The following is a 57671-nucleotide window of genomic DNA, read 5'->3' on the forward strand; positions in this document are numbered from 1 at the left end:
GGCAACTTACCGGCAACGATCCCCGGGTACAGCAGTATGTCTGCAGTTCAGAAGTTACCACGGAGTTTAAAGAAAAGTTTTCTCAGATGATTGAGTACCTAATTCCCCATTACATTAAAGAAGGCAAGGCTACTTTATTAATCGCCATTGGCTGTACCGGGGGAATGCACCGTTCAGTTACGTTAGCCAACTGGCTGGGAGAGTTTTTGCGGAAAAAGGGTTATAAAGTGGCAGTAAGACACAGGGATATTAAGGATAATTAGGAGTGATGCCTCTTGCCGAAGGAATATTTAAAGTGGCTATACCCGGGAATGGGTATAAAACGTTGGCTTATTTTAGCTTTAATCGGCGGTGTTTTGATTATCTTTGGCATCGGTGTAATATATCCTGCCTTTTTTCTAAGCATATCAAAAGGGGCCAATTTTTTAGCCAATGCTCCTTTTAGCAGAATTTCTAAATGGCTGCTGGGCACATTGTTTTTAGTCCTTGGATTTGCGGCAGCAAGTTTCGGGTTGTGGAAGACTTTCAGTTCAGTGATCGGTGTGCTGTCCCCTTACGGCCGGAAGAGTGTTGTCGAGCTTATTTATGCCCGGCGCTACTTACAGCGCGGCCCGAAAATTGTGGTTATCGGCGGAGGAACAGGCTTGTCTACGCTGCTGAAAGGAATCAAAGAATATACCAGCAATATTACCGCTATTGTTACCGTAACGGATGATGGCGGCAGTTCCGGCCGACTGCGCAGTGATTTAGGTGTTCTGCCGCCCGGTGATATTCGCAATTGTTTAGTAGCGCTGGCGCACAAGGAAAGCTTGATGGAACGGCTGCTGCAGTACCGTTTTAGCGACGGAGAAATGGCCGGCCACAATTTGGGGAACTTATTTTTAGTAGCCTTGTCTGATATGTCCGGCGGCTTTTATAACGGGGTGCAGGAACTTTCCAAAGTGCTGGCCATCCGCGGGCGGGTGCTGCCGGCAACACTGCAGGATGTTGTGTTGGGAGCGGAGTTTACTGACGGCACGGAAGCAATGGGCGAGTGTACGATAGTTTCCGGCGGCAAAAGGATTAAGCGGGTGTTTTTGGAACCCAAAGAATGTCAACCGCTGCCGGAGGCATTAAAAGCAATTCAAGAAGCTGATGGCATTGTTTTGGGACCGGGCAGTCTTTATACCAGCGTACTTCCTAACCTATTGGTGGAAGGGATTGGGGAAGCCATTAAAAAATCCCGTGCCGTAAAGATTTACGTTTGTAATGTGATGACTCAACCGGGTGAAACCAACAATTATACTGCTTATCAACACTTAAAAGCGGTGGTGGATCATGCCGGAATGATTGTTGATTATGCCTTGGTGAACACCGGAAAGATTCCGGAACGATTAATTGAGCGCTATCGTCGGGAAGGGGCGGCACCGGTAACCGCTGATGTAAAAAACATTGAGCGAATTGGGGTAAAAGCGATTACGGGAGATTTTGTGCAGGAAACAAATGTGGTAAGGCATCATCCGCAAAAGTTGGCCCGGGCAGTATTAGAGTTAATTATCTCGGCAAAGACGCCCTCTGAGCGGATAGACTTTATGAAAGAGTACTTAAATAATTAAATATGAATTGCCGTACCCAATTTGACATATTATATAGACGGCTTGCAAGTGCGCGTTATTTGTACTGATATAAACTTCTCCGGTACATAACGCGCCTTTTTATTATAGAGTAAACAGCAGTTGATATGACGATAGTTTTTGTCTTACTTGCAGAGTTGTCAAGGTGAGTTGTGTTATAATGGGTGTGAGGTGATAGCCTTGTCTTTTTCAGTGGTGACAAAGAACGAGCTGGCACGGGTTATCGGGCGGCGGAAATGCTGTCGGCTGGCAGAGCTGGCTGCTTTGCTGAAAATGGACGGAAGCATCCAAATTTCCGGTAAAAAGCTGGCGGTGTCGATTGTTACTGAAAATGCTGCCGTGGCCCGCAAGGTGCTGACCCTGGTTAAAAAGTTGTTTGGTTTACGTACGGAAGTGATGGTTCGGCGCAAAGTGCGCTTGAAAAAAAATAATATATATTTAGTGCGCATACCGGCTCAACCGGGTTTAGAAAAAGTTCTGGTGGATACCGGAATATGGGATGAGGAAAACAAAATGCTGAACTACGAATTGCAAGCCGGTTTACTGGCTAAAAAATGCTGTCAAAAAGCTTATTTGCGGGGAACCTTTTTAGGCGGCGGTTCGGTCAGTAACCCGGAAGGCGATTATCATTTAGAAGTTATCTCTAAAGATTACAACCATGCAAATGAAATACTAAAGATAATGAATCAAATGGATTTAAAGGCAAAGCTTAGCACCCGTAAAAATTGGTATGTGGTTTATTTAAAAGAAAGTGATCAAATAGTGAAGTGTTTAAATCTCATGGGTGCTCACGGTGCCCTGTTAAACTTTGAAAATGTTCGCGTATATAAAGACGTGCGCAATCAAGTAAACCGCCTGGTAAATTGCGAAACGGCGAACCTTAGTAAAACGGTTAATGCTGCGATGCGCCAGATTGAAAACATCAGATATATCGAAGCTACTATCGGCCTGGACAGATTGCCGCCGACACTAAAGGAGACTGCTCGGTTAAGGTTAGAGCATGCGGATGTCAGTTTAAAGGAATTAGGAGAAATGATGAATCCTCCGGTAGGCAAGTCCGGAGTAAATCACCGCATGCGCAAGCTGGAGGATATATCCAAAAAACTGCGCAGCAAGTCCGGAAGATAAAAAATGCGTAGTAAAGAATTGGATCGTTTGCTGCGGCAGAATACTTACCGGGCAATCTATCAATCTTATTGGCGTTATCGCAAGCGTGAAGAATTGCCTTTCCGGTCGGGCTGGCGAGTTTTTTTTCTGGGTACGGGTGGAAACCCGGAAGCGTCTTTTGCACAAAAGCCGTCAACTGCCGGCTTTATTTTGGAAGCCGACGGAACGCGCATATATGTAGATCCCGGCCCGGCAGCGGTTGTGCAGGCGCAGCAAATGGATATAGATCTTGGAAGTTTAGACGGTATTTACATATCCCATGGACACCTAGACCATTACGGCGGTGCGGAAAGCGTGATTGAGGGGATGTGTTGGGCGATGTATGCCCGGCGCGGTTATTTGCTGGCTCCCGAAAGTATTTTATACTCGGAACATTTAATTAGTGACTATCATTTGGGCTTGGCCTCTTATGGCGGTTATAAAGGCGGCCCTAAGGTAGTGACGCTGCAAAAGGGGCAGCCGGTGCAAATTAAAAAGGCGATTCTTACCCCCGTTCCTGCTTATCACGGCAAAGAGAACTACGGTTTTATCCTGAAAGCCGGCGGTTTAACTGTCGGTTATACCAGTGATACAAACTATATTCGCAAGTACTCAACTCCCGATGGAATTAAAGAAGTTACCGCCGGTTCAATTATGGATTTAATAAACATCGTTGAATACCGTGAAGATATAAAACAAGCCTTTTCTTCAGTGGATGTGTTGATTGCCAACGTATCAACTCATAATTCCTGGGCCCATCGCCATCTTACCACCTTGGGATTGGCTCATTTGCTGCAGGACTCACAGGTTAAACTATGTTTTTTAACCCATTTTAACAATTGTTGTGTCACGCCGGTTGATTTGCGGCCGGCCATGGCCGAGTATATTCAGCAAAGCACCGGTGTAAAATCCATCAGTGCTTACGATATGACAGTGCATGATTTGGAAAAATTATTATTACTATGCGGAGGCAAAAAATGAGAAAACTTAAAGTGTATCCCGCTCCGAACCACAAAAATGCGATGCACTGTTGTTATAAAATAACCGGTTTTTTTAGAACGGCATATAACTTTATTGTGCTTACGATATGCCGCTATATACCGTCTCTTGCTTTAAAAAACTGGTTATACCGTCACCTGCTGGGCATGAAGATCGGGAAAAATGCTTCCGTCGGTTTGATGGCGATGTTTGATATTTTTTTACCACATTTAATCAGCATTGGGGAAAACAGTGTTATTGGTTATAACGTAACTGTTTTAGCCCATGAATTTCTGGTTGACGAATACCGCATCGGTGAAGTGGTAATTGGCAAAAACGTTTTAATCGGTGCCAATGTGACCATACTGCCGGGCGTGACTATTGGCGATAACAGTATAGTGGGCGCCGGTGCGGTGGTAACCGAGGATGTACCTCCCGGCGTGATGGTTGGCGGGGTACCGGCAAAATTTATCAAAAAGACAGGGAGACATTATGTTTAGATGGATTAGAAGTCTGTGGAACCAGCCGTGGCAGCCCGGGTTTATGGCTGTCTTAGTGATCATAAATTTATTAGGTTCGATATACGGCTACTATTGGTACCGCAACCAACTGCCGGAAACCCCGCTTTATTTTTGGCCGCTAGTGCCGGACAGCCCCTTATCCACTACACTTTTTGCTCTGGCATTGGCCTTTGCGCTTTTGGGTTGGCGTCTTTACGGGCTGCAGACAGTTGCGCAGACCGTCTGCATTAAATACGGAATATGGGCAGTGGCCTTGATCAGTCACTACTGGATATTAGGCGGGGAAGTGCGTTGGACGGAAGTAATGCTTTGGCTGTCACACGTAGGGATGGCAGCACAAGGGATGTGGTTTTTGCGCAAACAAACGGTGACTTTAAAGGCAGCGGTTTTAGCGATTGCCTGGATAACACTTAATGATGTGGCGGATTATCTGCTGAACCTACACCCGTATTTTTTTGCTACCAACCAATTTAATTTCGCCGCAATTATTGCTGTTGTGCTGACGCTGACTTTGACATTGACCTTGCTAAATAAAGCAAGAAGCAGACGGGTTTTTCTTTAGGGAGTGAACGGCTTTGCGCTTAGGATACGAACTGGACTTACAACAAACTCAAAAATTAATTATGACGCCGGAGCTGCGGCAGGCGATTGCCGTGTTGCAAATGTCTGCGGTTGAGCTAAACGAATTTGTGGAGCAACAGCTACAGGAAAACCCCGTTTTAGAAACAAATGATTTTGAAAATGATGAAACGGTCAGCAGTACGGAGACCGGCGAGCTAAGCCCCGGAGAACGGTTTGATGTTGATTGGCAGGAATATTTTCATGACAGCAGCGATTTAGGATTTCCCAAAGGACAATCCGAACATGATGCCACAGAATACAGTTTTGAATCCTTTACTTCAAAAGCACCGACTTTAGTTGAACACTTAACTTTTCAGCTCTCATTGGTAGACTGTCGCCGGGAAATAAAAAGAATAGTAAATTATTTGATTGGCAATTTGGACCAAAACGGTTATTTAAAAATCAGCACTGAAGAAGCGGCAAAAGAATTAAATGTTTCTTTAACGAAGGTGGAAGAAGCCTTAAAAGTGCTGCAAGGAATGGAACCCTTCGGAGTGGGAGCCCGCAGCTTGGAGGAATGTTTGCTGCTGCAGGTGGAACATCGGGGTTTGCAAAATCCTTTACTGAAGCCAATAATTAACAATCATTTATCTGACTTAGCCAAAGGCCGTTTGGAAAAAATAGCGTCAAAGCTGGGAGTGTCGGTTGCTCAGGCTCAGCAGGCCGCCGATGAACTGCGCAGTTTGGATCCCAAGCCGGGGCGTAATTTCAGCAGTGACGACGGTACCCGATATATTGTCCCCGATGTAGTAGTAGAAAAGGTGGAAGGGGAGTACATCATATTAGTAAATGATATATCTACTCCCCGGTTAAGGGTAAATAATACTTACCGTTCGGTAATTATGCACGGAAATCAGCTGGATAACGATACCCGCAAGTACGTAGAGAGCAAATTGAATGCTGCTGTTTGGCTTATAAGAAGCATTGAGCAGCGGCGATTGACATTATATAAGGTAGCCAGTGCGTTGGTGGAATTGCAGCGGGATTTTTTAGATCGTGGCGTTAAATATTTAAAACCCCTTAATTTAAAAGACGTTGCCGAGCAGGTGGGTTTACATGAATCCACCGTCAGCCGGGCAACTTCTAATAAGTATATACAGACACCCCAAGGTGTTTTTGAAATGAAATATTTTTTCTCTACCGGTTTAAAGGCTAAAGGCGGGCAACAAGTTTCAGCAGAGAGTATAAAAAAATTACTAAAAGAAATTATAAGTAACGAGGATCCCAAAAAACCGTTAAGCGATCAGAAAATTACTGATTTATTGAAGCAAAAAGGAGTACAAATTTCCCGCCGCACGGTAGCCAAGTATCGCGATGAAATGGCGATACCTACCGCCGGGCAGCGAAAGAGATATTAATTGTGGCAAAAAAATGTGTTAACAGAATTAGCTTCTTGGTCTTATTGGTATAACCTATTTAGAAAAATAAAGAAAAGTTTATCACAAAAAAGGATTTATGAGGTGGTATATAGTAGTATTAAATTAAATAGTATGTCATAAAGGGTATTAATTGAAAGGAGCTGTATATTACCGATGACGGTAAGAATTGGGATCAACGGGTTTGGTAGGATTGGGCGTTTAGTGCTGCGTGCTGCTGTAGAAGCCGGGGATTTTGAGGTTGTAGGCATCAACCATAAAACCCGCCGCATGAAGGCCCCAGAGAAAAAGGTAGGGTTGGATTTTACTGCAGTAAACGATTTGACTTATGCAAAAACGTTGGCTCATTTGCTGAAATATGACTCGGTACATGGTATTTTTGATGCGGAAGTAGATGCCACAGAAGATTCTTTGATCGTCGGCGGCAAAGAGGTTAAGGTTTTTGCCGAAGCCGATCCGGAAAAACTTCCTTGGGGTGAAATGGGTGTAGATATTGTTATTGAATCTACCGGACGTTTTACTCAGCGCAATGATGCGGCCAAGCACCTGACTGCCGGTGCTAAGAAAGTTGTGATTACTGCTCCTGGAAAAGAACCTGACGCTACCATTGTAATGGGTGTAAACGAGGGTATTTATGATCCGCAAAAACACCATATTGTCTCTAATGCTTCTTGTACCACCAACTGTTTAGCCCCGGTGGCTAAAGTTATTAATGATAAGTTTGGCATTGTTAAAGGGCTAATGACCACTGTGCATTCCTATACCAACGACCAGAATGTTTTGGATCTTCCTCATAAAGATTTACGCCGGGCACGGGCAGCCGCCCAGTCGATTATTCCGACTACAACCGGCGCTGCCAGAGCGGTAGCTTTAGTGCTTCCGGAGCTAAAGGGTAAGTTAAACGGTTTTGCGATGCGTGTGCCAACACCAAACGTTTCAGTGGTTGATCTTACCTGCCAATTAGAAAAATCCACCACTGCTGAAGAAATAAACGCCGCATTAAAAGAAGCGGCAGAAAATGAGTTGAAAGGAATTATGTTATACAGTGAGCTGCCGTTGGTTTCCAGCGACTACAACGGCAACCCTCATTCCGCTATTATCGATGCACTTTCTACGATGGTAATTGAAGGCAACTTGGCTAAAGTTGTTGCTTGGTACGACAATGAGTGGGGCTACTCCAACAGAGTGCTGGACTTAGTGCGTTATATTGCTGAAAAGGGTGTTTAAAATATATTATTAATTTTTAGACAGGCTGTGCCACTTTGTGGTACTATATAATATATTTGGCGTTTACAAAAAGGGCTTGATTGGCAAATCAAGCCCTTTAAAACAGACCATTGCGGTAGGTGATACAAGTGAATAAGAAGACGGTTAAAGACGTAGATTTTCAGGGAAAAAGAGTATTGGTGCGGGTTGATTTTAACGTACCCTTAAAAGATGGGGTTATTACTGACGATACCCGGATTAAAGCCGCACTGCCAACGATCAACTACTTGATTGAGCAAGGCGGAAAAGTGATTTTAATGTCCCACCTGGGGCGCCCTAAAGGCCAAGTAAAGGAAGAATTTAGGCTTAACCCGGTAGCTGACAGGTTATCGGAGTTGTTGGGGAAAGAAGTAATAAAAGTTAATGACTGCATCGGCGAGGAACCGCAAAAGGCAATTGCTAAAATGCAGCCCGGTGACGTGCTTTTGTTAGAAAACGTGCGCTTTTATGCTGAAGAAACCAAAAATGATCCGCAGTTTGCCAAACAATTAGCAGAGTTGGCCGATGTATATGTAAACGATGCTTTTGGTACCGCTCACCGTGCTCATGCTTCTACAGCAGGGGTTGCTCAATACCTGCCGGCAGTGGCCGGTTTTTTAATGGAAAAGGAGCTGGAAATGCTGGGTAAGGCCCTGGAAAATCCCCAGCGCCCCTTTGTAGCGGTCATCGGTGGCGCCAAGGTGTCTGATAAAATCGGGGTAATTGATAACCTGCTGGATAAAGTTAACACCTTGATTATTGGCGGCGGCATGGCCAATACTTTCTTAAAAGCTCAAGGCTATAATATGGGCAAATCTTTGCTGGAAGAAGACAAGGTTGATTTAGCCAAAGAGCTTTTGGAAAAGGCTAAAAATGCCGGTATTGATTTGCTGCTGCCCGTTGATGCCGTGGTTGCTTCTTCACCGGAGTCAACCGAAAGCCAAACCGTCAGTGTAGAGCAGGTTCCTGCTGATCAAATGATTCTAGATATTGGCCCGCAAACGGCGGAAAAGTTTGCCGCTGTTTTAAAACACGCCGCAACAGTGGTTTGGAACGGGCCGATGGGCGTGTTTGAGATAGATGCCTTTGCCAAAGGGACGGAGTTTGTGGCCCGGGCATTGGCTGAATCAAATGCCATCAGTATAGTGGGTGGCGGTGACTCGGCAGCCGCAGTTAAGAAAACCGGTGTAGCAGATAAAATAAGCCACATTTCTACCGGTGGCGGTGCCTCACTGGAATTTTTAGAGGGCAAGGAACTGCCCGGGGTGAAAGTATTACAAGATAAATAACCATACCGTTAAGGCATCAGCTTTTGCACTCATACCCAGTGCAAAAGTTGAAGCCTTTTTCGGAGTGTAAAGGGGGTATTTTTTTGCGCCAGAAAATTATTGCCGGCAACTGGAAGATGCATAAAACCGTTCAGCAAGGGCTGGACTTTACTAACCGGCTTGCCGGTTTGGTGAAAGATGAGGGTGTGGAAGTGGTTTTAGCACCGACCTTTACAGCTTTATATGCGGTAGCCGAGGCTGTTAAGGGTACTAATATTGGGTTAGCGGCCCAGAATGTTCATTGGGAGGACGAAGGGGCCTATACCGGTGAAATTTCGGCACCGATGTTAAAAGAAATCGGCTGCAAATATGTGATTATCGGCCATTCGGAACGGCGGCAATATTTTGGCGAAACTGATGAGACAGTAAACAAAAAAGTGCTGGCCGTATTAAAGCATAATTTAACGCCGATTATTTGTGTAGGAGAAACTTTAGACCAGCGCGAGCAGGGGGTTACCCGGCAAGTTGTTCGTACACAAACTTTAGCGGCCTTGAAAGGCTTGGACGCTGATACGATTGCAAAGCTGGTAATTGCTTATGAGCCGGTTTGGGCGATCGGTACGGGTAAAACGGCGTCTGCGGAAGATGCGCAAGATGTCATTGCCTATATCCGCAGTGTGATTAAAGAATTGGCAGGAGAAGCCGCTGACAAAATAAGAATACAGTACGGCGGCAGTGTGAAACCGGCCAACACTGCCGGTTTAATGTCACAGCCGGACATTGACGGCGCCCTTGTAGGTGGGGCAAGCTTAGATCCGGAAAGTTTTGCCGGCATTATCAAAGAGGCAGCAAAAGCTTAAATGAGGGGGAAAAATACTTGACAGCGCAGGTTAAGCCCATAGCATTGATAATCTTGGATGGCTGGGGCGTTTCTTCTCCGTCTGAAGGTAACGCCATCACTTTAGCAAATACGCCAAATATCGATAAATATTTACAGCAGTTCCCTCATACCGTTTTAAAGGCGTCAGGGGAAGATGTCGGGCTGCCGGCAGGACAAATGGGTAATTCAGAAGTCGGCCACTTAAACATTGGTGCCGGAAGAATAGTATATCAGGAATTAACCCGGATTAGCCGTGCCATTAGAGATGGCAGCTTTTTTAAAAATGAAGAGCTGCTTGCTGCTGTAAATTTTGCCAAGAAAAACAACGGTGCGCTGCACCTGATGGGTTTGCTGTCTGACGGCGGGGTGCACAGCCATATTGAACACTTATTTGGCTTGTTGGAACTGGCTAAAAGAGAGAAGCTAAACCAAGTATATATACATGCCTTTTTAGACGGCCGGGACGTTCCGCCGGCCAGTGCATTGGATTACATAAGGAAACTGGAAAACAAGTGCTTAGAGATAGGCTTGGGTAAAATTGCAACCGTAATGGGCAGATATTACGGGATGGACCGCGATACCCGCTGGGAGCGCACCGAAAAGGCTTATCAAGCAATGGTATTGGGCCAAGGTTTAAAAGCGGAATTTGCTGAAAAAGCGGTGGAAGAATCTTATGCCAGAGATGAAACCGATGAGTTTGTGCGGCCCACTGTCATTGTCAATGCCGACGGAAGTCCTGTGGCCACAGTGGTTGACGGGGATGCGGTGATCTTTTATAATTTCCGGCCGGATCGGGCCCGGCAAATTACTCGCGCATTTGTAGATGAGGATTTTACCGGATTTAAACGTCCGGCAGCCCACCCCAAGGTGCATTTTACCTGTATGACGCAGTATGACCGCACCATTAATGCACCGGTTGCCTTTAAACCGCAAAAGTTGGTCAATACACTGGGGGAAGTGTTAAGTAAACACGGCATTAGACAACTGCGGTTAGCGGAAACAGAAAAGTACGCGCATGTGACCTTCTTTTTTAACGGCGGTGTAGAACGCCCCAACCCCGGTGAAGAGCGGCTGCTAATACCCTCACCTAAAGTGCCGACCTATGATCAAAAGCCGGAAATGAGTGCTTATGAAGTAACGGATGCCTTGTTAGAGCAGCTGGAAAAAGATCAGTTTCAAGTGATTATTATGAATTATGCTAACACCGACATGGTTGGACATACCGGCAAGCTTGATGCGGCAATTAAAGCCATTGAAGCGGTAGATCAATGCGTGGGAAGAGCGGTAGAGGCGATTTTAGCAAAGGGCGGCGTGGTTTTGCTGACCGCTGATCACGGCAACGCTGAATGTATGCTTGATGAACAGGGTGAACCCTATACCGCCCACACCACCGGACCGGTACCTTTTGTACTAATCGGCCACGGAAAGCTGCGAAATGCAAAGCTTAGGAGCGGTAGGTTAGAAGATATTGCGCCAACAATCTTAAAGCTGCTTAATATTCCGGTGCCTGTGGAAATGACCGGCAGTTCGCTGATTACTGAATAATTGCTCAAAAATCGAAAGGTATTGAATTAAGTGTAGGGAATGTAGAATAATAGATAAGATGAGATGTTACATACATAATAAGGAGGCTTACTAATATGTCAACCTATATTGTGGATGTAAATGCCAGGCAAATACTTGATTCTCGCGGCAACCCTACCGTAGAAGTAGATGTGCTGTTGGAAGACGGTACTTTAGGACGTGCTGCCGTTCCTTCCGGAGCGTCTACCGGTGCTTACGAGGCTGTAGAACTGAGAGACGGTGATGAAAACTATTACTTAGGCAAAGGTGTAACTAAAGCGGTAGAAAATGTTAACGAAATCATTGCACCGGAAATTATCGGCATGGATGCCACAGACCAACTGGGAATCGATCAAGTGATGATTGAATTAGACGGGACGCCCAATAAGAGTAAACTTGGTGCAAATGCGATTTTGGGGGTATCATTGGCAGTAGCAAAGGCTGCGGCTGAATCGCTGGGGCTGCCGTTGTACCAATATCTTGGAGGCACTAATGGCAAGGTGCTGCCGGTACCGATGATGAATATTTTAAACGGCGGCAAGCATGCTGATAATAACGTCGACATTCAAGAATTTATGATCATGCCGGTAGGCGCAGATAGTTTTAGCGAAGCACTGCGCATGGGCACGGAAGTTTTTCATAATCTAAAAAAAGTATTAAAGAAAAAAGGCTTGAACACCGCTGTGGGTGATGAGGGCGGCTTTGCTCCCAATTTAGGTTCAAATCAGGAAGCATTAGAGGTCATTGTGGAGGCAATTAACGCCGCCGGCTACAAACCCGGGGAAGATATAGCATTGGCCTTGGACGTAGCGGCAACGGAATTGTACAAAGACGGCAAGTACGTGCTGGACGGAGAAGGGGTAACTAAAACTGTTGATGAGATGATAGCTTATTACGAGCAACTTGTTGATAAGTTTCCGATCATATCCATTGAAGACGGTCTGGCTGAGGACGACTGGGACGGCTGGCAAAAACTGACCGAGCGTTTAGGCAAGCGCGTACAGCTGGTTGGTGATGATTTGTTTGTTACCAATACAGAGCGGTTGGCCAAGGGGATTGCTACAAAAGTAGCAAACTCAATCTTGATTAAGGTAAATCAAATCGGTACACTTACTGAAACCCTTGATGCCATTGAAATGGCTAAGTGTGCGGGTTATACGGCGGTTGTATCACACCGGTCCGGGGAAACGGAAGATGCCACCATTGCTGACTTGGTAGTGGCAACCAATGCCGGCCAAATTAAAACCGGAGCCCCTTCCCGTACTGACCGGGTGGCTAAATATAACCAACTTTTGCGGATTGAGGAAGAGCTTGACCGATTTGCGCAATTTAAAGGCCGTAAAGCCTTCTATAACCTTGAAAAATAAGCACTGAGGGGCATTTTAGCCTCAATGTGCTTATTTGAAGCGTCTTTTCAATCCGAAAACTTTAAAGTGTAATTTTGAAGTATAATAATAAAACTAAATAATTAAATACAATGTGATTGTCACAAATTTCACGTTATGGTATAATGAGTCTTAAAATTATATTATGTGTAGGAGGTGAATATTTTTTGTTAAAGGGCATTGTGATCGGCCTTCAGGTACTGATAGCACTAGGACTCATAGCAAGTATCCTTTTGCAATCCGGCAGGAGTGCCGGTTTGTCTGGTGCAATTGCCGGAGGAGCCGAGACACTATTCGGTAAAAAGAAAGGACTAGATGATTTGCTTGGCAGGATCACCGTTGTCCTCGCTGTTGTATTTGCGGTATTGTCTTTAGTTTTAGTGGCTTGGTAAAACTTAAGACAAGTAGACAAAACGGTAGACAAGGAGGGTAATGTTCAAGTGGATATGACGTTAGCGTATATTGCTGCTGGCGCCGGTGTATTAGCATTACTATTTGCGCTATTTACCCTGTCCATGGTATTGAAAAAGGACATGGGTACACCGAAGATGCGGGACATCTCCCTTGCAGTACAAGAAGGGGCGATGGCTTATCTTAACCGTCAATACAAAACATTGATTCCTTTTGCTCTGATCATTTTTGTTCTTTTATGGGGAGCTGCATATGTAGTTGAAGTTCCTGAAGGCAGTCACCTTCCCGTTGGTGCTCCTTCCGCTATTTCATTTTTAGTTGGTGCTATTTGTTCGGCGATTGCCGGTTATCTGGGAATGACCAGTACTACCAAATCAAATGCTCGGACCGCCGAAGCTGCTCGCAGCCATGGCTTAGCTGCAGCTTTGGATGTATCCTTTAAAGCCGGTGCTGTTATGGGTTTATCCGTTGCCGGTTTAGGACTCTTAGGTGTATCAGTATTGTTTATTATTTATCAACAGCCTCTGATCATTAACAGCTTTGCATTTGGTGCTTCGGCAATTGCTTTCTTCGCTCGTGTTGGTGGCGGTATTTATACCAAAGCTGCTGACGTAGGCGGAGACCTGGTAGGTAAAGTAGAAGCAGGTATTCCTGAGGACGACCCACGTAACCCGGCTACCATTGCCGACAACGTTGGTGACAACGTTGGTGATACTGCCGGTATGGGTGCAGACTTGTTTGAATCTTATGCTGCTACAACCATTGCCGCAATGCTGATTGGTAACTCATTATTTGGCTTCCCCGGTGTTATCTTCCCGCTGCTGCTTGGTGCAGGCGGTATTGTCGCTGCCATCATCGGTACTTTCTTTGTGCGTACCTCTGAAAACGGTAACCCGCAGGCAGCATTAAACGTTGGTATTTGGGTAACCAACATTATTACCGCTATCTTTGCTTGGTTCTTGGCTAAGAGCATTTTCCCCGCTACCGGTGTAGCCGTTAACGGCGAATCCTTTGGAAATGTAAGTACCGGTATCTTCTTTGCGGTATTAGCAGGTTTAATTGTTAACGTTGCTATTGGTTGGTTAACCGAGTATTATACCTCTTATCATAAAAAGCCTGTTTTGAATATCGCCGAGTCTTCTAAAACCGGCCCGGCTACCAACGTAATCCAGGGCTTATCTGTAGGATTGGAATCGGTACTGTTCCCGATGCTGTTCTTTGCAGGTGCAATTTACTTCTCATTTGCCATGGTAGGTAGCTTTGCTCCGACAGATGCTTCCGGAGCAATGTGGGCAATCTACGGTATTGCTATGGCTGCTATGGGTATGCTTTCCACTGCCGGTATGATTGTGGCTATGGACTCCTTCGGACCGGTTGCTGACAACGCCGGTGGTATTGCTGAAATGTGCGAGCTTCCTCCGGAAGTACGCGAAAAAACTGACAAGCTGGACGCAGTTGGTAATACTACCGCAGCTATCGCCAAAGGTTTTGCTATTGGTTCTGCGGCCCTGACTGCTTTAGCTCTGTTCAGTGCTTATGTTGACTCTATTAAACATAAATTTGCAATAGAAGAATTTGTCATTAACCTGAGCGACCCGATGGTATTGGTCGGTGTATTCATTGGTGGCGCCGTTCCGTTCTTGGTTGCTGCCCGCACCATGCGCGCAGTCGGTGAATCCGCATTTGATATGGTGGAAGAGGTTCGTCGCCAGTTCCGTGAAATTCCTGGAATTATGGAATACAAGAACAAGCCGGACTATGCTCGCTGCGTAGATATCGCTACTCGCGCTGCAATTGGGAAAATGATCTTCCCAGGTCTGGTTGCAGTTCTTGGTCCGATTTTAGTAGGTTTCATTCTTGGGGCAAGAGCACTGGCCGGTTACTTGGCAGGTATGACAGTTGTCGGTATCTTGCTGGCTCTGTTCCTTGCTAACTGCGGTGGTGCTTGGGACAATGCTAAGAAGTGGATTGAACAAGGTAACTTAGGCGGTAAGGGTTCTGACCCGCATAAGGCTGCTGTTATCGGTGACACAGTAGGTGACCCCTGTAAAGACACTTCCGGCCCTGCTATGAACCCGCTTATTAAGGTTGCAGGTACCGTTTCCCTGATTCTTGGTCCACTACTTCCGATGCTATAATAAGCAAGAGGGGCTGTTGCACAACGAATGTAGTGCTTCAGCTCCTTTTTTTATCAGTTGGACGGGGGAGAGTTGGTCAGTAGAAAGTTAAAAAGTGTTCAGCTTAAAAGATCTGATGTTGGGAACGACACCTTTGTCGTTCCGCTTTATTTTTATGTTTTTTAGCCAGTTGATATAATGTTGCTATAATTGGCGAAAATTGTTAAAATTAATAACAGCGGTAGTACGCTGTATGGGATCTGATATCTGCCCTTTTAAACGAAGTAAAGGCTAAATCGCTTAGCTTTAGCAAAATTACTAAAAGAAAGGGGTTTTTTTAAGTGGAACGAAGTGAAGCCTGGGAACTGCTAAACAAACACATGAAAAATGAAAATTTGTTAAAACATAGTTTGGCCGTAGAAGCAGTAATGGTTGGATTGGCTAAACATTTTGGGGAAGATGAGGAAAAGTGGGCATTGGCCGGGCTGCTGCATGATATTGACTATGAATATACTAAGGACAACCCCGAAAAACACAGCTTGGTGGGTGCGGAGATGCTGCAGGAAGCCGGTTTGCCAGAAGACGTCATTTATGCAGTAAAAGTACACAATGAAGCCCATGGGCTGCCTAGAAATACCTTGCTGGACAAAGCACTTTATTGCACCGATCCGTTGACCGGCTTAATTACAGCGGCTGCTTTGGTCCGTCCTGACAAGAGTTTGCTGGGCGTGAAAGTAAAGTCGCTTAAAAAACGTTATAAGGAAAAAGCCTTTGCCAAAGGTGCAAACAGAGAGATCATTGCCGCCTGCAGTGAAATAGGTTTAAGTTTAGAGGAATTTATGGAAATTGGCCTGAAATCAATGCAAGGAATAGCTAAAGAACTTGGTTTGGAATAAGCATACCTACCTATGCTTGACTTTCAAAAACATAATGCTTTACAAGGGCAAAGGTATGTGTTAAAATAATCTTTGCACATTTTTTAAGGGCCATTAGCCACATTGATTTATGAGGTGTTAATATGTCCGGTAAGTTTAAACCCACTATTTCCAAAAACGGCGTAGTAACTGAAAATCGTAAGGCAAGGCACCTCTATCATATTTTAGAAACTTATGAAGCCGGTATTGTTTTGCAGGGAACAGAGGTAAAATCGCTGCGGTGCGGCCGGGCAAATTTGCAGGACAGTTTTGCCCGCGTTGAAAACGGTGAAATGTTATTATATAATATGCATATCAGCCCATATGAACAGGGCAATAGATTTAATCATGAACCGAAAAGAACCCGTAAGCTGTTAATGCATAAATCGGAAATACACAAACTGCTGGGCCGTACTCAAGAAAAAGGCTTAACCTTAGTGCCCCTAAAAGTATACTTTAATCAAAGAGGAGTCGCCAAGGTGCTTTTAGGTTTGGCCAAAGGTAAAAAAGAATACGATAAACGCCGCGACATTGCCGAAAGAGACGCTAAACGAGAAATGGACCGGGCACTGAAAGCCCGTTATTAAAGTTTTAGTAATCTTAATATTATGGGGGCGACCGGTTTCGACGGGGGAAATGGTGGCAAGAGGAGCGAGCCGGGATCCCACTAAACCCGTTAAACAGTGGAACAAAAATAAGTGCTAACGAAGAAAATTACGCTTTAGCTGCTTAATTGCAGTCTAACCTCCTACCCTCGTTGGGCCCGTGACCTGGGCTAGGAGGTCACACAAACGGGCTGGCTTAAACCCAATTCTCGGAGGGTTTAAGCGAGATTTATCGAGATAGTTATAACGTAGGCTGGTTGTGGCCGACGTTATAGCGAAAGCAATACACAACCTACGCTCGTAGAGCCTGTTGTGGCCGTTCTCTCGGACGGGGGTTCGAATCCCCCCGCCTCCACCAGCAAAGGTCACAATCGTATCTATATCGATTGTGTTTTCATAGACAATAACCTTTTTAACATAAGCCTGGATGATGCGTTTTTGCTCTTCCGGGCTTTTGTTTTTTATGTCAGCATCTTTTTGGAGATAACGGCGAATCATTTCTTCAGTAGGGGTGTGTATTTGAGCCTGCAGTTTGGCTTCCTCCAGCTCATCCATTTTTGCCTTCATGGAAGGGTGAAACATTCCAGCAGCAATGGCATTGACTATATTACCACAGGTATAGGACTGGGTTTATAGAAGAAAAGAAGGAAAGTGAAAAGAAATTTCGAAAATAATACTTTCCCGTAATCACCGGAGAAAAGACTCCCACCCCCTAGGAATATAAACACCGAAGATCCGGCAAATCGGAGGTGTTTAAAATTTAATGCCTCACCATGAGATTAGGGATGATGGCCGTATCGTGCTGAACTTTAACTTTTTAACAAATCGCTTGAGCTCTTGTTTGATAGGGCGCTACAGAGGTGCGTGGAAAAACACAAGAATCCATGTTGCAGAGCATTATGAAAAAGAAAACCACATCAGAAGGCTTTGTTTCTTCAGAATGCTGGAAAACAGAAGGCGAAGATACTGTTGGTTATGCATTGATAACTAAATGGGAAAGTAAAGAACCTTTAGGCTTGGTTTTCATTTAGCCATAAAGGCGGTGGTAATGAGGAAATCCAAGGTGGTAAAATGCCTAAGTTGGAAATTTACTTTGACGATCGAATCAAATAGGATTGACAATAGGATACTCGAGGTTATAAAGGGGTCAGCTGCCTATTTCGGCCATCTGACCCCCTTTAATCTAACGCCTTGTTCTACATCAATTTGGATTTTACACAAAGTTCGGGACATATCCGTTCCAACTTAGATCTTTATAATTGTGACTAATAAAACAGTAGAATGTTTTTTGTCAGGATTTCAATTTATCTTTTAATCCTACTTAATCTTTTAATACTACTTATCTTTTAATCCTACGCACGGTATATTGGATTTCAAAAATAAGATCCAACTGACCAGTGCAAGCGCAGAAAAAAACGTAATCAATACACCCAGACCTACTACTATATTTTCCCACGGCACAGAAGCTATTGTCATTCCGATGGTTCCTAATACTGTGAACAATGTATTTATTAATGAAGATGCTGATCCGGTGTCACTTTTTTGCTGCTCCAATAGTAAATTGGTACTGAACGGCCTGATTATAGCACCGGATAATGACATCAGAACAAACGACAGTAAAAATAATATCGGAGCCATGGTTCCAATTGTCATTACCAAAACCCCACTTAAAGTTGATATTCCCAAAAATAGTAGTGTAAATATCTTCTTATCCATAGCGCTTAAGAACCGAACATATATGAATGGCCCGAAAAGCGTAAGTAAAGCATTAGTCGCAAAGAAATAACTGTAACTTTGGGCACTAAGGCCAAAGTAATCCTCATAGATATAGGCTGAAATTGCTATATAGCCCAAAAACGGTATCGCATTTAAGGAAAATATTACTGCAGGTATAATAAATCCTTTATTTTTCGCAACAATTAACAAGCGCCCGATGGAACCTGTCAATGTGCCCTTATATCTATCTTCCTCTTTCAAGGTTTCCTGATATAATACGGATAACACTAGGCTTATAATGCTTATAACAGCCAGGGTCCAAAAGGTGCCTCTCCAATTAGTAAAGTGTAAAATCATGGCTCCAACTACCGGAGCCAGCATTGGGGCAAGTCCTGAAACGGTTTGGCAAACAGCCAATATCGACTCTCTTCTTTTGCCTGAAAACGAGTCCTTAATGATAGCTAATGAAACGGATGTGATACCGCCCGCCCCTATCCCCTGAAAAGCCCTGGCTAAAATCAGGAAATATATATTACTGGAAAGTGCACAGGCGATACTACATATCGTATATACAATGCTTCCTGTTAAAAGAACGGGCTTACGGCCATACTTGTCACTCAGTGGACCCCAAAACAGCATTCCAACAGCATAAAAAATGAAGAATGCGCTTAATGTCAAATTGGTTATTGCCGAGCTGCTTCCAAAATATGAATTCATTTGGGGCAATGCAGGCAAGTACAAATCAGTAGAAAGCGGTATAAACATATTCATTAAGGCGATAAAAGCGATAAGTCCTTTATTCCCCAAATACACCTGGCTGACGTCTGCTGTCAGGTTACTTTCAGCATCTACTTTATACATTGCGATTTTGGTTTCAGCTTCTAGTATAGCTTCGATTCCTTCATTTTTTTGTTGCATAGTAATCACTCCCATTGTAGTTATGTAGCTCGCTACATAAAACCCAAAAATATCGGAGTCTTTTGACTCCATCGATTACTCTTAAATATTTGCATGGACTGATTTTAATATATGGTTTTAATTCGCCGGCTCCGAACCTCTGTCAGTCCTTGCAGTAGTTTTTGTTCAGCTGTCTTTCTAAAGTCATCCATTGCCTTGCAAATAAAAACCTCATTATTTGTCTCATGGACTGAAATGAGGTGGGTTGTATTTATGTTCAAAGTATAAGGCAAAAGACTGAAGTTAGAAAAATGCTTTGTACACCCACCTGACGAAAATGCACACTCCCGCCTGCCACGGGGTATGCATTATCACCCTATTGATTGACGGGCCGGGTATCTGCCGCGGGCTTCTTTTCCACATATTATAGATAACCGGTACAACCATCATGGTTAAGAAGGTGGCTACCGTTAAGCCATGCATCAACGCCACTGCCATGGGAGCAAATAAATTGTCGCTTATGATTGCCTAGAGTTAAAATAACCGCGAGAGTGCTAATGATAATGGCATTAAAACGCCGGTTAATGCCGGTTATACAAGCCTCATCTACCGGTAGGCCGTGCCTTCGTTCCTCATTTATAAAATCCTCCAGTAATATGCCATTCTTGATCACCAAACCCACCAGGGCAATAATTCCCAGGAAGGCGGTATAAAGAGCAAAATTTTCCAAACTGGCGACATCCTTAATGTTACTTTTAACGCGTATGTTATACTCATTGCCGTCTTTTCTGTATACGGATGCGTTATAGCCGTGCAAGGCAATATTAATTTTCTGTCTTTATCCTCGTTTAGGTCAATATTCAGCTGAAGGCTGTCATTATCCCAATTGTCCCGGACATTGGCGGTTTCTGGAATTTTGGCTGTTTTTTGTTCAAGCTGTTTGGCTACTTTGACTATCTAATTAATATCATCGCCGGCTATCCTGACAATACCCTTGGCGTCGGTCGGTTCGGCGTTTTTCAGCAACTTAATTATGCATTTGCCGCTGCTGATATTTTCATTTAACAGCGATTGAAGGTAGGTGGATTCGATACAGGACGTGACTTCCGGCTCCTTTTTCAATAATGCGGCCACATCATCCCCCAGTGGCAACTGAAAAAATGACCACCCAGGGTAGGGCTTGTAAAAGTTGCCCCGCTGGGCCGGGCACCGCCAACAATGGTGCAAAAGCTACGATAATGGCGGTAGTTGCTGATAGATTGGGAATCGTACAGTGGTGGCGCCGTTGTATGCGGCAATTAAGGGCTCATCTCCTGAATACATCCGGGTCCGGATATTGTCAGCCACCGCTATGGCATCATTCAGCTAGAATGCCTAAGGCCACTATTAGGGCTACCAATGATACATTGTGAATCTGGATTTCCTGCCAATACATCATTATACCAGCACCATTCCGATAATTAAATGCAGCATAAATTCGTTAGTGGAATCAATTACCGCATCAGTTTGATGTACTACTTCATCAACCTTTAAATCGGGTGGCAGGGTGGTTTTCACTTTGTCGATAGCTTTGCGGACATCCTCCGCGTTCTTATTGTCCTCAAAGTAAACCGCCAATAAAACAGCGTTATGGCCATTGTGGATTGCCAATTTTTGTGGGGGCCCATTACTTTAGTTTTTAAAGTATAATATAATCCTAGCTTAATTTATTAAGGAGTATGCTTATGAAAAAGGCAACAAATAGGGAATTAACTGTTCTTAAAACAATACTTTGGATATATATAATCTTGTGTTTTGTAATTGCCGGACTGCACTATGGTTATGCCAGGACCGCACCGGAGTCTGTAGCAAAAATTATTATTTGGTCCTGGCTTCTATGAAAACTGGGTTAAAACTGTTTTTATGATTATAGCCAGCATTTTGACTGTCAGAATAATAAAAAGAACTAAACGTACCCGCATGAGAAAAAGGAATTTGAGGGGTTTAATAATTGCGGCACTTGTTGTCCATATATTTACCCCGTTGGCTCTAAATAACAATGAGCTGTATTTTTTTGCGATGCCGTTACCCTGGACTACTGCCCCGTTACAGTTGTTATTTGAGAATTCATCTTTTTATGCCAGCAAATATCCCCTCTGGGGTATAAGCGGAATAACGGCCGTTTTGGTCTTTTATGTAATTATCAGTGTAGTTGTGTTCTTAGGCACACTATTATTTGGTAGGCGTTGGCAATGTTCAACTATATGCCTTTTTAACGGTTTTGCTTCTGAAGTGTTTGCACCTGCCTTTCCTTTGAAGGGAAAAAAGAAAAAAGCCCGGCCGGAAACCATCAGGATATTGACGGTTCTCAAATGGGTTATTTTTATTCTGGCTTTATTTTTTGCTGCAATCAATGTAATTTAACGTGCCCGATGACAATAGATATTAAAAGCAAGGCGTTAAAGGGTGAACCGGTAACCTCGTTAAGATGTGTAGGTTGCGGCCATTGCGTGGATGCCTGCAAAACCGAAACCCTGTCTTATACTACAACATTTTTAAGTATGTGTTCTAAAAAGAAGACCCATGTACCCGTGGAAAGCCTTAAATTAAGCAATTAGAATATTTTGTGCATACCTCCACCGTTTAGAAGGTGGAGGTTTATTTTTAAAATTACGTAAGAAAGAAAATTTGAGAGATTATGCCGGAATTTAAGATTAAATGTACATTTTTTCACAAAAACGGGATTTGAATATATAAAATACATTTTCTAATATTATGGCAAATGGTATACCGGTATACCACGGAGGGAAGAAAATGAACGAAAAAGTATTCCTAGGTCCCATTGAATCAGAACCGCAGCCCCAGATACGGGATAAAGTGTATGAGCGCCTACGCAGCGCCATATTAAGCGGTGCCCTGGAACCCGGCGAAAGGCTGGTGGAGCGGAAACTGGCTGAGCTTTTGGGGGTGAGTCGCACGCCTGTTCGGGAAGCCATAAGAATGTTGGAGTTGGAGGGCCTGGTTACCCATCTGCCCAGGGTCGGGGCGGTGGTGGCCCAGGTTTCAGATACCGAAGTCCTTGAAATATACAGGATCAGAGCAGTGCTTGAGGGGCTGGCTGCCCGCATGGCGGCGGAGAAAATCACCCCGGAGCAATTAAATAAACTGGCGGAACTGGTCCAAATTTTTGAGGAAAATGCCAAACAAGGTAATTTAGAACGTTTGGAAGAGGCCCACCGGGAATTTAATGATTTGATATACCGGGCGGCCGGCAGTAGTCGCTTATATAGCATGATAACCACCCTGGTTGAGCACATAGATCGGTATACCAGAGTGGGCTATTGCCACCCTGGTCGTATTGCAGAGGCTACCCTGGAACACCGGCAACTGGTGGAGGCAATAAGAATGAGGGACGGAGCCCTGGCGGAGCAGGTGGCCAGGGAACATATTGATAATTCCCGCCGGGCCTATTTCATTGAGGCGGCCAAAAAATTGCCAAAAAAAGATTTTTAGAATAAAAGCAGGGTGTTAGGGGGATAGAAAATGTCACTTACCGAGATACTAATTATATTAGCCACCGGGGTGGTGGCAGGCTTTGTCAACGTTGTGGGGGGCGGAGGTTCCCTGATTTCCATGCCCATCTTAATTTTCTTGGGTTTACCGTCGGCCGTGGCCAACGGTACTAACCGGGTGGCCCTGATGGTACAAAGTCTGGTGGCCATTGGGTACTTTCGCCAAAAGGGTTACTTTTATCCCAAATTAAGTGCCGTTTTTGGTATACCAGCGGTGCTGGGGTCAATAGTGGGGGCTAAATTTGCCATTTCACTTTCCGATGCCCTATTTAACAAAATTCTGGCCATAGTAATGATTGTGGTGGCGATTCTGGTTATTTGGAGACCGGAAAAAAGATTTTTGAATATGGAAGAAATGAGTGAGAATTTAAGCAGGCCCCGCTTAATTTTTGCTTCCCTGGCCTTTTTCGGGGTAGGCTTTTACGGCGGTTTTATCCAGGCTGGCGTGGGATTTATTATAATTGCCGCCCTGGCCTTAATAACAGGTATGTCACTGGTAAAAATAAACAGTATTAAAGTAAGTGTTACCGTTATTTATATCTTTGCCTCGTTATTGGTCTTTATTTTAAGCGGAAAGGTTGACTGGGTACTGGGCTTAGCCCTGTCGGCGGGCAATGCCGTAGGGGCCTATTTAGGCGGCGTATTTACAGTAACCAAAGGAGATAAATGGATCCGCATTTTCTTAGTGGTTTCTGTTATTATCCTATCGGCAAAATTACTGGGAGTACACAAACTGGTGGCAGGTTTTTAATGAATTCCTTTTAGTAAATGGGAACCCGGCTGTCGCTTGAGTCAAAGGACTTGGCGGCAGCCGGGTTTTTAAAGTAGCGGGAATAGATCTTACGCAGTAAATGGATGTTGTTAATATTTGCGTTATTAAGGCACCATGCCGTCGGACATTCTTGGCCTTTCTTGCTTGCTATATCTGCTGGACTTGAGTTCCGCAGATGTTTTTTCTTCTGCACCGGCGGACCGGGTTGTTGTTCGGGTGATATTTGTTTTTTCAGCGGCCAATTGTTTCACCTCCCCTCATTACCCCCTGGCTCAAGTTTAGAAACCACCTACAAGTACACCCATAATCAAGACCAAGATGGTTACCCCGCAGTAGGCATACTTTGCCCAGGATTCCCACCATTGGCCAATGGGTTTGGCGGCACCTTTGTTTACCTGGGCCCGGGCCTTATCAGCCCCATAAACCCAGAAGAAGACAAAGGCAGCCAGGGCCGCACCAAGGGGAACCAGATAAATGGAAACTGTGTCGGCAAATATGCCAAATAAATCTAAGTTCAGGTCCAGGGGAAGACCGATAATGAAACCGGCTATGGCCACGAAAATGGAAGCCTTCTTACGGTCAATTTTAAAGCGGTCCTGGATGGCTTCCACAGGCACCTCCATCAGGTTAACCGCCGAAGAAATGGCCGCAAAGGTTACCGCTGCAAAGAATAGAATGCCAAAGATATAGCCACCGGGCATGGCCGCAAAGACGTGGGGAATAACGATGAATAACAGGGGTGGACCTGCCTGGGGATCCAGGTTATAGGCAAAGGCCGACGGGATAACCACAAAGGCCGCCAACAGGGAAGCTATGGTGGTCCATATGGCAGTGTGAATGGCGGAGGAGGGGATATCCTCAGTCTCCTTGAGATAACTGCCGTATACCAGCATGGCTGCCCCGCCCAGGGCCACGGTAAAGAAGGCTTGGCCTAAGGCCATCACCCAGGTTATGGGATCCGCCAATTTGGACCAATCGGGTACTGTCAAAAAGGCAATCCCCTCTTTGGACCCGGGTAGCGTCAGTACCCTTATGAGCAGGATTATTAAAATAATGAAAAGCCCGGGCATCATAATTTTATTGGCCTTTTCAATACCACCGGAAATTCCTCGCATAATGATGACCATGGTCAGGACCAGGGCCAGAAAGTGCCAGACAATACTGGGAGCCTGCCCCGCAAAGGAACCGAAATAAGAACCGGGGTCAATGGAGCCGAAGGCCCCGCTTATAGCCAATACAAGGTACCTTAAAATCCAGCCACAGACAATTAAGTAAAAGACAAATACCCCGGATACCCCCAGTACCGGGAGAATTCCCAGGTAGGCGCCGTAACCCTTGCCCTTTTCCTTGAACACCTGCTCAAAGGCGCTGATAGCCCCAGACTGCCGGCTGCGGCCGAAGGCAAATTCACCCATCAGTCCGGTAACTCCCAGGCCGAAGGTGAAAAATAAATAGGGTAATAAAAAGGCTGCGCCGCCATAGGCGCCAATTCGATAGGGAAACATCCAAATGGAACCTAGTCCCATTGCCGCACCTACACTGGCTAAAATAAATCCGGTTTTACTGGACCAGGATTCACGTTCTGCCATAAATGAAACCTCCTGTTAATAAAATACGTATCCTGGATGCTCCAAAGGCCACCGGTAGGCTAGAGCATTCCTACCGGTGGGGAACACACTACTGGACAGGTCTTAAACGAGCCAGGAAATGCCGTAGTACCGGGGGCTCGTAGGTGAATTCCAGGCCTTTTAGGGTATGTGCCCTTTCCTTTACCCTGGCCAGACTCTCGGCAATATAATCCATATGGCTATAGGTATAAGTACGGCGTGGAATGGTTAGGCGCAGTAGTTCCATGGGCGACTGCAGGTTTTCCTTGGTATCGGGGTCTCGGCCCAGCAGGAAGGAGCCAATTTCCACCGCCCGGACACCGGATTCCAGATACAATTCATTGGCCAGGGATTGGGCTGGGAATTGATAATAAGGAATATGGGGTACCAGTTTCTTGGCATCCACAAACACAGCATGTCCACCGGTGGGGTACTGGAAGGGAATGCCGGCTTCTTTGAGTTTTTCACCCAAATAGGCCACCTGGCCAATGCGATATTCCAGATAGCTTTCATCCATGCCTTCGTATAAGCCCCGGGCAATGGCCTCCATGTCCCGGCCGGCCAGACCGCCATAGGTGGCAAAACCCTCCATCGGCACGCATCTGGCCCGGCAGAGATTGTATAATTCCTCATCTTCCTTGAAGGCCAAGATGCCGCCGATATTCACAATGGCGTCTTTCTTGGCGCTCATGGTAAAGCCATCGGCATAGCTAAACATTTCTTTGACAATTTCTTTAATGGACTTATTGGCATAGCCCTCTTCACGCTGCTTGACAAAGTAGGCGTTTTCGAAAGCCCGGGCAGCGTCAATAAATAACCGGATACCGTATTTGCGGGCTATTTCACTGGTCTTACGAATGTTTTCCACGGACACGGGTTGCCCGCCGCAACTGTTACAGGTAATGGTGATGATTATTGCGGCCACGTTCTCGGGTCCCTTTTCATTAATAATTGATTCCAAAAGATTGAGATCCATATTGCCTTTAAAGGGGTGATACTTTTCTGTGTCATAGGCATCTTCGATGACACAGTTCACCGCCCGGCCACCGGCCATTTCTATATGGCCCTTGGTGGTGTCGAAATGCATGTTGCTGATGAAAATATCTCCCGGTTTCTTAATGATAACAGGGAACAGTACCTGCTCGGCACCCCGTCCCTGGTGGGTGGGGATGGTGTACTTATAACCGAAGATATCCTCCACCGCTTCTCTTAGGTGATGGTAGTTCCGGCTGCCGGAGTAGGCCTCATCGCCCATCATCAAGCCGGCCCACTGGTAGTCACTCATGGCCCCGGTGCCACTGTCCGTTAATAAGTCTATGTAAACTTCATCACTGTTAAGCAAGAACAGGTTGTAACCGGCACGTTCCAGGGCCGCCTGCCTTTCTTCTCGGGAAATCATACGGATTGGTTCCACCATCTTAATCCGGAAGGGTTCAGGAATAACTTTTGGGCACATATGATCATCCTCCTTTATTAAATTTGAACCTATTATTTTGCAAAAAATAAAAAATTACTCATTAAAGGAGATAATTTCTAGGTAATTGAGCAGACCATTTTTAAAAAGAGAAAATACAAAATTGAGCCTAATGTTAGAATAAAGAGCATTGCCAAGGTGGCGGGTGGTATTCAGGCAGAACGGCGGTTTGAGGGATTTGAGTAAATAGAAGGTATGCTGAATTAATTGGGGGGTACTTATGGGAAAGGATGGAATAATTTAAAGTTAATTGGAGAAAGTTACAGAAGCACATCTAAGTGCTTGATATCCAATGGGGGTTAGGAACATGAGTTACGGGTATAAAGAGTATTAAAGAAATAGTGGAAATGATTAATTGACGTTATAAGCTAGGCTTTTATTATTGCTTTAAAGGATGAGCTTTTTGGATCATTTTACTAATCATGAAATTGGAAAATGTACTAATAGCCTTCCCCGATAACTGCTTTGCAGTGTCGGGGTTTTTTAATTAACTGCTTCCTCTAAAGGCTTTCTGGCTTTTCTTCTTGACCCAATGATTATAGCAAATTTTTAAGGAAAGTTTTACCAAATATTTCGAGTCACATATGTTTGATTTTTTATACTAAGAAGGCAATCTGATTAAATTTGAAAATTGACAAAATGGTACATTTTTAGTTATTATTAGGCATATTTTTCTATTATTTTAAAGGCTACCTTCATCTAGTTAGCTAGAAGTTCAGATACCATGATAGTTCCCATATTAAATAAATAATTGTTTAAATAATTTATGTGCGCTTTGAAAAATACCATACCTTAAAGCTTAGGGACAGCATCAAGGGACGCTCGTCCTTTTTTTTTAAATTCTCGAATCTTAATAGCGGATATTCTTAATAATCATAGATCCTGCTCACTAAACAGTTGACAATCAGTCATACACTAAGCAATCCCAAGAGCGGAGCAACCTTCGAAACTCAAGCCCCAGCAATCTTAACAATCCAGGATACCACCTTGCCGAATGAAAATGAATATATTCTGTTCCCGGTGACAGTTATTGACTGCTGGCAAATCATGGCAGATTGTTACAGTTAATTAAGCAGGGGATAGGGGTATCCTTTTAAAGTTTAAGTAGAACGTTGAATGTGATAAGCCTATTTTACACAGGTACATATTATTTTTAGGAGGAATTGTTACGGTAACAGTAGCCACTAATGAAGAGCTTTTTTCCGCTTACCTCAACGGTGACGGGAATGCCCTGCGGATTCTCATGGAACGCCACGGGGATGCTTTAACGCTCTATATCAACGGTTACATACACGATATTCATGAGGCCGAGGATTTGATGATTGAAGCCTTTTCACGCATGATCAATGCCAAGCCTAGGCTAACCAAAAACGGATTCAAGCCCTATCTGTATAAAACCGCCAGGAACCTTTCTCTGCGGCTTATGCAAAAGCGTCGCCGCCATTGCTTTTTTAGTCTTGAAGGTTTAGAAGACGAACCGGAAAGCGATATCCTGGTGGAAAGGGTGGTGCAATCCAAGGAACAAAACCGCATCCTGCGAAAATGCATGGCACAGCTTAACCCGGACTACTCTGAGGTGCTGTATTTGATGTTTTTTGAGAACATGAGTTATGCACAGGCGGCGCAGGTGATGGGAAAAAGCATAAAACAAATCGAACGTTTGCTGGAGCGTGGCAAAAAAAGCCTGCGCCCATTGTTGGAACGGGAGGGGATTACAGATCCGAACTACTGATGAACGTCTCGCCGCTGTCGAAAGGCGTGTGAAAGAATTGGAACAGCAAAAGAAACAGCGGCAGTACCGTTATATAGGCTTATCGGCTATTGCCGCCTGTTTGGTTATCATAGTAGGTATGGGAATAACTCAACCCCGCATCATGGCAGGGCTTTCCGGAGGGGATTATACCAATACCGGCGTGATGGCCAGCATTTTTTATGAGGGAAAAGCCCTCGGCTATGTATTGGTTGGCCTGCTGGCCTTTGCCTTCGGTGTGTGCGTGACCGCCCTTTGTTATCACTTGCAGCCCGGGAGACAGCAGGATAAGGAGGGCCATAACAATGATAGAAATCATTGACAATGGCATACAGCTTGCGGTCCTAATTGGCTGCTGCATTTACGCCGCCGTACTGTCAATAGGGCGTAACCAGCAGGTGTGGTTTTTGCTCACCTGCTTTTATGGAGCCTTTGCCCTTGGGCTGACCTATTGGCTGCTGTTCCTTGTGTTTTACTCGGAGACTCCTAAACTTTCTCCTGTATCAGATTTAAGCTGGCTGGCAGGCGTGTTATTTTTACTGGTGCTGCAAAATACCCTACGACTGCCGGGAGAGAGTACTTACCGACCTCTTTTGGCATGGGCTGCCCCTGCCTTTAGCACAATCATGTGCTTCTTTTTTTCAGGTGGGGCGACTTTTTTTGAATATTCTGTGGGCTGTGCTGATGGGGGCATGCGGCTATTACGCTCTGCAAGGGCTGCTGTTGGCTCGACGTCAAAGCAGTGAGATGCGCAACTGCCAATATTTTCACATGGCGGTATTGGCATTTGTACTGGTGGAGTATTGCCTTTGGGTTTCTTCCTGCTACTGGAAGGTTAGCAGCCTTTCCAACCCATATTACTGGTTTGACTTTCTTTTGACCGCCACCTTTTTTACCTTCCTGCCCACTCTCAAAAAGACGGTGGAAAAATGATTTATATTGAAAATGTATTTATTTGCATTGCCGCTCCCTTGCTAATTGCCATGCTGTGTGCCGATAAACGCAGTCGACCTGATTTTGTCTTTTTCATTGCGGGTATGGGCATGTGCCTTTTGTCCGCCTATCTCAATACCTTTTTTGCAAGCTTTTGCGGTGCCGACATGACACAGGCGACGGTGGAGCTTGCACCGGTGATTGAGGAAACCATGAAGCTTCTGCCCCTGCTATTTTTCCTGTTGGTTTATAAGCCGAAACGTTGGGAGGCCCGAAGCCCTATCCTTTTGAAAATGCCTGTTACCTCATAGAAAACGGCACATCCCAGCTTTTGTTTTTGCTCATGCGGGGTTTTGGCACGGGTGCGATGCATATTGTCTGCGGGGCGATCGTTGGCTATGGGCTCCTGTATGTATGGGAACGGCCGTGGCTAAAGGTGGCGGACACCTTTGGCCTTTTGTGCATTGCTATTACCTTTCACGCCATCTACAATCTGCTTTTGAGCGTGGGGGGTGCTGTGCAGACAATAGGACTCCTCATTCCTGCTTTCGCTGTTGTCGCCGGTATTGGAACCGCCAAGCTGCTAAGATCAAAACTGTCAAAATAAAGGGAAAAATCATAAGAGCTGCCTTTTAGGCAGCTCTTTTCTTGCCCAAGAAATTTTTTAATATCTTACTCTTCATAAATCATTTTTCGCGTCATTCCACCGTCTACAATAAGGTTAATGCCTGTGACGAAATCATTTTCTTTCGCGGTTAAATAAAGACAAGCTCTGGCAATATCCTCCGGTTTTCCTACCCGCCTGGATAGATGCTGTTCGTGATCAATGGGCCTAAGTTGGGCATAATCGCCTGTTTCAATCCAGCCCGGGGATATACAATTAACCGTAATTTTATCTTTGCTTAAGGAAGCTGCCAGGGCATGGGTAAGGGCGACAATTCCACCTTTACTGGCGGCATAGGCTTCGGAATTGGGTTCAGACATCAGCGCCCTCGTGGAGGCAATGTTGACAATAGAGCCGCCATCTCTGTTCTGACGCATATATTTTGCCGCTTCCCGTGAGCATAAGAAAACACTTCTTAAGTTTGTGTTTAGCAAATCATCCCATTCTTCTACGGGTAAATCATATGGTGACTTAAATAACCCTTTTCCGGCGTTATTGATTAAAATATCAATTCGCCCGTATGTTTGATAGGCGGCTTCCATTAAACGAACAATATCTGCCTCTTGCCGGACATCGGTTTGGACAAAAATCGCCTCTTTCCCCTGTTCCTTAATCAAAGAAACAGTTTCCGTTCCGGCTTTTTCATCGATGTCGGCTATAACGACATTAGCTTTTTGCATGGCATAATGGAAAGCAATTCCTTTTCCAATACCATTGGCGGCTCCGGTTATAATTACTGTTCTACCGGAAAAATCCAAGGCAATCACTTCCTTTTGAATTTATTATTAATAATTAAGTTAACACAAAAAAGGGATTGATAGTATTAGGTTTTTCATTATGCCTAAAGGGCAGTGCACCCCAGCTTGGCCCTGTGTGTGAAGACTGCGCAAGGGATAGGTGAGAGCTGCCTAAAGGCGGTTTTTTTGCCAAAAAATTAGCAGAAATTTTTTTAGTGGGGAATTTTCGCATTTTATGTATTTAAAAAAGTAGAAGGGTTTTTATGCATCATTTATTGATTACTAAGGAGGAATGCTTTTGGACGACACATAAACGCGAAAAGCGATGATTGAAAACGGCACATCCCAGCTTTTGTTTTTGCTCATGCGGGGTTTTGGCACGGGTGCCATACATATTGTCTGCGGGGCGGTCGTTGGCTATGGGCTTTTGTATGTATGGGAACGACCGTGGGGGTGCTGTGCAGACAATCGGGCTTATCATCCCTGCTTTCACTGTGGCCTCCGCTATTGGAACCGGCAAGCTGCTAAGATCAAAACGGCTAAAATAAGGAGAAAAAGGCTCATAAGAGCTGCCGAAAGGCGGCTTTTTTTGCTTAAAAAAATGCTGACGGAACAACCAACCGGCGATGTCACCATCACACTGCCCCATACCGGGTAACCGGCATGGCGGCAACCGTCATTGGAACCTGCCCGGACAGTAGCGGCAACTTGTTCACTGCCAAGTACATTTTAAACACTCCTTCTAGGGAAATACCGCGACTCATGCATGACAAAATATGGAACCCGTTAGATTTAAGCTGCATATAGTGACATTGAACGATAAACAAACTTGGGGGAGGTTAGCTTATGAGGCTAAAAGGTATTTTTGTTCTTGCGTTGATTTTATGCATGTGTCTTTTGCCGGTTAAAGCCTTTGCCGCTTCTCCTGAAGCAACACTTACAGTAGACGGAGAGCCGGTTGGCACCTATGCATCGGTACAAGAGGCAGTGGATGCAATTGAAAATACCGACGGGGATAATTTTGTTGTTGAAATAGCAGAAGGAACGGTAACCGATCCACTGAATATCTTACAGTGGCCAAACAAAAATGTAGTTATACAACCACAGTCCGGGGCATCTGTCGTATTTACAAATACAATTACAATTGACGGAAATGGCAACTTAAACAGTCCGGAAACTCTGTTGATACAAGGTCTTTCTTTTGATTTCACTGCAGGATCCCCTGCAAACTGTATTGATTTAAATTTGACTCCGGGCAGGGTCGGGTTCGCCTATCCGCATAATGTCACCATTAATGGCTGCAGTTTTAACGGTGTTTTTGACGGCACTGTAGCAGTTCAAAGTGCGCCCGGCGGTATGAGAAACATTGCTATAATCAATTGTACCGCTACCGATATGCACAGTCTGGCCCAGTTAAAGGCTGTAACGGGTTATGCATTTATTCAAAACTGTACCTTAAGTAATTCCGACGGCGGAGTAAACTTCTATGGCGTGGGAGATTTGATAGTTGACAGCTGTAATTTTGATGTAGTGGGCTATGCAGTTCGCAGCGGACAAAATGTGGGTGCCATTTCTAATACAGGCTCTGTAAATGTCAATAACAGCATATTAAATTCAAACTCCGCAGATGACGGTACAATTGTTTTAAGAGGCGACAGTACCAGTAATATCAATATTTTGCATTCTAACATAACAAATGCGGATTCAGACGGGGCGGTTATACAAAACCTTAATTCGGCAAGCGAAGAATTATATAATATTGATGTTGTAGAGTCAAATTTAACAGGACAAATCACCGGCATAGATTTGTCAACCATAACTACCATCGATGACCCCAACGTGCCAAATGGACCTGTTTGTGTAAGCGATGACACAGACAACAACAACTTAATTCTCTTATTAGAGCTTTTAATAGTGCTACTCATTCTGCTGCTTGTTATCTGTGTCTTTACCAGATGCCGCCGTTTACGTAGGAAAACATCGTAACAGTTGTTGATGTAAAAAGCACCCTCCGTATAGGGGGTGCTTTTTTTATGTTGTTTTTTATATTATCGGCAATATTATCTTTGACCGGCAAAAGCAGGGGAATCCCCTCCTTAAAAAATTAAGAACCTTTTTAAGCCGGTTGTATGTAAATCTTAAAAAAATCTTAAGAATTATAATAGCAGAATTTTAGAAAGTCCGTGCTATGATAAGCACAAGAGATATCTCTTAAGGTTTAGGAGTGAAGTGCCCATGTATAATATTTTAGTTGTGGATGATGAAAGAGAAATAGTAGCTGCTATTGAAATTTATTTAAAAAATCAAAACTACAATGTATTTAAGGCTTATGACGGAGAAGAAGCGCTAAAGATTTTTCAGCAAGAAGAGATTCATCTGGTGCTGATGGATATTATGATGCCTAAATTAGATGGGATTAAGGCAACGATGAAAATAAGGGAAAAAAGCAATGTGCCGATTATTTTTCTTTCCGCTAAGTCAGAGGATGTCGATAAAATTCATGGCTTGAACATCGGTGCGGATGACTACATCACTAAGCCTTTTAACCCATTGGAACTCCTGGCCAGGGTAAATTCAAATATTCGCCGATACACCAGTTACAACAAGGATAGCACGCCTCAGGAAAATGTGATCAAAATTGGCGGCATTGAATTAAATGATGTTAAAAAGGAAGTACTGGTAGACGGCGAGCCGATTAAGATCACTCCTTTAGAGTATAAAATTCTGCATTTATTGATGAGAAACCCCAATCGGGTATTTTCTATTGAAGAGATTTATGAAAAAGTATGGCAGGCACCGGCTTATAATCCGGATACCGTGACCGTGCATATCAGAAGGATTAGGGAAAAAATAGAGATTAATCCGAAAGAACCAAAATATTTAAAGGTGGTATGGGGCATTGGCTACAAATTCGAAGGAGACTAAAGGCAAAAAAACTGCTTGTTTAAAAAATTTTAACCTGGCAGCTACTACATGGGGCGTACTGCTGATTATGTTGATTTTAACGCTGGCTTCGGTATGCATCTATGCACCGGTTAAGGATGCCGTATTTAAAGATGATGTTAAGTTGTATTTAAAAAGTAAGGATTTTGCCAATACTTTGGCAGATTTAACCAATTATTTAATTCGAAAAGAAATTGCCAATCAAGATATTCATAATCATTATTTCGAAAATCTGGAAAATATTAAGTATTATTTGCGGGATATAAACAGCGGTGTTGTGGCCGGCAATATGAAAGGCAAGTCAATACCCTATGAACTGAACAATTGTCAATTTTACCTACATGTGATAACCGATGAAGAGGGTAAGCCGATAGCGGAAAGTAATTTAAAGTCATCTAGTAAAAGCATATTTCTAGAGGCTTTAACTAGGATTAACCAAGAGGATGCAACCGATTATCCGGCCAATTTAGATATTACCTATATTGTGCCGAAAAAACTGGCTGACAATAACGACCTGTTAATGGAGAACATTAAAAAATTTAATATTGAAAAGTACATGATCTTGATTTTAATTATTGGGGGTATAACCGTTTTTATTCTGTCAATTTTGGCTTTTGCCATCCCATATTCGGCGCAAAAACAAGCGGCCATAGTCAAGGCTTTTAACAATGCCTATTTGGAATTTAAATTTGCAATTTGGCTGGCCTTTTTTGTTATCAGTTTCATTATATTAGGATTAATTACCTCCTATCATAATTACGACTTTAATTATTTGAATATCATATACGATGCTAACTGGGTTTTTTATGTAATCGGCATTCCGGTGACCTTGGTTTTATGTACTTTAATTTATCTCAGCATTGTTTATGTTAAACACATTTACTATACCGGTATTACAGAAGGTATCCTTAAAAAAAGTTTGTTTGGCAAGTTGCTGATTTATATTAACAACAGCGCTGCCAAAACAATTGAAGAAATTGTAGATGCCGAATTAACCAAAAATTATTATCAAAAGCTGGTTACACTGTTAGCCTTCAACCTCTTGGTGTTGATTGTCATTGCTATAACCGGCGGCTTCGGTATATTTTTAGCGCTGCTATATACAGCAGTATTGCTGAATTATGCGGTAAAAACACTGAATAAATTGCGGGCGTTAAATGCAGCCGGCAGCCAATTGGCTAAAGGGGATTTTAATATTACCGTACCGGAAGATATGGGTATATTAAGCCCTTTTGCAAAAAATCTAAACAATATAAAAGAAGGCTTTAAATTAGCGGTAGAGGAAGAGATAAAAAGTCAAAACATGAAAACCCAGCTGATTTCTAATGTTTCCCATGATTTAAAAACCCCGCTCACATCAATTATTACCTATGTAGATCTGCTGAAAAACGAAGACTTAGACAGAGAAACTCAACAAGAATATATAAACATTCTGGAAAACAAATCTAAAAGATTAAAGGTGCTAATTGATGACTTATTTGAAGCCAGCAAGGCCAGCAGCGGCAATATTGATTTGCATTTAGAGCAGTTAGATGCCATTGCTCTGCTTAGACAAACTTTAGGCGAAATGGAAGAAAAAATTAATGAAAGCAACCTGCAGTTTAGGGTTAATTTGCCGGAAAGCAAAGTAATGTGCCAACTGGACGGGGCAAGAACCTACCGGATATTTGAAAATATCATCGGCAATATCTTAAAGTATGCCATGCCCAATACCCGGGTTTATATTGACGTTGTGGAAGGTGAAAAGGAGGTCAATTTTATATTTAAAAATATTTCCGCCTATGAAATGAACTTCGATCCTTCGGAAATTGTCGAGCGTTCGATCAGAGGTGATCAATCACGCCATACCGAAGGTTCCGGTTTAGGGCTGGCAATAGCCAAAAGTCTTGCTGAACTGCAAAAGGGAAGGCTAAACATCGATATTGACGGAGATTTATTTAAATTAACGGTGACTTTTCTCAAAATGTAACTTGCCTTTTATTTTTAATCATAGACAAAATTCAATACAAACTTACAAAAAAGCGAACCCTTTCCAATTTATTCCATATACTATGATTAAAAAGGAAGGGGGAGCTTTTTAATGGAGAAAAGAAAGGAATTTATTAACGAATCCTTACGTCAAAACCGATTTTGGCTGCGCATTATGCAAGAGCATGCCTTGTTTATAAGGCTGGGATTGCCGTGTGATGCAACTGAACTGATAAAAAGAGCAAAAAGACTGGAAGGCTTGTTTGCCCAATTAAGAGCAGTTGCCGACGAAACACCCCGTGACGTCAAAGCGGTATCAATGTTAAACAATGTTGTGATTAAGGCCTTAGATGAAATTATTGCTTATAAAAGTGACGTGCTGGGGCTGCTGGTAAGATGTAAACTGGGCGGCTTTAATTATCAGTTGTTAATTGATCATATTCGCCGGGAGGCAATAAGATTTCGCACCATTCTTTTACGCTTAGAACAGGGGATTAAATTGCCGCCGGCGGAAGAAGCGCTGCAAGAGGAAGTATTTTGGCTGCGCATCATGGGAGAACATGCGCAATTTATTGCCCATTTACTTGACCCATCGGAAAGAAATCTGGTAGCTCAATCATTGAAGTTTGCCGAACGTTTTGAAACATTGCGTCTGCAGGCCGGTGACTTAGAATCAATGGTTGTTCCTCGCAGCTTTGAAAATTATTTGTTGCCGGAAAAATTCTTGGCCCGCAAAATGCTGCCTGCTGACTTCGGAGACGGCTTGCCAAATGCATTTGTCATTCCCAGGTTAGAAAGATTTAACCAAGAGGTCATTATGGCCACAAAAGACATTAAAGAGTTTAAAGCTACTGCGAAAAAATTAATTGATGATTGTACGGTACTTAGTGTGATCAACCCACTGTTGGCTGATCACGTGCTTCGCGAGGCGCAAATGGCTTTACAGGATTTAAATATTGTGCAAAATAAGCTGCCGCTGACTGATAGATGATTAATTTTGCTTACCCCGGGCAAAGCCGGGGTTTTTTATTTATTAACAAGGCAATAAATTGGCAAAACTTTTCCAATTGTTTATATTTGGTAGATGTATTTCAAGTTATTTCTAATAATACTTTATTACGACGGTATAATCATAATAAATGCTTAGATAGTTAACGAAGTAACATATTATCAAGTTAAAGCAATTTTGCCAATGTCCAAAGGCTATGGTTATAATGACACAAAATTTAAGGGGGTGTTTTTTCTGAAAGTTTATCGCAGTAAATTATTGTTTATTGTGGTCATGGCACTGTTGTTTTTAATGGTTGCTTGTACATCTAACAGTAATACAGGGCAAAATGCAGAGGAAACAAAAGATGCTAACAAACACACCATAACCATCGGTTTAAATAATTGGGCAGAAAATATAGCTGTTTCAAATATGTGGAAAGTTATTTTAGAAGAAGAAGGTTATGAGGTAAAATTAACGAACGGTGAAAAAGCCATTATTTATACCGGTGTAAACAAAGGTGAATTAGACCTAGGTTTGGAAGTGTGGTTGCCCTATACCGATGAGCCATATTACAATCAATATAAAGAGGGGTACGCAAAAATCGGCCCTTGGTATGAGGGAACCGGCTTAGGCTTAGTAGTACCTTCTTATGTTAATGTTAACAGTATTGCAGAATTGAACGATAAAAAGGATATGTTTAACAGCCAAATAATTGGGATTGAACCGGGTACCAGCATCATGCGTATGACTGAAGAAGCCATCGAAGTATATGGATTAGATTATAATCTAATTGGCAGCTCTGAAACAGCTATGCTGGCAAGTTTAAAGTCACATTATGACGAACAGAAGCCGATTTTAGTAACCCTATGGAATCCACATTGGGTTTTTGCTGAATATGATCTTAAGTACCTCGAAGATCCTGAAAAAATTTATGGTGATGAAGAAGCAATTTACGCCATTGCTAATAAAAACTTTGCCGACAACAACCCTGAAATTGTTAAATGGTTGTCTCAATGGAAAATGGATGACCATAGTCTAGGCGATTTGATGTCTACAATTAATGAGGTAGGTGATCCTGCCGAAGGGGCTAAAATTTGGGTTAATGAAAACCGCAACTTGGTTGAACAGTGGTTAGAATAATAAAGGGGCTGAAGTACTAGGGGCTTAAGTTCCTAGTGCGACAGCCTTTTTATTATTGCTTAGAATTGATTAAGTTTAAACAATCGGTTAATCATGCTTTTCTACATAAAGTTGACAAATGCCCAGATTGGCATTAATTTAATTTTAGCAAAATAAAATAGAAATTAACCAAGCGGGCAAAGCCGGCAAGCAGGTAACTCAAAAAGAGCTTCATTTGTGTTTTGGACGGTTTAGTAATAAGGAGAGATTTTCTGTGGAACAAAGGGAGCTAAAAAATATACTTAACGATGTTAAAAACAATCTTTTATCAGTTGAAGAAGCTTTAGAAAAATTAAAGAACCTGCCCTATGAAGACTTAGGCTTTGCTAAGATTGATCATCACCGAAAACTACGGCGCGGATTTGCCGAAGTTGTATATTGTGCCGGGAAAACTGCTGAGCAGGTGAAAGAAATTTTCCGATCCTTAGCTGCCCACTCAAACGGCAACATATTGGGTACCCGTGCTACTGCAGAGATGTATCAGTCGGTTAAAGAGGCGGTTCCGAATGCGGAATATCATAATTTGCCCCGTTTGATAACGGTAACTCGCGGAGAGCAAAAAAGAGTGGGCTGCGTTTTGGTAGTTTGTGCCGGTACATCTGATTTGCCGGTGGCAGAAGAAGCAGCGATTACAGCGGCGTTAATGGGCGCAAATGTAGAGCGCTTGTATGATGCCGGTGTAGCGGGGATTCATCGGTTGCTTTTGAACAGGGATAAGCTTAATAAAGCAAGGGTCATTGTGGTGGTAGCCGGCATGGAAGGGGCTTTAGCCAGCGTGGTAGCCGGAATGGTTGACAAGCCGGTGATTGCGGTGCCGACAAGTGTAGGATATGGGGCCAGTTTCAATGGCTTGGCGGCGCTGCTGGCTATGTTAAACAGTTGCGCCTCCGGCGTTACGGTGGTAAACATTGATAACGGTTTTGGGGCCGGTTATGCGGCGGCAATGATTAACTGTCTAGGGGAGGATTAGTCAATGGGTTTTGACGAAAAGTTGTGGCAAAAATGTGTCGAGTTTCATGGGCACCAGTGCCCGGGATTGGCGATCGGTTTTAAGGCGGCAATGGCAGCAAAAGAACAAATGGGATGGAGTTTTTCGGCAGATGAAGAAATTGTTTGTGTTACCGAAAACGATGCCTGCGGTGTAGATGCCATTCAAGTATTAACCGGGTGTACTTTCGGTAAAGGCAATTTATTGTATAGGGCTCGCGGCAAGCAGGCCTTTAGCTTTTTTAACCGGGCGACAGGGGAAGGCTTGCGGTTGGTGTTAAAGAAGCCTCATAGAAAAATGACGCGGGAAGAACGTCAACAGTACATCTTAAATGCCGAGGCAAAAGATTTATTTGAATTTAAAAAGCCCCATTATAAACTGCCGGAAAGGGCAAAGCTGTTTACCACGGTAATTTGCGAACAGTGCGGGGAAGGCGTTGCTGAAAACAAGGCAAGACTCAGCGACGGCAAAAAGGTCTGCCTGGATTGCTTTCCCGAGTACTCCCGCGGTTGGGAGAGCAAGTAGGGATAAAAACGGCAGTGAAAGAACCGGCAGTTGACAAACAATTTTTTAAAGAATATATTTTAAGTAAGCAGTTAGTTATAAATTAAATAAATTCTTTGGAAAATTTCGATCATTTTGGCTAATAAGCAGGTATTTATTGCTCGGCCTAGAAATAAGATTATAAAAAGAGGAGGGGTGTCTGATGGAAGCCGGCCTGATGTGGGTATTATTTATTTTATGCTTACCGTTTATTATTTTAGGAGTACTGAAGTTTGATAATTCGTTCAACGAATAAGGTTAATTTTCGCGGTATTATTAAATTTATAGGGTGTTATTAAAAACGGACTTTGCATCGCGATGAAAGTCCGTTTTTATTTATATTAATTCCAAGCCGTTTAATAGCACAATAAGAATCGCTACCGGGGTGATATAACGAATAATGAATAAATATACCCCCACAAATTTTCGGTTATTTAATTTACCGTTGTTGGATAACTCGGCAATAACCTTTTTCGCTCCTAATACATAACCGACAAATAAAGTAATAAAAATACCTGCCAGCGGCATTAATATGTTGGAAGAGGCAAAATCCATTAAATCAAACATATTCAGATTAAACAATTTAAAGTCCGCTAATACACTGAATGACAGTGTTGCCGTACTTCCCAACAGGGCAATGGCCAATACACTTACTAAAGCGGCGTTTTTTCTGCTCCAATTTTTTTCTTCATGCAGGTAGGCTACCGGTACTTCCAACAATGATATCATTGCCCCTATCGATGCGATAGCTGTCAGGGTAAAGAACAAAGCTAAGAATATGCTGCCCAGCGGCATGGAGTTAAACACTATTGGCATGGTAAAAAACAGCAAAGGTGGTCCGGACTCCGGCTCAAATCCAAATGCAAACACGGCGGGAAAGATAGCTATCCCGGCCAGCATCGAAACAATAATATCTGAAATTAGCACTTTAAATGCGGTGCCGGGGAGGTTTTCATTACTGCCGATGTAACTTCCGTATGTGGTCATTGTACCAACACCCACTGACAGTTTAAAGAATGCCAGTCCTAACGCCACTAACACTGTGGAAGCGGTGATCTTGCTGAAATCCGGCTTAAAGAGGAATTGCAGGCCTTCCTCAGCACCCGGCAGGGTAAGTGAACGAATACAGGAAATTACCAGCAGTATAAACAGCAGTGGCAGTAAGGTTTTAGTTACCCGTTCAATGCCGGCGCGCACCCCGGCGATAATTACCAAGCCGGTAATGATTAGCACCAGCCACTGCCAAAGTAACGGCAGCCAGATTTGTCCGGTAAAATTTGCAAACGCTTGTTGGGCGCTTTCCGCATTGACGATATGCAAACTGCCGATGGCTGCTTTAAAGGCGTAGGCAAACACCCAACCGGCAACAGTGGTATAAAAGCCCAAAATTAAGATAGCGGCAAACATGCCGGCTATTCCGGTAAAATACCAAGGCTTGCCGGGGGCAAGTTTTTTATAAGCGCCAACGGCGGCAGTTTTTGAATGTCTGCCGATAATGAATTCAGAGATCATTACCGGAAGGCCGACCAAAAGGGTACAAATTAAGTAAATGAGGATAAAAGCCGCACCGCCGTTAGCTCCGGTTACGTAAGGGAACTTCCATATATTTCCTAAACCGACTGCTGATCCTAAGGTAGCTGCAATGACGCCTAAACCGGTAGCAAAACTCTCTCTCTTGATTGGCTGTTCATCGTTTTTGCTCAAATAAATCCACCTACTTTAATTTAACGTGTTGTAAATAACGTACTTGCATATTATATCAAATAAAAAAGGTCATATTAAAGAGAAATTATACCGAGCGGTGAATATAGGATAAGATAATTGTTGCGTTTAAAATTAAAAAACAATATTGTTAATGGATAGCGATAATGATATAATTATTCCAAGAAATTAAAATTGGTAGAAGGGGAGTAGCTTTAACAACAAAGTCGTCAGGTCGAGGTTTTTCCTCCGGCTTTGTTGGCAACTACGAGTTGTTAGCAAGACCTTTGCCATGGGAGGTGAAGGTCTTTTCATTTTGCCCTAACTGAAGTTAATTTAGATTAAAATTTGGCGTATATCTGCTTAATGTTGATGAAATGATAGCAAGGGGGTAAAAATGGACATTTTATCTGCAGAGTTTATTACAGCTGTTATATCAATTGTCATCATTGATTTGGTTTTAGCCGGTGATAATGCCATTGTCATCGGCATGGCAGCTCGTAATTTAAAGCCGGATACCAGAAAACAAGTGATTATTCTCGGCACCTTGGGAGCGGTGGTGGTTAGAATATTAGCCACCTTGGCAGTGGTGCAGCTTCTGAAAATACCTTTCTTAAAATTTATTGGCGGTATAATTTTAGTCTGGATAGCTTACAAATTATTGATTGCAGAAGATGATCCGGAGGTAAAAAGCGCAAATTCCAAATGGGAGGCTGTCGCTACCATTATTGTAGCCGATATTACCATGGGATTAGACAACGTGTTGGCAGTCGCCGGAGCGGCCCACGGCTCTTTTTTGCTGGTGGTAGTTGGGTTGTTAATTAGCGTGCCGATAATTATTTGGGGCAGCACAATAGTATCTGCATTAATGAACAAGTATCCGGTTATTATTTACATTGGTGCGGCAGTATTGGCTTTCACGGCTGCCCGGATGATTGTGGAAGATCCGAAGATTGCTCCTTTTATTGCACCGTATCCCATTGTGCATTGGGGATTTATAGTAGCGTTGGTGGCAGCGATTTTAATTTTAGGTGCAAGAAGCAGAAAAAAACAATATCAGCAGGAAGCGTAAAAAAATTGTATATTACATAAAAAGACTCCCTTGCGGTAACGCTGTTATTGTTTCAGCAACCTACCGTCAAGGGAGTAAATTATTTTTTATTCATTGTACCCGTTAATGATTATTTCAAGTTCTCCGGTTGATTGATTAAACATTAATCCGTGTATCGGCACGTCTTTGGGAATCAGAGGGTTAGAGCGAACTTTTTTAACTACGTTTTTAACGTTTTCAACCGGATCGCGATAACTGTCTATCCATAATCTTAAATCATCTTCGATAACTTTTATGGCGTCCTCTGAGATACCTCTGGCAAGCATGTTATTAATTAGCTCATCGGATGTAGTGGTGGCCATGCCGCAATCATAATGGCCGATAATAGCAATTTCTTTCACTTCCAGCTCGAAAATGCAAATCAAAAAACTGCGGATAACGGAATCAAAGGATCCGGTAATGCTGTTGCCGGCATTTTTTATTACTTTGGCATCGCCGCATTTAATGCCCATCGCCCATTCTAAAGATTCTACCAGACGGGTGTCCATACAGGTAAAAACAGCAAGGTGTTTGGCGGGAATTTTAGACGGTGCCGGGGTGTAAGAATTAGATTTAATGAATTCTTTATTATGTTGGATAATTTGTTCTAAAAGGCGCACCCTTGTACCTCCTTTCACATCTTTAAGCAATATTTATTCTATGACGCCGTTAAAATTCCTGCCAAAAGTTTTGTCACTGCACAAAGAAAGTAAAAAAGTATGGTGAACAGATTTTGTGCTGTCACCATACTTATCTTTTGTATCAGGGTTGTTAAGGTTTATTTCGTATAGCAGGCTAAAATTTCTCCGTAGTAAATAACATGGTAGTCATTTTGGGCGTAGCTGGTTTCTTTAATGTTTTTATCCAGCAGGGCAGGCTCCATTGTTTGCCGATAAACAATTTTGCATTCATAATGCAGATCGCATTCCCCAACAATAGGAGTTTGCACAACTTTTCCCGGTTCAGCCGTTAAATTTAGTTCTTTGAATTTGTCATAATCCCGTCCCGATTTTGTTCCGCAAAAAGCCAATTCTTTCTTTAAATCTTTATGCACGGGAATACTTACGGTGAACTCTTCGGCAGTTTCTAACAATTGGTGAGTGTATCTTGAATATCTGACTAAGACAACAAACATCGGTTTACCCCAAATAACGCCTACCGTACCCCAACCGATGGTCATGGTGTTAAGTTTATCACCGCTTTTTACCGTGAGAAAGGCACCTTTAGGCAATTGTTCAGTAAGTTCTTTTAAATATTCATTGTATTTAACGTCTTTAGCCATTTAAACAACCCCTTTATAAGTATTTCTATTTATCGTTATTACGGGGCGGCGGTGGCCCCAAATAATGATAATAGTTACATTTAATGCGCCCGTTGTATAGCTTTCTTTTTTTATCGGCTTTTTTGCCATAGTGTTTTTCAAAACCCGGATGTGAAGTAAGCACATAAATAGACCAAGTATCCAGCGGCTTAAATACCTGCCCCATTGTTTTGTATAGTTTTTCCACTGCACTGCGTTCACTGAGGCGCTCACCGTAAGGAGGGTTGGTAATAATACAGCCGTATTTTTTCTTAGTGCTGAAATCGGCAATGTCTTGGGGATGAAAATCAATAAATTCATCTACACCTGCTTCCCGGGCATGATAACGGGCCATGCTTAAAACTTCTTTATCGATGTCGTATCCCAAAATATTTAAAGGTTGATCGTACCGGGCAGCCTGATGGGCGTTGCGGCGTACTTCCTGCCAGTATTTTTTAGGAATTGCCGGCCAGTCTTCGGAAACAAAATTGCGCGTTAATCCCGGAGCAATGTTTTGCCCAATTAAGGCCGCTTCAATGGGAATTGTTCCTGAGCCGCAGAAAGGGTCAATCAGCAGGCGGTCAGGCTGCCAGTAGCTTAGCAAAATCATGGCTGCAGCCAGCGTTTCTCTTAACGGTGCTTTGGCGGTAAGTTTGCGGTAGCCCCTTTTATGCAGGCCGGCACCGCTGGTGTCGATAGTTAAGGTGGCGATATCTTTTAACAATGCCACTTCAATTTTATATGTCGGGCCGGTTTCTTTAAACCACTCTCGTTGATAAACTTCCTTCATTTTTTCCACTACCGCCTTTTTTACAATTGCTTGACAATCGGGAACACTATGTAAGGTAGATTTAATTGATTTTCCGGTTACCGGAAAGTGAGCATCTTCCGGAAGCCAATCCGGCCAGGGCAGGGCTTTGGTTTGTTGAAAAAGTTCTTCAAAAGTAGTGGCTTTAAATTCGCCCATTTTTAACAGTACGCGATCGGCTGTCCGCAGCCAAAGGTTAGTATGACAGATAGCATACTCGTTAGCTACAAAGGTAACCCGCCCGTTTTCCACTTTTAAGTTGTTATATCCCAACTGTTTTAGTTCATAGGCTACAACGGCTTCCAGCCCGAAAGCGGCGGTAGCGATTAGTTCGATTTTTGCCATAACTGCTCCTTCTAAAAATTGTACCTTGGCGAATATATTAGCCAAGGTGCTTTATATTATGGTATAGTATTTAAAATCAAGTTAATAATTATAAGTTGGCAAGGGGATATACATATTGCCACCTAATGATAAGGGAAATTTTTCTATGGTTACAGTCTAAACTAAAGGATAATAAAATGCAAGAAAGCAAATGCACCATACTTTACATGTTTTTTTGCTCAATGGTAAGATGATTGTATTGAAAATCACATACATATTAAGGAGGGTTACCTTTGGCCAAAAAGAAAAAGGCATTAGCTGCCCAAAGGCGCCAAACTCACACCTATGTGAAAAGAAGTTTGATCTTAATGGTTTTTATTAAAAGTATGGGCAATTTACTGGCTCAAATAGGTCTGTTGTTTGCCGGTAACAATACTGTCTTTTTGATGATTGCTACGCCGACATTAATTTTTGCCGTCGGTTATTTGCTAATTAAAAAATTTGTCACGGAAGAACTGGCAGTTAGAATTGAAAAACTAATACCGATATTTTATTTGTTTTTGGTATTAGCATGTGTAGGTAATGTTGCTTCATTTTTAAAGAATGTTGGCTTTTTCTAGTATAAAAAGCTTAAAAACACCTCATACTATTACTAATTAGTTAGTGATAGGTGGGGTGTTTCTTGGTTATAAAAAGAAATATTAGAGTTTTAGCTTTAATATTATTAATAGTAATCAGTTTGTGTGCATGTAGTTATAAATATTATATAGAACATCAGTATACTGAACAGTTTATTAGGCTTCATGTTATTGCCAACAGTAATACATTAGAAGATCAAGCACTAAAATTACATGTTAGAGATGTTATTGTTAATGAAATGAAAGCTAAGTTTGAGGGCTTAGACAGTAAAGAAGAGGCGCTGGCAGTAACCCGCGAAAGCTTGGCGGAAATTCAAAACCTTGCCGCTGAACAAATTAAAAAAGAAGGCAAAGATTACCCCGTACAGGTAATGCTAGGTAATTACCGCTTTCCGGAAAAAACCTACGGTGATGTTACTTTGCCTGCCGGAGATTACCAAGCGGTGCGGGTAGTTATCGGAGAAGGCAAAGGACGTAACTGGTGGTGTGTGCTCTTTCCTCCACTGTGCTTTACTGATGGCGTAAAAGAAATTAAACCGGGAGAGAAAGCGCGAGGTTATAAAATATTTGAACGGGACAATATAGAATTCCGCTTGCGTTTTTTGGAGCTGCTTGGCATTAAAAACTAATTAACCGGGATTATTTTATCGTCCCGGTTTTATTTTTTTGCTAAAGGGAAAGGATAGTAATAATTACCAAAACATTAAAGGAGCGATTAAGTTGAAATTTAAAGAAATTGATGAACAGGCGGCAATGGAGTACTTTGATATGTTAAAAGATGCGCCTTCTATTAAGGAAATTTTAGAGACCTACCCGGGAGTAGACAATTTAATGCACGTGATGACTGCACAATTGGCAACTCATTTTATTCTTCCCTGGGTAGAAGGTAAAATGGAAGTGGAAAATTTAGTGGAAGCAATCAGAAGATTTTTAATTACCGCATTGGCTTTTGGCATAATATTGCAGCGCAACGACGAAGCAACCGATTATATTATGGATCTTTATAATAAGAGCAGCTATCCGAAGGGAACGGAAGATATCGGCTAATCCACAACCGGCGTTAAAGATCGCCAGGGCCATTTACACTTCGTAAAGAAAATTAAAGCTTCCGGCTGCGTCCGATTGAACTGCTCCCTGTCAATCAGACGGCCGAAAAAAGAAAAACTTTTAACCGGACTCCTAAAAATAGGGCCCGGTTTTTTATATGCCGTATTTTCAAACAATTGGCGGTATGTCATGGGAGGCATCCCGTTTCCTTCACCTCGCAGGTAATTTTCGCCTGCTTCTAATTTCTTCGTAACCGATGTTTTTTGTCCCTATAGAAAACTCCCCTTTAAGTAGTCCTGATTTTTGTTATTTCAGGTGCCTACTCAAAGGGGAGCATATCACTTTTAGTTTTCTACACAGGACGTAAATGCCTTGGCCGCCAAAGAAGCGTTGCGATTGGGATAACAGGCGGCATGCCTATCGCTTCCCTAGCTAAGCCACCATCCTGTTAAGCCAGGCGCTCTTCCAGCCACTGACGTACCGTATCGTCTATGGCATAAAGTCCGTCCTCAATCGGCAAATTACCTTGGTTTATAATGGCTTTGACAAGCAGTTCCGTTGGCGGTTGCTCTTCTAAGGTTATGGTCGTGCTGTAGTTGGGCCGAATGCGGTAAAGGGCCAGAGTAGGCCGGCCCTGCCAGACATCAATGACAAAACTATAACCGGGACGGCGCTTGTCCGGGTGAAATTCGTTTTCTAAAGAAAAATCCCACAATATTTTGTTTTTAAGGGTTTTGAGTTTTTCTTGGCTAATAATATTCATAATCTATACCTCCCAAATATTATCATTGCCGTTTATTTTGTTTTTTAAAAGGTTTTATAATATTTGTGTCGAATATCACTAATTAAGTTTATTTTTTAGGAGAATTAACATTATGAAATTAAAGGGTTTTTTTTCAGCGGACGATAAATTTAAATTTTCCTGCCACGAGGGGCTGGCCTGCTTTAACACTTGTTGCCGGGATATTAACATTTTCTTAACCCCTTACGATGTGCTTCGCTTAAAGAAAAATTTGGGTATTAGGTCAAGTGAATTTTTGGCTAAATATGCACATGTCATTTACCCAGGATTGAGGGCGTTTCCGTTGGTAATGATTAATATGGACGCTGACAAAGAGAAAAGATGTCCTTTTGTATCTCAACAGGGTTGTTCTGTCTATCCGGATCGGCCGTGGGCTTGCAGGATGGCTCCCGTAGATATAAAGGGTGAAAATTTGTATGGTTTTTGCTTTGACAGTTCCCGCTGTTTGGGATTATTGGAGCAAACGGAGTGGACGGTAGAACAATGGGTGGTTAATCAAGGGGTAGATGTTTATCAAAAGATGGATGAGGGATTTAAAGAAATCCCCTTAAAATTAAAGTTTACCGGATTTGCCGGCCTAGATAGGCACATTAAAGAGATGTTTTTAATGGCTTGCTACGATCTGGATAAATTTAGAAAGTTTATTTTTGAAAGCAGTTTTTTAAAAGTATTTAATGTTTCGGAGGAAACCACGAACAAACTTAAAACCGATGATTTAGAATTAATGCATTTCGGCTTTAATTGGTTACTTAATCAGTTTGATATTAAAAAGACAATTAACTTAAAGGAAGAAGTACCAAATTTATTTTAAAGCACAAAGTTTGGGCAAGGCTCATTAGATAAAATCTTTTATGGAGAGTGATGTTTAGTGAACGAATTATTGGAACAAAAAGCCAAAGAATTAGCTCAACTAATTACCGAAACAGACGAGTATCAAGAAGTGAGGATAAGGCAACAAAAAATGTTTGCCGATAAAGAATGTTTAAATTTGTTAAATGAGTTCACCCAACTGCAGAACGCTAATCTAAAAAAACAGGAACAAGGTAAATTGACACAAGAGGATATAAAAGCAATGGAGCAAGCAGAGTTAAAGTTATATGAAAACCAATTAATCAAAGAATTTCATGAAGCACAAACGGATTTACAGAGGCTGCTGAATTCAGTAATGCAGGTAATAGTAGAGAATACGAAGTAAAATGTTAGTTTTTACCGGGAGGTGTGAATTCCTCCCGGTTTTTTGCTGGTATGGTAAAAATACTCTCTAACAGGTGGACAAATGTTTGCGTTGCATAGATTGTGTACAAAAAACAAACGCAATTTGTACACTGACAGCAAAAAATTTTATAAAAATTTGTCTGCTCTTGCAGGAAAAAATGAAGTGATTGTGTAATAATTAAACTCGTGCTAAAAAATTTTTTAGTATTAGTAAAACGGCTCATTGACGGTGCTGGGATTAAGAGAGGGGGAAAAGGAACATTAAAGAGATTTATGAACGCATAAGGGAGCTACGCAACCAGCAAAACCTAACTTTAAAGGAACTTAGCGAAAAAACGGGGTTATCGGTTAGTTTCCTCTCTCAAGTGGAAAGAGGTAATTCCTCTTTGGCGATAACTTCTTTGAAAAAGATAGCCGATGCTTTGAATGTACCGATAACCAGTTTTTTTGAGGAGTATAAAAATAATAATTTTCTGGTCAAAAAAGAAGAACAAAAGCCGTTTAGGATTGAAGGTTCAACAGCGGAATATATCAGAGTTGGCGGTGAATTTTCGGGGAGAAGCTTAGAACCGATGCTGGTTACTTTGGATCCGGGGGCAAACAGTGAAGCGACAAAATATAACCATCCCGGAGAAGAGTTTTATTATGTTTTGGAAGGAACAGTGATTTTTAATATAGACGGTCACGAGTACCTGGTAAAGAAGGGAGATTCCATTCACTTTCCTTCTGAATTAACCCACTATTGGCTGAACCCTACCGAACAAAAAGCAAAACTATTGTGCGTGCTGATCCCAGTAATCTTTTGAAAGGATGACCAGAATAAAAAACTGTTAGTTAGAAAGGTGGTAAATTATGAGGGTTGCAACCGACATTGGAGGAACCTTTACTGATTTGGTTTCCGTAGACGAGCAGGGAAAAATTACCGTTGCTAAAAGTCATACCACACCCCCAAATTTTGAAAAAGGGGTTATTGATGTTATTAAAAAGAGTGGAGTAAATGCCAAGGAGATAGAAACATTTATTCATGGCACTACTGTAATTATTAATGCTTTAACGGAACGTAAAGGTGCGAAAACCGGACTGATTACGACAAAAGGATTTCGCGATGTGTTAGAGCTGGCCCGGGGTAACCGCCCGGACTTATACAACCTTCGCTATCAAAAGCCGGCTCCTTTTATACCGCGCTACTTGCGCCGGGAAGTGGAAGAAAGGTTGAATTATAAAGGCGAAGTAGTTACACCTTTGAATACAGAACAAATCAAAGACATTATCGAGTATTTCAAGAAAGAAAATGTAGAAGCTATTGCCGTTGCTTATCTGCATGCCTATGCCAACCCGGCTCATGAACAGAAAACTGTAGAAATAATTAAAGAACTTTGGCCGGAAGTAGCTGTTACCGCCTCCCATGAAGTAACAAAGGAATGGCGGGAGTATGAGCGCTTCAATACCTGCGCCTTAAACTCTTACGTTAAACCGATTGCTTCCAGATATGTAGATAAGTTAGAAGCTAAATTAACTGAGATAGGTGCAGATAAATGCTATAAGTACATTATGCAGTCCAACGGCGGTACTACTACCTTTGAACAATCTAAAGTAACACCAATCAATATGGTAGAATCCGGTCCGGTTGCCGGCGTTTTTGGAGCGGCGGTTCTCGGACAGATAATTGGCGAGAAAAATATTATTGCTTTTGATATTGGCGGTACTACGGCTAAATGTTCGCTGATTGATAATGGTGAGGTAAAAATTACTACCGATTACCACATTGAAAGAACCGAGCGTACAGCCGGATATCCAATTAAAGTGCCGGTAGTAGATATAGTGGAAATCGGTAACGGCGGCGGTTCAATCGCCTGGATTGACGATGCCGGTTCATTGAGAGTAGGTCCGCAGTCAGCCGGGGCACTGCCCGGTCCGGTTGCTTATGGGCTTGGCGGTACCGAACCGACTACAACCGATGCCAGCTTGGTTACCGGTCGTTTGTCTGCCAAAAACTTCGATAATGAAGTAGACATTGATAAAGTTAAGGAAGTTATTTATGAAAAAGTGGCTAAGCATTTTAACATGTCGGTGGACGAAGCGGCACTGGGAATTATTCGGATAGCAAACTCCAACATGTTAAATGCTTTAAAGCTGATTTCGGTAAGAAGGGGTTATGATCCGCGCGAATTTTCTATGGTAGCCTTTGGCGGCGGGGGGCCGATGCATGCAGCTGCTTTGGCGAAAGAATTAGGTGTGAAGAAAGTTATTGTACCTGTAGCCGGCTCGGTATTTTCCGCTTGGGGAATGTTAATGACTGACCTGCGTTATGACTTTATTAAAACGTACATTAGTAATTTTGAGAATATAGATCTTAATCAGCTAAATAGCGAATGGCAGCAAATGGAGACTGAAGCTTATGGATATTATCAAAAACAAGGCTTTGAGCAGGCCAAAGTGGTATTTTCCCGCTTTGCGGATATGCGCTACGCCGGTCAAGAACATACCGTTAAAGTTCCGGTTCCTAACGGTGAAATGGATGAAGAAACTGTTAAAGAAGTTATTCGCCGCTTCCATGATCTTCACGAACAGGCCTATACCTTTAAACTGGAAGATTCCCCGACGGAGATTGTTAACCTGCACTTAGTTGCCTTCGGGATTGTTCAAAAGCCTGAGTTATACAAATTGGAACGGGTAGGCGGCAATCCGGAAGATGCATTGAAAGAGATAAGACCGGTTCTTTATGAAGAAGAAGGCTGGTTGGATACCAAAGTGTATGACCGAGAAAAACTGGCTGCTGAAGTAACCATTGAAGGTCCGGCCATTGTTGAAGAACGTTCGGCATCTACCGTCATATATCCCGGACAAACAGTTACTGTGGATTGTTATGGCAACTTGATAATTAAGACGGGGGTGTAATTGATGAGCAATCAAAAAAATAAAATAGATCCTTTTACCCTGGATATTGTAAAAGATTCGCTGATTGCGATTGGCGATGAAATGTTTATTGCCTTAGCCCGTACTTCAAAGAGCCCGGTTATTTATGAAGTATTGGACTATGCCAGCGGTATGACCGATGCCAAGGGTAACCTGCTTACCCAAGGTAACGGCTGTACCGGGTTTATCGGTTTGCTTACCTTTATGGTTAAGGCAGCGATAAATAAATTTGGAGACAATTTCAAACCCGGTGACATCATTATTATCAATGACCCATATATGGGCGGGGGTTCTCACCTTTCTGACGTGGGACTGCTGATGCCGATCTTCTACGAAGATGAACTGATTGCCTTTTCAGCAAATAAAGCCCACTGGACGGAAGTTGGCGGTAAGGACCCCGGTTCCTGGACAAACGATGCTACCGAAGTTTATCAGGAAGGGCTGCAGTTTCCCTGCGTAAAACTGTTTGACGAAGGTAAATTAAACCAAGCCCTGGTAGATATTATTGCTGCTAACGTCAGATTCCCTGATCTATCTTTAGGAGATATGTGGGCACAGGTGGCAGCTTTGCGAACCGGGGCAAGACGTTTGGTTGAACTTTGCGACAAGTACGGCAAAGATGTGGTTTTAGCTTCCATTGATCACTTGTTGGATCATGGTGAACAAATAACCCGCAAGGAATTGGCAAAACTGCCCAAGGGCGTATATGAAGCCGTTGACTATATTGATGACGACGGTTTTGGCAATGGCCCGCTGAAAGTACAGGTTAAAGTAACTATTACAGATGATAAGTTTATCTGTGATTTTACCGGCAGCCATCCTCAGGTACTGGGCCCGATCAACTCTTCTTATGCTGCTACCTCTTCAGCAATAAGAACGGTATTTTTGGGCATTACTAACCCGTCCCAGGACGTCAATGACGGTGTCTTCCGTCCATTGGAGATTATTGCCGAAGAAGGTTCCATTTTTAACTGTAAGCGTCCGGCGGCGGTGTCAACCTATTGGGAATCGATGGGTTATGGCGCAGAGTTAGTTTGGCGTGCCTTGGCTCCGGTGGTGCCCCATCGTTTAACCGCCGGTCACATGTTATCAGTTTGTGCAGTAAACTATGCCGGCATATACCCGGATACAAAAGAGCAGTTTGTATTTTCTGAACCAACTGCCGGCGGTTGGGGTGCCGGTGAAGGAATGGACGGTTGCACCGGACAGTTTTGTATCAATGACGGGGAAACTTTTAACGTGCCGATTGAAGTAGCTGAGACCCGCTACGCTATTATGGTTGATGAGTACAGCATTCATGCTGACGGAGCGGGTGCCGGTGAGTACCGCGGCGGAGCGGGTGTAGTTCGCTCTTACCGTGCCTTATGCGACGGACATATGGTAACGGCATCCTTTGGTCGTAACAAGTTTGTTCCATGGGGGTGTGGCGGCGGTAAAGACGGTTCCAATAACAGGTTTGAAATTATTAAAGCTAACGGGGAAAAAGACGGTCCCTTTGGCAAGTACTCCCGTTATCCCTTGAACAAAAATGATGTTGTTCGCTTTATTACGGCGACCGGCGGCGGATATGGCGATCCCTTAAAGCGCGATCCGCAAAAAGTGGCTTGGGATGTAAAGAATGAATACATTACCGTGGAACAGGCAAAGAATGATTACGGTGTAATTGTTGATCCGGAAACATTTGAAGTTGTCGGCTTTACGGAGGAGCGTCAAAGGAGAGGAAACTAATTGAAAGTAGTAAATGTTTCAGAAGTACCGTCTGAATTAAGTGCCAAAGCCTTGATGAAGATTATATTCGGCGGAAAAGACGAACCCAATGCTAAAGTAACTTTCGGTACGGCAGTGTTTCCTCCGGGTGCAAGGGTTCCCCAGGAAGGAACGGGCAAGCATGAGGGTGATGAATATTCGCTCATCTTGAAAGGCTCGCTAGTATCTTTCAGCGGAGGGGAAAAGTATCGTTTATCTGCCGGACAAGCCAGTCTGATTCCTGCCGGGGAAGAGCACTGGTCACTGAACGACGGTAATGAAGATTGTGAAGTAGTATGGGTGCTAGTTAAGAAATAGCAGTGTAATAAAGTATATCAAGCCGGGTCCTGCTTCGTTAAACAAACCGGGGCCCGGCAATAATAAACAATAGGGGGGTGGAAAGGTGAGTATTTACGAGCAGAGATTTTTTAGAGCCCAAGAGCTGCTTAAAGAACAAGCATTGGCTGCAGTAGTGGTTACAGCTCCGCAAAACTTTTTTTATTTCAGCGGTACCCGGTTAGACTCTCATGAACGCCTGCAGGCCATTGTCATTCCCCAGACCGGTGCCCCTACTTTAATTGTTCATGAGATGTTTGAGCAGCAAATTGAAATGCCGCAAAATGTAGAAAAAGTATTTTGGCAAGACGGGAATGACTCAATTGCTTTATTGGCTGAAATTTTGCCGACGGAAGGAAAAATTGCCATTGATAACCTTTGGCCCAGCGGCAACTTAATTCAGTTAATGGCCAAAGCCGGCGGTTTAAAATATGTTGCCGGTGATTTAATATTGGCTGCTTTGCGGGTGATAAAGGATGAATACGAGATTAAGTTGTTGAAAGAGTCTGGAAAATTAACTGATCAAGTTATGGACAGTTTGGTGAATTTTTTAAAGCCGGGAGTAACGGAAAAAGAAGTAGCTGATGAAGTACTGAGACTTTACAAAGAAAGAGGCGTTGAACAGCCGGCATTTAATCCAATAGTCGGCTTTGGCAAAAACGGGGCTATTCCCCATCATGAACCGGATGATACCGTGCTGAAAGCAGGCGATACCGTTGTTATTGACATGGGCGGAATTAAAGACGGTTACTGCTCGGATATTACCCGTACCTTTGTTGTTGGCGAGCCGAGTGAAGAAATAAAAGAAGTGTATGAAGTTGTGCGCCGTGCTCAGGATGAGGCGGTAAAGGCAATCAAGCCCGGCATGCTACCGAAGGAAATTGATCAAGTGGCACGGGACATTATTACCAAAGCCGGTTATGGAGATTATTTTAATCACCGCACCGGTCACGGAATTGGCATTGAGAATCACGAGGAGCCTTATTTATCGTCCACCGGTGACCAACCGCTACAAGAAGGCATGGTTTGCAGCGTGGAGCCGGGAATATATTTGCCCGGAAAATTTGGCGTCAGGATTGAAGACATCGTTGTCGTTACCGCTGACGGTGCAGAAAGACTGAACAATTTTCCGCGGGAACTGATTAAGGTATAACAATTTAATAAATAGTTTTGGTGAGGGGGTATTTTTAAGTTGGAAGAAAAAGGCCTTAGTTCAATAGAAAAGGACCAGGCGCTGGGAGCGGTGCCGCTGTCTGAACGCCAGCACTGGTTAACGCCGGCGATGATTTTTGGCGGCTTGGAATTTACCATTCCGGTACTGATGATTGGTTCAACTTTGGCCGGCAGTTACGGATTGGCTCAAATATTTTTTATTCTTTTGATCGGTTTGGTAATCATTCAGTGGATCGGTAACGCTATCGGAGGCTATATCGGGGCGAAAACCGGTCGCGCATCATCGGTGATTGCCCGCACCGGCTTTGGGGCCACCCAAGCCAAGGTAATAGTAGCTTTAAGCATTTTTGTAATTTCTCTTGGCTGGTGGGCAACACAAACCGCTGTTGCCGGTAATGCTATTTCCGTTATGCTGGGCGTTGATTATACCACTCAATGGTTGCCCTGGGCGGTAATTACTGCCGTTGCCGGTCTGTTGTTTGCCATTCCCTCAATCATTGGCTATTCATCTATGAAGTGGACAGATTATATTGCGGTACCGGCCGGACTGCTATTGGTTATTGCCAGTATAGTATTGGCTCTGAAAAATATCGGTTGGGATACAATAGTCTCTTGGTCTCCTGAACCGAGTATGACCTTTTTAGCGGCAATTAGTTTGGTAATCGGGGCAAATGTGTCTCAATGGGTAATATCCGCCGATTATACCCGCTATGCTAAGCCAAAGGTTAAAGACAATGTCTTGATTCCGTTGGGCATAGTTGCTGTGGGTTTTCCGCTGTTTTATATTGGAGCAATTATGTCTGTCGGGGTAGGCAATGCGGATATTGTGCAAGTAATGGTTGGCCTTGGTTTTCCTGTTTGGGGCTTCTTAATCCTCTGGCTTGCTACTTGGACCAGTCAGTTAGTTAACAACTACACCATGGGTTTAGCCTTGGCAAACTTGTTAAATGTTGATACCGGTAGGGGCCGTGCAATGCTGACTTTTATCGCTACTTTAGTTGCCATTGTAGTTGCATTGGCCGGTATTTTGGATTATTTCACTAATTTCTTGTATATGAGTGCAATAATTTATCCTGCCATTGCCGGTGTTATTTTTGCTGACTTTTTCTTCGTCAGAAATCAACAATGGGAAGATAAACCCGGTTGGAACTGGATGGCTACCATAGCCTTTTTTGTAGGTATCGCATTTGGTTATTACACTCAATATGTTAACCCGATGGGTCTGCCGGCAGTTCAATCATTACTGGCTACCGGTATTTCATACTATCTGTGCATGCGAATAAAAGCAAAAGTAGCACCGGATAGCTTTACACCGGCACATTGGACGGAAGGAAAAGAAATAAAACCGGAACTGACTGAAAGCCTCTAAAAACAAGAATAGGACAATTGCTAAAAATATAAAGACCCCAATTTTCAATTACTTGAAAACCGGGGTCTTTTCATTTTTCTGCTTGATACGGCCAATACATAGTGTGCTACCCTCCTTGAGATTACGGGAGATAAACGGACAACATTTTTGCCAATCCGCTGTTGCCGAACTTTGGATTGCAGTAATAGGTTGCCGGGTTAGCCGGGTGAAATAGCTTAGTAAAAGGGAAGCAGATAGCCCAGAATGAGAAGACAATTAAACTGTAAATTAAGCAGGCTACAGCGAGAAGTATTGTTGCCGGTATGAATAGAATAATTTGTGCGGCCGGCAGGCTGTATTTTTTTAACATTTAAATTCCCCCCTTTCGTAGATTATTAGTACTATATTAGCATAGCTAGTGAAAAATAGTGCAAATTGCAGAATAGGAAAATAATTAAGTTAATTTGGAAATATTATGAAGATAAATGCTGCAGACAAGGGCTCTTAAGGGTGGTAAATTAAAGGAAGGCAAAAAAAAAGAAGTTACATGCTGAAAAATTTATTTTTTACCCTGAGAGTGAAGTTTTTGTTCGTTTTCTTTTAATTTTAAGAAATACAGAAAGTTTGGGCCGCTTAAATATGCCGTTGGTTTATCCGGTTGGAAGAGTTTTTGCAGTGATGATGCAATAACTTGAATACCTTTCTTTGTCATTTTGTTACCCCCCTTTCGCCTTTATTTAATACCATAATAACACAGATTGTGAAAAAAGGTACTAATGTCAGAATAGGAAAATAATTAAAAAATTTGGCATAAAGAGAGGGCGGATCGCATAACTGATTTACGGTAGTTAGCGAGTCGCCCCAGTCTGTTAGATAGCCTCTTCTTTAATGATGTCTAAGTATTGTTCCCCCAGGTCGGTAATTTCACACATCTTGCTTTTACCTTCGCTGCTGATTTCTACCAAGCCTAAGGCATACAGTTGAAACAACACATGGTCTAATACTGCTCTTTTGGTAGTAGACATTAAGCTTAATTCTTCTTTATTCATTTTTCCGGATTCAAGCAGGGTTCTGAGCACTCGATGTGCTTCTTCCGGCAGTCTTTTAGCCGCCTGCTTAAAATAATCATAAAGTGTCATTGCTGGTAAAAAACCTCCTAATTATATAATTTGTTAGTATTATTACCTAAATACTGGTTAATTAAACAATAACCCAGTTAGTTTTAAAAAAAATACGTGTTAAACAGGTGATGTTTTAAGTTGACTTTAAGTAGTTGATTAGTTATATTACCATTAATGATGGCGGTTTCGAAAAATTTTTACGAAGGGAATGTTTAATTTTATGACGGCAGCAGAAAATATAAAATTTTTATTTTCTCAACTTACCGGCCGCCTTTACATTCCTGACGAGATACGAAATACAACAGAGAAAAAAGTTTTACATTTAAGTGATACCCCAACTTCATTGTACGGTGCAATATCAACTTTGATCGCTACCATTAAACCGGACATTATTATACATACCGGTGACTTGGTTGATGATATAAAATTAGAGTACAATCCCGGTAAACTCTCATTATACAGCCGGATGGTGGGCACATTTATTAATATATTGGAAGGCAGTTCGGCAGAAAAAATTTACATTATCCCCGGAAACCATGATAATATTGATATTATCAACAGCTATATCGATCATGCCCAGTTGTTAACAGAGGGGGAAACGGTCAGAATTGAAAACGTCACCATAGGCTTAGCCCACCGCATGAAAAGATTGCCGGCAAATGCCCGATATTACTTATACGGGCACAATTTTAGAAGTCCGAAGACAAAAAACGGCGCTGTTTACTTAAACGGCATGAACAATATTAATGT

General features: G+C 42.9%; 60 protein-coding genes and 1 other RNA gene (2 of these 61 cut by a window edge). 46 read left to right on the forward strand and 15 right to left on the reverse strand.

What is annotated here, in order from left to right:
• The 18 genes from rapZ to ACZ5NG_RS00315 form a co-directional block, all read left to right on the forward strand.
• A protein-coding gene (rapZ, locus tag ACZ5NG_RS00230) for an RNase adapter RapZ (protein WP_464252036.1) crosses the window boundary here: on the forward strand, positions 1 to 263 show its end. It extends 592 nt beyond the left edge of the window; the window shows 263 of its 855 coding nt (coding positions 593-855); its start codon lies off the left edge, out of view; its stop codon occupies positions 261 to 263.
• A gap of 12 nt (positions 264 to 275) precedes the next feature.
• A complete protein-coding gene (locus ACZ5NG_RS00235) occupies positions 276 to 1595 on the forward strand; it encodes a gluconeogenesis factor YvcK family protein (protein WP_464252037.1) in 1320 nt (439 codons plus the stop codon).
• Positions 1596 to 1793: 198 nt separating this feature from the next.
• A complete protein-coding gene (gene whiA, locus ACZ5NG_RS00240) occupies positions 1794 to 2741 on the forward strand; it encodes a DNA-binding protein WhiA (RefSeq protein ID WP_464252038.1) in 948 nt (315 codons plus the stop codon).
• Between the two features lie 3 nt (positions 2742 to 2744).
• Entirely contained in the window at positions 2745 to 3740 is a 996-nt protein-coding gene (locus ACZ5NG_RS00245) for an MBL fold metallo-hydrolase (RefSeq protein ID WP_464252039.1), read from the forward strand.
• Entirely contained in the window at positions 3737 to 4237 is a 501-nt protein-coding gene (locus tag ACZ5NG_RS00250; RefSeq protein ID WP_464252040.1) for an acyltransferase, read from the forward strand. The genes ACZ5NG_RS00245 and ACZ5NG_RS00250 overlap by 4 nt, the downstream gene beginning before the upstream one ends.
• Positions 4230 to 4820, forward strand: a complete 591-nt coding sequence (locus ACZ5NG_RS00255) for a DUF1405 domain-containing protein (RefSeq protein WP_464252041.1) — start codon at positions 4230 to 4232, stop codon at positions 4818 to 4820. Before ACZ5NG_RS00250 ends, ACZ5NG_RS00255 begins: the two co-directional genes overlap by 8 nt.
• Before the next feature lie 13 nt (positions 4821 to 4833).
• On the forward strand, positions 4834 to 6237 hold the full coding sequence (gene rpoN / locus ACZ5NG_RS00260) for an RNA polymerase factor sigma-54 (protein WP_464252042.1): 1404 nt from the start codon (positions 4834 to 4836) through the stop codon (positions 6235 to 6237).
• A gap of 174 nt (positions 6238 to 6411) precedes the next feature.
• Positions 6412 to 7482, forward strand: coding sequence for a type I glyceraldehyde-3-phosphate dehydrogenase (gene gap / locus ACZ5NG_RS00265; protein WP_464252043.1), 1071 nt, complete (start codon positions 6412 to 6414; stop codon positions 7480 to 7482).
• A gap of 128 nt (positions 7483 to 7610) precedes the next feature.
• Positions 7611 to 8789 (forward strand): phosphoglycerate kinase, encoded by a 1179-nt coding sequence (locus ACZ5NG_RS00270; protein WP_464252044.1) that lies wholly within the window; start codon positions 7611 to 7613, stop codon positions 8787 to 8789.
• An 83-nt stretch (positions 8790 to 8872) separates the two neighbouring features.
• Entirely contained in the window at positions 8873 to 9628 is a 756-nt protein-coding gene (gene tpiA, locus ACZ5NG_RS00275) for a triose-phosphate isomerase (protein ID WP_464252045.1), read from the forward strand.
• Between the two features lie 17 nt (positions 9629 to 9645).
• Positions 9646 to 11193, forward strand: a complete 1548-nt coding sequence (gpmI, locus tag ACZ5NG_RS00280; RefSeq protein WP_464252046.1) for a 2,3-bisphosphoglycerate-independent phosphoglycerate mutase — start codon at positions 9646 to 9648, stop codon at positions 11191 to 11193.
• Between the two features lie 95 nt (positions 11194 to 11288).
• Positions 11289 to 12578 (forward strand): phosphopyruvate hydratase, encoded by a 1290-nt coding sequence (eno, locus tag ACZ5NG_RS00285; protein WP_464252047.1) that lies wholly within the window; start codon positions 11289 to 11291, stop codon positions 12576 to 12578.
• 185 nt (positions 12579 to 12763) lie between these two features.
• Positions 12764 to 12988, forward strand: a complete 225-nt coding sequence (gene secG / locus ACZ5NG_RS00290; RefSeq protein ID WP_464252048.1) for a preprotein translocase subunit SecG — start codon at positions 12764 to 12766, stop codon at positions 12986 to 12988.
• A 54-nt stretch (positions 12989 to 13042) separates the two neighbouring features.
• Positions 13043 to 15145 (forward strand): sodium-translocating pyrophosphatase, encoded by a 2103-nt coding sequence (locus tag ACZ5NG_RS00295; RefSeq protein WP_464253075.1) that lies wholly within the window; start codon positions 13043 to 13045, stop codon positions 15143 to 15145.
• A gap of 320 nt (positions 15146 to 15465) precedes the next feature.
• The gene (locus tag ACZ5NG_RS00300) at positions 15466 to 16020 is read left to right on the forward strand and encodes an HDIG domain-containing metalloprotein (RefSeq protein ID WP_464252049.1); all 555 of its coding nucleotides are present in this window, start codon (positions 15466 to 15468) and stop codon (positions 16018 to 16020) included.
• Positions 16021 to 16142: 122 nt separating this feature from the next.
• Positions 16143 to 16625 carry an SsrA-binding protein SmpB gene (gene smpB / locus ACZ5NG_RS00305; RefSeq protein ID WP_464252050.1) on the forward strand — a complete coding sequence of 161 codons (483 nt, stop codon included), beginning with the start codon at positions 16143 to 16145 and terminating at the stop codon, positions 16623 to 16625.
• Between the two features lie 23 nt (positions 16626 to 16648).
• Positions 16649 to 17001: a transfer-messenger RNA gene (gene ssrA, locus ACZ5NG_RS00310) on the forward strand.
• 502 nt (positions 17002 to 17503) lie between these two features.
• Complete coding sequence (locus ACZ5NG_RS00315; protein ID WP_464252051.1) at positions 17504 to 17674, forward strand: hypothetical protein; 171 nt, start codon at positions 17504 to 17506, stop codon at positions 17672 to 17674.
• A 304-nt stretch (positions 17675 to 17978) separates the two neighbouring features.
• Here ACZ5NG_RS00315 and ACZ5NG_RS00320 read toward each other — a convergent pair whose 3' ends face one another.
• From ACZ5NG_RS00320 to ACZ5NG_RS00335, 4 genes are all read right to left on the reverse strand, one after another.
• Positions 17979 to 19220, reverse strand: coding sequence for a multidrug effflux MFS transporter (locus ACZ5NG_RS00320; protein WP_464253076.1), 1242 nt, complete (start codon positions 19218 to 19220; stop codon positions 17979 to 17981).
• Between the two features lie 460 nt (positions 19221 to 19680).
• Positions 19681 to 19986 (reverse strand): efflux RND transporter permease subunit, encoded by a 306-nt coding sequence (locus tag ACZ5NG_RS00325; RefSeq protein WP_464252052.1) that lies wholly within the window; start codon positions 19984 to 19986, stop codon positions 19681 to 19683.
• A 227-nt stretch (positions 19987 to 20213) separates the two neighbouring features.
• Positions 20214 to 20408 (reverse strand): hypothetical protein, encoded by a 195-nt coding sequence (locus tag ACZ5NG_RS00330; RefSeq protein ID WP_464252053.1) that lies wholly within the window; start codon positions 20406 to 20408, stop codon positions 20214 to 20216.
• A 285-nt stretch (positions 20409 to 20693) separates the two neighbouring features.
• Complete coding sequence (locus ACZ5NG_RS00335; protein WP_464252054.1) at positions 20694 to 20906, reverse strand: hypothetical protein; 213 nt, start codon at positions 20904 to 20906, stop codon at positions 20694 to 20696.
• A gap of 761 nt (positions 20907 to 21667) precedes the next feature.
• Between ACZ5NG_RS00335 and ACZ5NG_RS00340 the strand changes: the two genes are divergently transcribed.
• The 3 genes from ACZ5NG_RS00340 (at position 21668) to ACZ5NG_RS00350 (ending at position 23558) form a co-directional block, all read left to right on the forward strand.
• Positions 21668 to 21853: a 4Fe-4S binding protein gene (locus ACZ5NG_RS00340; RefSeq protein WP_464253077.1), complete on the forward strand. Its 186-nt coding sequence runs from the start codon at positions 21668 to 21670 to the stop codon at positions 21851 to 21853.
• Positions 21854 to 22049: 196 nt separating this feature from the next.
• Positions 22050 to 22748, forward strand: a complete 699-nt coding sequence (locus ACZ5NG_RS00345) for a GntR family transcriptional regulator (protein WP_464252055.1) — start codon at positions 22050 to 22052, stop codon at positions 22746 to 22748.
• Between the two features lie 30 nt (positions 22749 to 22778).
• Complete coding sequence (locus ACZ5NG_RS00350; protein WP_464252056.1) at positions 22779 to 23558, forward strand: sulfite exporter TauE/SafE family protein; 780 nt, start codon at positions 22779 to 22781, stop codon at positions 23556 to 23558.
• A gap of 125 nt (positions 23559 to 23683) precedes the next feature.
• On the opposite strand, the gene ACZ5NG_RS00355 is transcribed toward ACZ5NG_RS00350, so the two are convergent.
• The 3 genes from ACZ5NG_RS00355 to ACZ5NG_RS00365 all read right to left on the reverse strand — a co-directional run bounded on the left by ACZ5NG_RS00355 (position 23684) and on the right by ACZ5NG_RS00365 (position 26642).
• Positions 23684 to 23830 (reverse strand): hypothetical protein, encoded by a 147-nt coding sequence (locus ACZ5NG_RS00355; RefSeq protein WP_464252057.1) that lies wholly within the window; start codon positions 23828 to 23830, stop codon positions 23684 to 23686.
• A 27-nt stretch (positions 23831 to 23857) separates the two neighbouring features.
• Positions 23858 to 25168 (reverse strand): sodium-dependent transporter, encoded by a 1311-nt coding sequence (locus tag ACZ5NG_RS00360; protein ID WP_464252058.1) that lies wholly within the window; start codon positions 25166 to 25168, stop codon positions 23858 to 23860.
• Positions 25169 to 25256: 88 nt separating this feature from the next.
• A complete protein-coding gene (locus tag ACZ5NG_RS00365; RefSeq protein WP_464252059.1) occupies positions 25257 to 26642 on the reverse strand; it encodes a tryptophanase in 1386 nt (461 codons plus the stop codon).
• 1261 nt (positions 26643 to 27903) lie between these two features.
• Here ACZ5NG_RS00365 and ACZ5NG_RS00370 point away from each other — a divergent pair.
• From ACZ5NG_RS00370 to ACZ5NG_RS00390, 5 genes are all read left to right on the forward strand, one after another.
• Positions 27904 to 28392 (forward strand): RNA polymerase sigma factor, encoded by a 489-nt coding sequence (locus ACZ5NG_RS00370; protein ID WP_464252060.1) that lies wholly within the window; start codon positions 27904 to 27906, stop codon positions 28390 to 28392.
• A gap of 28 nt (positions 28393 to 28420) precedes the next feature.
• Positions 28421 to 28732 (forward strand): DUF4179 domain-containing protein, encoded by a 312-nt coding sequence (locus ACZ5NG_RS00375; RefSeq protein WP_464252061.1) that lies wholly within the window; start codon positions 28421 to 28423, stop codon positions 28730 to 28732.
• A 338-nt stretch (positions 28733 to 29070) separates the two neighbouring features.
• On the forward strand, positions 29071 to 29343 hold the full coding sequence (locus ACZ5NG_RS00380; RefSeq protein ID WP_464252062.1) for a hypothetical protein: 273 nt from the start codon (positions 29071 to 29073) through the stop codon (positions 29341 to 29343).
• Complete coding sequence (locus tag ACZ5NG_RS00385; RefSeq protein WP_464252063.1) at positions 29340 to 29654, forward strand: hypothetical protein; 315 nt, start codon at positions 29340 to 29342, stop codon at positions 29652 to 29654. The genes ACZ5NG_RS00380 and ACZ5NG_RS00385 overlap by 4 nt, the downstream gene beginning before the upstream one ends.
• A gap of 32 nt (positions 29655 to 29686) precedes the next feature.
• The gene (locus ACZ5NG_RS00390; protein ID WP_464253078.1) at positions 29687 to 29950 is read left to right on the forward strand and encodes a PrsW family glutamic-type intramembrane protease; all 264 of its coding nucleotides are present in this window, start codon (positions 29687 to 29689) and stop codon (positions 29948 to 29950) included.
• 65 nt (positions 29951 to 30015) lie between these two features.
• Here ACZ5NG_RS00390 and ACZ5NG_RS00395 read toward each other — a convergent pair whose 3' ends face one another.
• Positions 30016 to 30765 carry a glucose 1-dehydrogenase gene (locus ACZ5NG_RS00395; protein ID WP_464252064.1) on the reverse strand — a complete coding sequence of 250 codons (750 nt, stop codon included), beginning with the start codon at positions 30763 to 30765 and terminating at the stop codon, positions 30016 to 30018.
• A gap of 825 nt (positions 30766 to 31590) precedes the next feature.
• Here ACZ5NG_RS00395 and ACZ5NG_RS00400 point away from each other — a divergent pair.
• From ACZ5NG_RS00400 to ACZ5NG_RS00430, 7 genes are all read left to right on the forward strand, one after another.
• Entirely contained in the window at positions 31591 to 32730 is a 1140-nt protein-coding gene (locus tag ACZ5NG_RS00400) for a hypothetical protein (RefSeq protein WP_464252065.1), read from the forward strand.
• 243 nt (positions 32731 to 32973) lie between these two features.
• Positions 32974 to 33669, forward strand: a complete 696-nt coding sequence (locus ACZ5NG_RS00405) for a response regulator transcription factor (RefSeq protein ID WP_464252066.1) — start codon at positions 32974 to 32976, stop codon at positions 33667 to 33669.
• Entirely contained in the window at positions 33644 to 35656 is a 2013-nt protein-coding gene (locus ACZ5NG_RS00410; RefSeq protein ID WP_464252067.1) for a HAMP domain-containing sensor histidine kinase, read from the forward strand. The genes ACZ5NG_RS00405 and ACZ5NG_RS00410 overlap by 26 nt, the downstream gene beginning before the upstream one ends.
• Positions 35657 to 35767: 111 nt before the next feature.
• Positions 35768 to 36646, forward strand: a complete 879-nt coding sequence (locus ACZ5NG_RS00415) for a DUF2935 domain-containing protein (protein WP_464252068.1) — start codon at positions 35768 to 35770, stop codon at positions 36644 to 36646.
• 243 nt (positions 36647 to 36889) lie between these two features.
• Positions 36890 to 37786 carry a glycine betaine ABC transporter substrate-binding protein gene (locus ACZ5NG_RS00420; RefSeq protein ID WP_464252069.1) on the forward strand — a complete coding sequence of 299 codons (897 nt, stop codon included), beginning with the start codon at positions 36890 to 36892 and terminating at the stop codon, positions 37784 to 37786.
• 253 nt (positions 37787 to 38039) lie between these two features.
• Entirely contained in the window at positions 38040 to 38795 is a 756-nt protein-coding gene (larB, locus tag ACZ5NG_RS00425; RefSeq protein ID WP_464252070.1) for a nickel pincer cofactor biosynthesis protein LarB, read from the forward strand.
• Between the two features lie 3 nt (positions 38796 to 38798).
• Entirely contained in the window at positions 38799 to 39338 is a 540-nt protein-coding gene (locus tag ACZ5NG_RS00430; RefSeq protein ID WP_464252071.1) for an FmdE family protein, read from the forward strand.
• A 354-nt stretch (positions 39339 to 39692) separates the two neighbouring features.
• Here the strand turns inward: ACZ5NG_RS00430 and ACZ5NG_RS00435 are convergent, their stop codons facing one another.
• Entirely contained in the window at positions 39693 to 41060 is a 1368-nt protein-coding gene (locus tag ACZ5NG_RS00435; RefSeq protein WP_464252072.1) for a sodium-dependent transporter, read from the reverse strand.
• Between the two features lie 394 nt (positions 41061 to 41454).
• Here ACZ5NG_RS00435 and ACZ5NG_RS00440 point away from each other — a divergent pair, with 394 nt between their 5' ends.
• A complete protein-coding gene (locus ACZ5NG_RS00440) occupies positions 41455 to 42129 on the forward strand; it encodes a TerC family protein (protein ID WP_464252073.1) in 675 nt (224 codons plus the stop codon).
• A gap of 86 nt (positions 42130 to 42215) precedes the next feature.
• Here ACZ5NG_RS00440 and ACZ5NG_RS00445 read toward each other — a convergent pair whose 3' ends face one another.
• From ACZ5NG_RS00445 to ACZ5NG_RS00455, 3 genes are all read right to left on the reverse strand, one after another.
• Positions 42216 to 42767 carry a beta-class carbonic anhydrase gene (locus ACZ5NG_RS00445; RefSeq protein WP_464252074.1) on the reverse strand — a complete coding sequence of 184 codons (552 nt, stop codon included), beginning with the start codon at positions 42765 to 42767 and terminating at the stop codon, positions 42216 to 42218.
• Between the two features lie 158 nt (positions 42768 to 42925).
• Positions 42926 to 43429, reverse strand: a complete 504-nt coding sequence (locus tag ACZ5NG_RS00450; RefSeq protein ID WP_464252075.1) for a flavin reductase family protein — start codon at positions 43427 to 43429, stop codon at positions 42926 to 42928.
• 25 nt (positions 43430 to 43454) lie between these two features.
• Entirely contained in the window at positions 43455 to 44600 is a 1146-nt protein-coding gene (locus tag ACZ5NG_RS00455; RefSeq protein ID WP_464252076.1) for a THUMP domain-containing class I SAM-dependent RNA methyltransferase, read from the reverse strand.
• Positions 44601 to 44872: 272 nt separating this feature from the next.
• Between ACZ5NG_RS00455 and ACZ5NG_RS00460 the strand changes: the two genes are divergently transcribed.
• The 3 genes from ACZ5NG_RS00460 (at position 44873) to ACZ5NG_RS00470 (ending at position 46264) form a co-directional block, all read left to right on the forward strand.
• Complete coding sequence (locus ACZ5NG_RS00460) at positions 44873 to 45199, forward strand: hypothetical protein (RefSeq protein ID WP_464252077.1); 327 nt, start codon at positions 44873 to 44875, stop codon at positions 45197 to 45199.
• A 62-nt stretch (positions 45200 to 45261) separates the two neighbouring features.
• Entirely contained in the window at positions 45262 to 45846 is a 585-nt protein-coding gene (gene spoIIR / locus ACZ5NG_RS00465; protein WP_464252078.1) for a stage II sporulation protein R, read from the forward strand.
• 91 nt (positions 45847 to 45937) lie between these two features.
• On the forward strand, positions 45938 to 46264 hold the full coding sequence (locus ACZ5NG_RS00470; protein ID WP_464252079.1) for a hypothetical protein: 327 nt from the start codon (positions 45938 to 45940) through the stop codon (positions 46262 to 46264).
• Between the two features lie 448 nt (positions 46265 to 46712).
• Here ACZ5NG_RS00470 and ACZ5NG_RS00475 read toward each other — a convergent pair whose 3' ends face one another.
• Positions 46713 to 47027, reverse strand: a complete 315-nt coding sequence (locus tag ACZ5NG_RS00475; RefSeq protein WP_464252080.1) for a DVU0772 family protein — start codon at positions 47025 to 47027, stop codon at positions 46713 to 46715.
• Positions 47028 to 47139: 112 nt separating this feature from the next.
• Between ACZ5NG_RS00475 and ACZ5NG_RS00480 the strand changes: the two genes are divergently transcribed.
• The 8 genes from ACZ5NG_RS00480 (at position 47140) to ACZ5NG_RS00515 (ending at position 55821) form a co-directional block, all read left to right on the forward strand.
• Positions 47140 to 47877 (forward strand): YkgJ family cysteine cluster protein, encoded by a 738-nt coding sequence (locus ACZ5NG_RS00480; RefSeq protein ID WP_464252081.1) that lies wholly within the window; start codon positions 47140 to 47142, stop codon positions 47875 to 47877.
• Positions 47878 to 47934: 57 nt separating this feature from the next.
• A complete protein-coding gene (locus ACZ5NG_RS00485) occupies positions 47935 to 48261 on the forward strand; it encodes a YlbF/YmcA family competence regulator (RefSeq protein ID WP_464252082.1) in 327 nt (108 codons plus the stop codon).
• Positions 48262 to 48541: 280 nt separating this feature from the next.
• Entirely contained in the window at positions 48542 to 49087 is a 546-nt protein-coding gene (locus ACZ5NG_RS00490; protein ID WP_464253079.1) for a helix-turn-helix domain-containing protein, read from the forward strand.
• A 46-nt stretch (positions 49088 to 49133) separates the two neighbouring features.
• On the forward strand, positions 49134 to 51179 hold the full coding sequence (locus tag ACZ5NG_RS00495; protein ID WP_464252083.1) for a hydantoinase/oxoprolinase family protein: 2046 nt from the start codon (positions 49134 to 49136) through the stop codon (positions 51177 to 51179).
• A gap of 3 nt (positions 51180 to 51182) precedes the next feature.
• Positions 51183 to 52925: a hydantoinase B/oxoprolinase family protein gene (locus tag ACZ5NG_RS00500; protein ID WP_464252084.1), complete on the forward strand. Its 1743-nt coding sequence runs from the start codon at positions 51183 to 51185 to the stop codon at positions 52923 to 52925.
• Complete coding sequence (locus ACZ5NG_RS00505) at positions 52926 to 53261, forward strand: cupin domain-containing protein (protein ID WP_464252085.1); 336 nt, start codon at positions 52926 to 52928, stop codon at positions 53259 to 53261.
• 85 nt (positions 53262 to 53346) lie between these two features.
• Complete coding sequence (locus ACZ5NG_RS00510; protein ID WP_464252086.1) at positions 53347 to 54432, forward strand: M24 family metallopeptidase; 1086 nt, start codon at positions 53347 to 53349, stop codon at positions 54430 to 54432.
• Between the two features lie 39 nt (positions 54433 to 54471).
• The gene (locus tag ACZ5NG_RS00515; RefSeq protein WP_464252087.1) at positions 54472 to 55821 is read left to right on the forward strand and encodes a purine-cytosine permease family protein; all 1350 of its coding nucleotides are present in this window, start codon (positions 54472 to 54474) and stop codon (positions 55819 to 55821) included.
• Positions 55822 to 56359: 538 nt separating this feature from the next.
• Here the strand turns inward: ACZ5NG_RS00515 and ACZ5NG_RS00520 are convergent.
• Positions 56360 to 56512, reverse strand: coding sequence for a hypothetical protein (locus tag ACZ5NG_RS00520; RefSeq protein WP_464252088.1), 153 nt, complete (start codon positions 56510 to 56512; stop codon positions 56360 to 56362).
• A gap of 157 nt (positions 56513 to 56669) precedes the next feature.
• Positions 56670 to 56939, reverse strand: a complete 270-nt coding sequence (locus ACZ5NG_RS00525; protein ID WP_464252089.1) for a transcriptional regulator — start codon at positions 56937 to 56939, stop codon at positions 56670 to 56672.
• Between the two features lie 202 nt (positions 56940 to 57141).
• Here ACZ5NG_RS00525 and ACZ5NG_RS00530 point away from each other — a divergent pair, with 202 nt between their 5' ends.
• Positions 57142 to 57671, forward strand: partial view of a metallophosphoesterase gene (locus tag ACZ5NG_RS00530; RefSeq protein ID WP_464252090.1) — the 5' portion only. The gene runs 100 nt beyond the window's last position; the window shows 530 of its 630 coding nt (coding positions 1-530); it begins with the start codon at positions 57142 to 57144; the stop codon falls past the right edge of the window.

Source organism: Desulfovectis peckii (genome assembly GCF_055391705.1).

What these genes read in the sequence shown, in the direction of transcription:
- ACZ5NG_RS00245 (WP_464252039.1), top strand. Translation starts at nt 2,745, where the DNA reads ATGCGTAGTAAAGAATTGGATCGTTTGCTGCGGCAGAATACTTACCGG.
- ACZ5NG_RS00250 (WP_464252040.1), top strand. Translation starts at nt 3,737, where the DNA reads ATGAGAAAACTTAAAGTGTATCCCGCTCCGAACCACAAAAATGCGATG.
- ACZ5NG_RS00255 (WP_464252041.1), top strand. Translation starts at nt 4,230, where the DNA reads ATGTTTAGATGGATTAGAAGTCTGTGGAACCAGCCGTGGCAGCCCGGG.
- gap (WP_464252043.1), top strand. Translation starts at nt 6,412, where the DNA reads ATGACGGTAAGAATTGGGATCAACGGGTTTGGTAGGATTGGGCGTTTA.
- eno (WP_464252047.1), top strand. Translation starts at nt 11,289, where the DNA reads ATGTCAACCTATATTGTGGATGTAAATGCCAGGCAAATACTTGATTCT.
- ACZ5NG_RS00295 (WP_464253075.1), top strand. Translation starts at nt 13,043, where the DNA reads ATGACGTTAGCGTATATTGCTGCTGGCGCCGGTGTATTAGCATTACTA.
- smpB (WP_464252050.1), top strand. Translation starts at nt 16,143, where the DNA reads ATGTCCGGTAAGTTTAAACCCACTATTTCCAAAAACGGCGTAGTAACT.
- ACZ5NG_RS00320 (WP_464253076.1), bottom strand. Translation starts at nt 19,220, where the DNA reads ATGTATAAAGTAGATGCTGAAAGTAACCTGACAGCAGACGTCAGCCAG.
- ACZ5NG_RS00340 (WP_464253077.1), top strand. Translation starts at nt 21,668, where the DNA reads ATGACAATAGATATTAAAAGCAAGGCGTTAAAGGGTGAACCGGTAACC.
- ACZ5NG_RS00345 (WP_464252055.1), top strand. Translation starts at nt 22,050, where the DNA reads ATGAACGAAAAAGTATTCCTAGGTCCCATTGAATCAGAACCGCAGCCC.
- ACZ5NG_RS00350 (WP_464252056.1), top strand. Translation starts at nt 22,779, where the DNA reads ATGTCACTTACCGAGATACTAATTATATTAGCCACCGGGGTGGTGGCA.
- ACZ5NG_RS00360 (WP_464252058.1), bottom strand. Translation starts at nt 25,168, where the DNA reads ATGGCAGAACGTGAATCCTGGTCCAGTAAAACCGGATTTATTTTAGCC.
- ACZ5NG_RS00365 (WP_464252059.1), bottom strand. Translation starts at nt 26,642, where the DNA reads ATGTGCCCAAAAGTTATTCCTGAACCCTTCCGGATTAAGATGGTGGAA.
- ACZ5NG_RS00370 (WP_464252060.1), top strand. Translation starts at nt 27,904, where the DNA reads ATGGAACGCCACGGGGATGCTTTAACGCTCTATATCAACGGTTACATA.
- ACZ5NG_RS00385 (WP_464252063.1), top strand. Translation starts at nt 29,340, where the DNA reads ATGATTTATATTGAAAATGTATTTATTTGCATTGCCGCTCCCTTGCTA.
- ACZ5NG_RS00390 (WP_464253078.1), top strand. Translation starts at nt 29,687, where the DNA reads ATGCGGGGTTTTGGCACGGGTGCGATGCATATTGTCTGCGGGGCGATC.
- ACZ5NG_RS00400 (WP_464252065.1), top strand. Translation starts at nt 31,591, where the DNA reads ATGAGGCTAAAAGGTATTTTTGTTCTTGCGTTGATTTTATGCATGTGT.
- ACZ5NG_RS00415 (WP_464252068.1), top strand. Translation starts at nt 35,768, where the DNA reads ATGGAGAAAAGAAAGGAATTTATTAACGAATCCTTACGTCAAAACCGA.
- ACZ5NG_RS00430 (WP_464252071.1), top strand. Translation starts at nt 38,799, where the DNA reads ATGGGTTTTGACGAAAAGTTGTGGCAAAAATGTGTCGAGTTTCATGGG.
- ACZ5NG_RS00440 (WP_464252073.1), top strand. Translation starts at nt 41,455, where the DNA reads ATGGACATTTTATCTGCAGAGTTTATTACAGCTGTTATATCAATTGTC.
- ACZ5NG_RS00450 (WP_464252075.1), bottom strand. Translation starts at nt 43,429, where the DNA reads ATGGCTAAAGACGTTAAATACAATGAATATTTAAAAGAACTTACTGAA.
- ACZ5NG_RS00455 (WP_464252076.1), bottom strand. Translation starts at nt 44,600, where the DNA reads ATGGCAAAAATCGAACTAATCGCTACCGCCGCTTTCGGGCTGGAAGCC.
- ACZ5NG_RS00475 (WP_464252080.1), bottom strand. Translation starts at nt 47,027, where the DNA reads ATGAATATTATTAGCCAAGAAAAACTCAAAACCCTTAAAAACAAAATA.
- ACZ5NG_RS00480 (WP_464252081.1), top strand. Translation starts at nt 47,140, where the DNA reads ATGAAATTAAAGGGTTTTTTTTCAGCGGACGATAAATTTAAATTTTCC.
- ACZ5NG_RS00495 (WP_464252083.1), top strand. Translation starts at nt 49,134, where the DNA reads ATGAGGGTTGCAACCGACATTGGAGGAACCTTTACTGATTTGGTTTCC.
- ACZ5NG_RS00500 (WP_464252084.1), top strand. Translation starts at nt 51,183, where the DNA reads ATGAGCAATCAAAAAAATAAAATAGATCCTTTTACCCTGGATATTGTA.
- ACZ5NG_RS00520 (WP_464252088.1), bottom strand. Translation starts at nt 56,512, where the DNA reads ATGACAAAGAAAGGTATTCAAGTTATTGCATCATCACTGCAAAAACTC.
- ACZ5NG_RS00525 (WP_464252089.1), bottom strand. Translation starts at nt 56,939, where the DNA reads ATGACACTTTATGATTATTTTAAGCAGGCGGCTAAAAGACTGCCGGAA.